Raw genomic sequence first — 57,671 nt, 5'->3', positions numbered from 1 at the left:
TCGCGGCATGCTCCCTTGAGATCCTGCGTTCGCATTTTATTGTCAGGTTAACTATGAAATTTTTGGTCACAGGTGGCGCGGGGTTTATTGGCTCTGCCGTCGTTAGGCATATCATCCACAATACCCAAGATAGCGTCATTAATCTTGATAAGCTGACATATGCCGGCAATATTGAATCGCTAATCAGTGTTGATAACAATCCCCGATACGCGTTTGAGCAGGTCGATATTGCTAACCGAGCTGAGCTAGATAGGGTGTTTGCCCTGCATCAACCTGATGTGGTAATGCATTTGGCAGCAGAGTCGCATGTTGATCGCTCCATTAGCGGCCCTAATGATTTCATTCAGACGAATATAGTTGGCACTTACACGTTATTAGAAGCCGCGCGCCACTATTGGCGTGAGCTCGACGTTAAACGCCAAGCTATGTTTCGTTTCCATCATATTTCGACCGATGAAGTGTATGGTGATTTACCACACCCAAACGATAATGCTGAATGTTTAATGGTGAATGATGAATTAAACCATCCAACACTCAACATTCAACATTCAACATTGCCTCTTTTTACTGAGACCACATCCTACGCCCCTAGTAGCCCATATTCTGCGTCTAAAGCCGCGAGTGACCACTTAGTGCGGGCTTGGCAACGCACTTATGGTTTACCGACAATTGTCAGTAACTGCTCTAATAACTATGGCCCTTATCATTTTCCTGAGAAGCTCATCCCTGTGGTGATATTGAATGCGCTCGCAGGTAAGCCGTTACCTATTTATGGTAAAGGTGATCAAATTCGTGACTGGTTATTTGTCGACGATCATGCGCGGGCACTGTATAAAGTCGCCACCGAAGGGGCTGTGGGCGAAACCTATAATATTGGCGGCCATAATGAGAAAGCTAACATTGAGGTGGTGCAAACCATTTGCCGTTTGCTCGACGAGTTGGCACCGAACAAACCCGCCGGAGTTAACCAGTATCTTGACCTCATCACTCATGTGAGCGATCGCCCCGGGCATGATGTTCGCTATGCGATTGATGCATCTAAGATTGAACGTGAGTTAGGCTGGAAGCCAGTAGAAAGCTTTGATAGCGGTATTCGTAAAACCGTTGAATGGTATCTCAATAACCATCAATGGTGCTCGCGAGTATTAGATGGCTCATACTCTCGACAGTCTGGTGGCGCTAATTAATGGTTTTTGCCTCACAGCAAGCTTTAGAGCCTGACATTTGAAGTATCTTTGTGGCAAATGCTTTGAGCCTAGAATTAAAACCTAACACCTAACACTAAAATCGAGTAACTTTGGATTGAGTAATCTATGAAAGGTATTGTCTTAGCTGGCGGCTCTGGAACGCGCCTTTACCCATTAACTCGGGGGGTCTCTAAACAGCTGTTGCCCGTCTATGATAAACCGATGATTTATTACCCATTATCAACATTAATGTTGGCGGGTATTCGTGATATTTTAGTCATCACCACCCCAGAAGATAATGCCAGTTTCCAACGATTATTAGGCGATGGTAGCGAGTTTGGGATCCATCTGGAATATGCTGTGCAGCCAAGTCCGGATGGAATTGCACAAGCCTTGATTATTGCTGAAGATTTTATTGGCCAAGATAATGTGTGTTTAATTTTGGGGGATAATATTTTCTTCGGTCAATCATTTAGTGTCACCCTTAGTAACGCCGTTAATAAACGCCACGGGGCGACCATATTTGGTTATCAAGTGAAAGATCCAGAGCGATTTTGAGTGGTGCAATTTGATCTTAATATGAACGCGCTATCCATTGAAGAAAAGCCGGCCGTTCCACAATCTAATTATGCGGTTACCGGGCTCTACTTTTTTGATAATCGCGCCATTGATTTCGCTAAGTCACTCACCCCATCAGCAAGGAATGAGCTTGAAATTACAGAGCTAAATCAGTTGTATTTGCATGATAACAGTCTAACAGTCGAACTGTTAGGTCGAGGGTTTGCTTGGCTCGATACTGGCACTCACCAAAGCCTGCATCAAGCCTCCAGTTTTGTGCAAACCATAGAAAGTGTTCAAGGCTTAAAAGTGGCTTGCCTTGAGGAAATCGCTTGGCGCAATGGCTGGTTGACGGATGAGCAAGTGCTAACACTCGCGCAGCCGATGCTGAAGAATGAATACGGTCAGTATTTGACGCGCTTAGTGCATGAGCATAAACAAAGGTTGTGAATGGATGCGTGTATTAATCACTGGATGTCAGGGGCAAGTCGGCTGTTACCTCACCGAGCAACTGAAAACCAGTCACAACTATACGGTATTGGCGCTGGCTCGCAATGACCTTGATATTACCGATAGAGGTGCGGTCAACGCTGTGGTGGCTGAGTTTAGGCCGACTATTATTGTTAATGCAGCGGCGTATACGGCGGTTGATCAAGCGCAAATCGAGAGTGAGTTGGCTTATGCGGTGAATTGCGATGGTCCCAAATTCCTAGCTGAAGCCGCGCAGCAGGTCGGCGCGGTAATCCTTCACATTTCAACGGACTATGTGTTTGATGGCAGTAAGAATGGTGAATATCTGGAAACTGATGTCACTATGCCACTCGGGGTCTATGGCGCCAGTAAACTGGCCGGAGAGCAGGCAGTAGCGCAAGCCTGCACTAAACATATCATTCTGCGAACGTCTTGGTCGTTTGGGATCCATGGCAATAATTTTGTTAAAACCATGCTGCGCTTGGGTGTCAGTCGAGACAGCGTAAGTATTGTTGATGATCAGTTTGGCGGCCCCACGTATGCGGGGGATATTGCTCAGGTGCTAATTTGTATGGCCATGCGGATAGCCAAAGGCGATGCAGTCGAATATGGGGTGTATCATTATTCAGGCATGCCCTATGTAAGCTGGTACGAGTTTGCCGCAATAGTGTTTGATGCCGGCTATGCTCAAGGGATAATCACAGCTAAGCCTCATATTGTGCGCCTTAGCAGCGCACAATACCCAAGGTTAGCGCAGCGGCCTAAGAACTCACGATTAGATAACACTAACATACGCACTCACTTCGGTATTGAACCTAGTGATTGGCTGGTGGCGTTGCAAAGCTTAGAGCGCTATGTGTGAACAATAATTGGCATTGCAAGTGTGTGTGCAAAGAGCCCTTAATGATGAAATACGATTAACGATGAAGATTATTAATACCCGCATTCCAGAGGTGAAAATCATTGAGCCTAAGGTGTTCAGTGATGATCGTGGTTTTTTTATGGAAACATGGAATCAAGCTCAGTTTGAGCAAGCAGTGACAGGTAAGCCTTGTCACTTTGTGCAAGATAATCACTCGCGCTCGTGCCAAGGGGTTCTTCGGGGGTTGCATTATCAAACTGAGCACAGCCAAGGTAAGTTAGTCAGAGTGATCACGGGTGAAGTGTTTGATGTGGCTGTCGATTTGCGCCTATCGTCCCCCACTTTTGGCCAGTGGGTGGGCGTGACTATTTCTGCAGACAATGGCCGCCAACTGTGGATCCCACCAGGCTTTGCCCATGGCTTCTATGTTCTTAGCCAGCAGGCAGAATGTGTGTATAAGTGCACTGACTATTACCATCCGCAATCTGAGCAGTGTATTGTCTGGAATGACTCAGAGGTAAAGATTGAGTGGCCGTTAGTAGCTGGCCCCTTGTTATCGACAAAAGACGCGCAAGGTGTGAGCTTTAGTGAAGCCATAAAATTTTCTTAAGATACATGGGCTCTGATCCACTAAGCTAATGAAATAATTTTATTCAAATTTTTGCTCGTTATCTGGCGATATTGATGTGACTTTATAGAATGCTGTTGGATTATTGACAAATTAATGAGAATTCCGGCGGTCATTTCGGAATGTGAATTTTTTCAACTGTCAAAATGAAAGCCTTGAAAATAATCAAATGGGAGCGAATAAGTCAATAAAAAGTCATTTTTAGATTGAACCTTTTCAGCAACAAGTTTGACGCCACTTTCATTTAACAAATAGAGTTCATCGATAAAATTATTGTAATCATTGTTTATGCCTAGTTTTATATCATCCATGTCTATTTTAACGTAAGTATAATCATGAATGAAATGATGTGTTTTCTTAATCGATGAATAGTCGTCGGCAGCAAAGGAGATATCGTCAACAATCATTTTGTAAAACGTTTGCTTTATGTTTGGCATCTTGTTGAATTGTCTTTCAGTGATCTCGAAAACAATATCCCAATTGTGCTGGTTAAGTTTTTTACTACTACTAGTCAGTATATCTACAATGTTGTCATCTAATAGTAGATATCTGTCCACATTCAAAAAAACTTTATTCGTCCCTACATTTAAATTACCTATGGTTTGTAAAATATTCATTAGTTGATGTCTTATTAATTTCTTCCCTTCCTCAGTGTCTAAATTATCAAAGTATTCTTCTATTGAGTTAACTCCAGTGCTGATAATAGGTCTAGAAAGAATTTCTACTGCATGTAGACTTCCTTTTCTGTCTATAATCTCTTGATAAATATAATAGTGTTTACACTTGATCTTTATGCAATTTAAATCAGAAAACATACATTTATTACACATACTACGTTTTATTAAATCAAACATCACAGCCTCCTTTGAAACGTAGATGCTATATTGATTATGCAGCAAACACTAAAAAAACAACAGATCACACGATAAGCGTCAATTAAATGACCAAATTTAACCATTGCTTAACTGTTCGGTGCGATAACTTACGTTACCATGATGTTTCTGTGAAGGTGTTGATGTATCTCAAAATCGAGGGTGTTGTTGCTTCTGCACGTCTTGGTAGTGTTCATAATTCTGTGTCATTTCAGTAAAATATTCAAAAACAGGAATGACACATGACCCAACCTTTTAACTTCGAACAAGCCCTTAAAGATCTGCAATCAGGTAAAAGCCTCACAGGTAAAGACAGCATTCTTGGCCCACTGATCAAGCAACTCACTGAAGCGGCTCTCCAGGCTGAGCTTGAGCAGCATTTAGCGCATGATCCTCTGCCTAATCGTAAAAATGGCAAAACCCCTAAGACCATTAAGCATCCGTCCGGTAACTTTGTGTTAGACGCGCCTAGAGACCGCAATGGCACCTTTGAGCCTCAGTTGATTAAGAAAAATCAAACTACGCTAACCGATGAAATCGAACGTAAAGTGTTGTCGATGTTCAGTATAGGTATGAGCTATCGCGATATTAATCAACATGTTGAAGATATGTATGGGATCAATGTGTCTAACGCAACGGTAAGCGCCATCACCGACAAACTCATCCCCGAACTTAACGCGTGGCAACAGCGCCCATTAGATAGCCATTATCCTATCGTTTGGCTTGATGCGATACATTATAAAGTCAAAGAGGATGGGCGTTACGTCAGTAAAGCCGTTTACACATTGTTAGCGCTTAATATGAAAGGAAAAAAGGAAATTTTAGGGCTTCACTTGTCCGAAAATGAAGGCGCTAATTACTGGTTATCGGTGCTGACCGATCTTAATAATCGTGGTGTAAAAGATATTCTTATCGCCTGTGTTGACGGCTTGACCGGTTTTCCTGAGGCCATAGCCAGTATCTTCCCTCATACGGAAACACAGCTATGCGTTATCCACCAGATCCGCAACTCAATGAAGTATGTCGCCTCAAAAAATCAGAAAGCGTTTATGGCTGATTTAAAGCCTGTGTATCGAGCCGTGAGTAAAGAAGCCGCAGAGATGGCATTGGACGAACTGGAGGCCAAATGGGGTGATGCTTATCCGCTGGTAATCAACTCTTGGCGTCGCAAATGGCATAATTTGTCTCATTATTTTAAGTACCCAGAACATATCAGGAAAGTGATTTACACCACCAATGCAGTTGAGGCTGTACATCGCCAATTTAGAAAGCTCACCAAAACCAAAGGTGCTTTTCCTAATGAAAATAGCTTGTTGAAGCTCCTTTACGCAGGCATATTAAACGCCTCAGATAAATGGACCATGCCAATCCACAATTGGAGCCTTTGTTTATCTCAGTTAGCGATTTATTTTGAAGGACGTTTAGATAGCGTGCTGGAAATTTAAAAATTAGCCTGACACAGAATTTTGAACGCCCTCAACGTCTTAAATAATTGCATTTCTCAATGTCGATACGTTTTCGGCAGAGGAAGCGTTGTCGAGCAAATCTTAGATACAGACGTTGTTGCCCCAAATACTTTATTGAATGAAACGGCTTATATCCTAATTAGTCTTCTTAGTTTTATGTGCAGACACACTAGAAGTTGATGCAATACTAGCGAGTAGTATTTGTCTTTCACGCCTTTTCAATGCGATGCTTGTCGTTTTATTGCTGCCTTCTAGAGAGATATAGTCAAAATTACTGTTACTGTTGGTGTTTTAGCTGGTGTTTTGTGCGTCTACCACTAAATCCGCGGTAATTTCTGGTATTTGAAAACATAAGTCAGTAGCATTAATCCTATTTGTTAGTGTTTTATCCAGGTGTCCCTTGTTTACTGCCATGCATACTGCTACTCAAACTTCGCCCGCGTTTCCGGTTACCGTTGCTCAGCTTAATGGTGCGTTTTCGCCGCAATCCATTGTGAGGGCGTATGAATATGTGCGCTTAGGCAAGGTGGTAGAATGCGTTGCTAATAATGATTTCAGTAATATCACCGGCATAGTCTCTGGCAGTCATCATTCTTCTTATGAGCAGGAAATTTCTCTATATCGCTCTGCCAATAAACCCATCATTAATGGTTACTGCTCTTGCCCTGTGGCTCATAACTGTAAACATGTCGCTGCAATTATTATTCAGTTAATTCAGCGCAGTGCACCGCAAAACGTGGTTAAAACTAGCCCGCTAGATCACTGGTTAAAGCAATTAAGCTGCGATGATGTGGATTCAATTGAGCGCGGCCAAGAGCTATCAAAAGTGCTCATTTTTGTATTGGGCACAGATAAGCTTGGCGCTTATGTGGAGCTACGTCATACAAAAATTGGCAAAAAGGGCGTGTTAGGCAAGGGCACTAAGATAACCCTCACAGATTTTAAAAGTGCACTGCCGTATTGGTTAACTAAAGCGGATAAACAATTAGTGCAATGGTTGCTGTCAGCGGCCACTCATACAGGACGGTTACCACTTGAAGGCGAACTTGGACAGTTTATCTTACCCAAATTGATTGCGACTCAAAGATTATTCTGGGAAAACTGCCGCGAGCCTCTTGCCTTATGCGCGTCAGCTAAGTTAGTGACCCAATGGCAAATGCTTGATAATCAAGATTATCAGCTGCAATTAGTGTTAGATGCGAGCGAATCTTGGGAGTTGATTGCCACAGAGCCGCCTATTTATATGGATCTTAATCGTAATCAGTTAGGCCTAATCACGACCCCAATAAATGGCGAATTGTTGCTAAAGCTGCTGCATATGCCAAGTGTGGGCACTAACAAGATGACAGAGGTTGGCTTAGCATTAAGCCGCTATGTCCCGCTCCCTAGTCTAAATTTGCCGGTCAAAATCAAGTTGGCCGAGATTTCATGCGCTGTGCGCCCCCGCTTAACTTTTACCTCGGTAACCAATCTCGATGGCAGCTTGCACCCCGTCGCCAAGCTTGATTTTATCTATGGCACTTATGCTGTCAGTTCCCCCGCAAAAGCAGAAGCCATAACTTTGATCTCTAAAGGCAAGAGCCACGCCAATATTCGCCGCCAACTCACGGCAGAACATGAGTATCTGCAGCAAGTACTGGCGCTTGGGTTTAGCGAGAACACACATTTTCACACTAAAGAAGTGAATTTCAGTTTAGGTGAGTTGCCAAAGTCTACTGAGCCTTGGCTTGCGGTTATTGATAACCAAGTGCCTGAATTAATTGAGGCTGGTTTTGAAGTGGTGACCAGTGATGAGTTCAGCTTAAACCTGTATTCACCAACGCTGCAATTACAGGTGGAAGAACCCACCAATGATTGGTTTTCACTGGCGTTAAGTGCTGATATAAATGGCGCTGAACTGGATCTTATTCCACTCATCAAGCAATGGGTCAATCAATACGGTGAGCCTAAGGATAATCAGACGTTAGTGCTAGAAACCCGTGAAGGCGAGCGCCTTCAAGTGGCGGCTAAGCAAGTGAAACCGCTGATTAATATTATGCTGGAGTTTTTGCATAGGTCAGATGAGCAAGTGAGTTTACCTATCAGTCGGGTGAACGTGCTTAATTCATTACCGCTTGAAAATGTTCAAGTTAATTACAGTGAGCGCCTTGGCGAGCTAATGACTAAGCTCAGCACCTTTTCAGAAATTGAAGCTGTGGAGCCGCCACAAGGCTTACAAGCAGAGCTGCGTGATTATCAGCGCGCTGGCTTAAATTGGCTGTGTTTTTTAAAGCAGTACGGCTTTGGCGGCATTTTGGCTGATGATATGGGACTAGGTAAAACCTTGCAAACGCTGGCGTTTATTTATCGCGAGCAGCAACTAAGCCCTGCTAATAAGACCTTAATTGTGTGCCCAACCAGTTTGCTGGGTAATTGGCAACGTGAAGCCGCGCGCTTTACGCCGGATTTACAAGTGCAAGTTCTGCATGGCAATAAACGCAAAGCTCAGTTTGAAAATCTGGAAGATGCCGATGTCATCATTACCAGTTATCCATTAATTCAGCGTGATAGCGATTTTTACCTTAAGCAAAAATTTGATTTATTAGTGTTAGATGAAGCGCAGCATATTAAGAATGCCAAAGCTAAAGTCACGCAGTTGTTAGCAGCAATGACGGCCACTATGAAGTTGTGTCTATCTGGCACGCCGATGGAAAATCACCTAGGTGAACTTAAATCCTTAATGGACTTTGTGCTGCCAGGGTTACTGGGTGACTCTAAGAGCTTTAATCAATACTTTAAACAAGCTATTGAAAAAGATGGCGACACTCAAAGGGTGCAGCAATTAGGCCAGCGTATTGCTCCCTTTTTATTGCGCCGCACTAAACAGCAAGTGGCCAGTGAACTACCTGAAAAAACCGAGATAGTTTGTTACTTAGCGCTTGAGAAAGATCAACGTAACTTATATGAAAGCATACGTGTGTTGATGGAAAAGCGCGTTAGATTGCTGTTTGCTGAAAAGGGCATGGCTAAGAGTCATATTGAAGTCCTCGATGCCTTGCTTAAATTGCGTCAAGCCTGCTGTGACCCAAGATTAGTCAAGCTTGAGCAAGCGCAGCAGGTGCACTCTAATGCTAAGTTGGCTTGGCTGCAGCAGCACTTGCCAGAAATGATAGAAGAAGGGCGTAAGATTCTTATCTTTAGTCAATTTACCAGCATGCTTGATCATATTGAAGACTGGTTACATGTGGCTGATATTCGCTATAGCAAGCTCACTGGCAAAACTAAATTCAGACAAGATGAGATAGATAAATTTCAAACCGGCGACAGCTCAGTATTTCTTATCAGCTTAAAGGCGGGTGGCACAGGGTTAAATTTAACCGCTGCCGATACTGTGATTCATTTTGACCCTTGGTGGAACCCCGCCGCTGAGCGCCAAGCCACAGATAGGGCCCATCGCATGGGCCAAGAAAAACCTGTGTTTGTGTATAAATTAATTGCTGAAGATACCGTTGAAGAGAAAATCCAGCTGATGCAAAGCCATAAACAAGGGCTCGCCGATAGCATATTGACTGAAGATAATTTAGGACTGTGGCAAGGCGATCGCAGTGATTTATTGGCCTTGTTCAATTAATGGTAAGTGATAGGGTGCGCATATCGGCAATATGTTGATGGTTAATTGCAAAAGGTTACATATTTTTTGCTGGATTAATCAATATTTAGTATGTCTGGAATTCTAAATTTTTAATGTTTAAGTTAGACAGATATTACTGGCACAAGTGCTCTAAAATAAAAATCTCTTCAGTTTTTAATTTATCTATAGTTGGTGAAGTGAGTTCTTGAATACGAATGTTTGAATATGCTGCGCAAGCGTTTTGTTTATTGTTTTGCACTTGGGTGGATAGTGCTGATAATTGTTGTCGGTATTTCGATATGGCACTAATATTTTTTTCAGTTCCGCATGTTTCATTGGCCATTTGTTTGAGTTGATGAATTATTATTGACGAATCAGATGCGATAATTAGGGCCTCTTTAGGATGGTTCCCATATGAAACTTTTTTAATGTCCTTATGGCGTTGCAAAGCTAGATTATTGATCGCTGTTTCAAAAGGTTCCCAGCATGTTGTTTGATCGTTGTTGGTCATGACACTTGCTTTTTGATTGTTGTTAATGTGTTTTTGTAGGCTGTAATAACTTGCAAAAAAACGTGTGATTTCATCACCGGACAATACTTTGTCGAGAGCCTTAATATTATGTTTTAAATCTTGTTCTTGAACGTTATTAATTTTACTAGAAGAGTTTGGGGATGAACTGCATGCATTTGTTAATATTGTCAACATTAAAAGTATATATAATTTCATTTGAGGCTCTAGTAAGTTATAAGAGGTGGGTATGCTGATGCTCGACAATATACACCTTGACGTAAACCAATAAAATATCAGCATCAATTATTTAAACCTTTATCACAAAGTTGGCTTTTGTAAATAGCTGTGGATTTACTATTTTTAAAAACCACCACATCAATCCAGTTGTAAATGATGCATTTTTAGCACTACTTTCAAATTGAGATGTAATTGAATATAGCACTAAGCTTGTTGTCTCGATAAAGTTCAGGTGTCAAGTTGTCAGCTTCTGATTATTTTCTGTGGATTTTTGTGGGAAGAGGCAGAGATTTTGTTGATGCTGACCAATTAAGCGACATCGGGGAAGCATTGATGGCCATATTTGCGCAGATCTGTTATCATAGTAGAGTATTTATTTCGCAGGCGCTAAATAATAAGTAGCTAATATATGGCTGTGATTTAAAATTTTAACATAGTATTTAGTGATACGACGAACGGTAATTGTTTTATAAAAACAACCGTTGAGTGAATGCATTTTTATTTTTTGTTGGCATTAACTGTGAATGTATTTGCAGTTTCGATTTCTCTTATTTTTATACTAAAATTTAAATTATGATGCAATTTCAGTCTCACTTTCAAAAAAACAGTATTTTATCACTGGTTGTCGGAATGTCGCTCATAACGTTACTCGGTGTATCGTTGTTTCTTAGCAAATACACTTTGACACTATTGTTGCTGAATAAAGCAGAACAGTTGGATTTGTTTTACGAACAATATATGCAAGCTGCATATATTCAAATAAAAACTCTTGCCGATGAACTAGCTATTGTAGATACAGAATACTGTAGCAGTGAATTCGTCGATTTTTTGAAACTGAAAATGTTTGAAAAAAATGAGTATTACGTACCAATTGTTTATATAAAAAGCCAACAGCAATATTGCTCTGCTCTAGGCGTAATACCTGAACCAGAAAATGTCAGCGAAGTAGCTAGTTATGTTAAAGGTGTTAGCTTATTCCAACTCGAAGATCTTCACAATAGAAGCACTCTTTACGTTGGGGTAGATGGTAAAGACATTTCAGTGTTTAGACGGCTGTCATTAAGTACACGATTTAGATCGTTACTTGACAGTAGTTGGGACCTGTCTGGTGCCATTGTGTCGGTGGGTTACAAAAATTGGTTTACTTTGGGACAGACTAGAGATATTGGTCAAACTGTTAATGTTGATAATGATAATACCCCGTTATCATATAGTTTGAGTTCGAGTCGGTTGGTTCAAAATTATCTCTGGCTATTTTATTTTATTTTGCTACTAGGCATATCATCGTTCCTTGCTTGGGTCGGTTTTCAAACCCGATATAAGTTTATCTCTGCATATTGGCAATATCGATTTTTAAAGGCATTGAAAAATGCAGAGTTCAAACTAGAGTACCAGCCAGTCATTGATAGTCGTACATCAGAGGTTGTGGGAGTTGAAGCTTTTCTACGTTGGCATCATCACGGGCGTAAAATTTCTACAATTCAATTCATTCATCATCTCGAAAAAAGCCCTGCTATGGTCCAAGTGACCTTGTGGGTATTAGAATGTGTACTTATAGAGTTGAAATCATTATTAGTATCGAGGCAATTACCTTGGTGTAGCATTAATATCAGCGTTAAAGACATTGAATCAGGCTTAGTGCTTAACTTACTTGAAAAATGGCACCATCAGGATTACCCATTGGAAAGCATAGCCTTTGAACTGACAGAGCGCTTGCCCATCACCGATTGGCCACAAACTCAAGCCTTTGTAGCAGCTTGTCAATTTTATGGGTGTAAGGTCAAACTTGATGATGTTGGCACTGGTTATGGCAGTCATCTGTATTTGCAGAAACTGCCTCTGAATACGATTAAAATTGATCAAGCATTTGTCCGTTTATTAGGTACTGCTGATAGTAAAGAGTCGCTTGTGGCTACCTATGTTGATATTGCTAGGGATATGAATGCTGGTGTAATAGCTGAAGGCGTTGAAACAGAAGAGCAGGTTCGTATTTTACAATCACTAGGTATTTATGTACACCAAGGTTGGTATTATGCGCGGTCAATGAGTGCTGATGAACTAAGGTCTTTTATCTTAACTCGCTAGTGATTATTGCATTAACTAGACTATCTAGCGTGCAAGCGAACTTAATGACTAAAAGGCAAATTGATAATGACACAGAGAGGTGAACTACTCTGTGTCATTATCATATTTAGCTAAGAGCTAATTTTTAAAGCTTATGTTTATTATTTAGTTCAAACGATTAATCATTAGTCTAAGGCGTCCGTTTTTTCAGCTCATAAAAGCTCGCTAAATCCCCCGTCACTTGCTTGGCGTCATTATCTAGCATCAATAAGCGGTTTTCGCCGACAAGATACTGATTGCCATTGGCAAGCTTGATGATATTGCCCGCCGCATTCCAACTAAATTTACCTTTCTCACTAAATGGCTCAGTATTACTGCCTAAGTAAGTTGCGTTGATAACATATTGGTCATCGGCGTTAAGAGTAATTATGGTCTTAATGCCTTCGCAGCTGGCACAAGGTAGGGTGCCTGAATATTGTCCTGGCCAGTCGAGAGCAGTTTTACTACTGTCGGCTTGAACCTGGGTTGGTGGCGTGCTGGTTTCAGTGACGCTGACGGGTGCTTCTTTAGGTTGGCATCCTAAAAGGATGATACCTAAACCCACAGCCATAGCTAAGTGCTGATATCTACTCGCGTTAATCATGAGAGGTCTCCTTAACATAACCGCACTTATCTTGGACTCATCGCTATAAAAATACTAGCGTTTTAGTGGGCTTAATCGCATTAATTATCGACAGTTACATAGTATATTGGGAGAGATTCTAGCTGAACCAAGGATGTTCTATGCAGTACCCCGTTGATATTCACAGTCATACCATAGCGTCAACTCATGCCTATTCCACCATCCAAGAATATATTGCCAGCGCTAAACATAAGGGCATGAAGTTATTTGCCATCACAGATCATGGACCTGCCATGGCTGATGCGCCCCATTATTGGCACTTCGTTAATTTACGCGTGTTGCCGCGCATTCATCAAGGTGTGGGGATTTTGCGGGGTATCGAGGCCAATATTAAAAACACTGAAGGTGAGATTGATTTTGGTGATGACCACCTCAAAAACTTAGATATTGTCTTGGCGGGACTGCATGAGCCAGTATTTGCGCCGCAGAATAAACTCATTCATACCAAGGCATTAATTGCGGCTATGGCAAGCGGTCAAGTGGATGTGATTACTCACCCAGGTAATCCTGCGTACCCCATAGATATAGTGGAAGTGGTAAAAGCTGCGGTAGAATTTAATGTGGCGCTTGAGATTAATAACTCGTCTTTTCTGGCTTCAAGGCGCGGCAGTAAAGCCAACTGCTTAGTATTAGCCGAGAGTGCCAGAGACTTAGGCGCTACCTTAGTGATGGGCTCGGACGCACACTTAGCCTTGGCTCTTGGCGGCTTAACCGCAAGTCGCGCTTTACTAGATGCAGTTAACTTTCCCGAAGAGCGCTTACTTAATCGCAGCGTTAATGCCATCTTGGACTTTTTAGAGGCTCGTGGGCATCAACATTTACAAGACTTTGCTTCATTACGCGAATAACACTAAGGCGTAATCTTAAACTCACGCCAGTTAGGCTATTTAGTCGCGGCTAATGATAATTTGTTATCAATAAATCAAACGGATAGTGGCATAATCTTAGCTACTTTTTCACCAGATGATGGCAAGTGACATGATAGATAAAGCCTTATTGTTGCAGTTAGTTGATTTAGCCAAAAGCGCAGGTGAGCGCATCATGGCGCATTATCACAGCCATGATGTGCCACTTGTCAGTAAAGCCGACAATTCGCCGTTAACGGCCGCCGATCTCGCCAGTCATGAGTGCTTGATGACTGGCCTCAATGACCTTTTGCCGCAATTGCCGATTATTTCTGAAGAATCTAGTCTTTCTAATTGGACTGAACGTCAATCATGGCCAGCCTATTTTTTAATTGACCCTCTTGATGGCACCAAGGAGTTCATTAAAAAAAATGGTGAATTTACGGTCAACATTGCCTTAATCACTGCAGGAGATGCCTATGCTGGCGTAGTGTACGCGCCGGCGTTAGATCAGTGCTACTTTGGCGCCAAAGGTCTCGGGGCTTGGAAGCAAACCGGGCAAGACCCAGCATTATCTTTACTTGCACCTGCTAGTGATAACTCCGCTTATGGTCAACATGCCGCTGAAGAGGCATTAGCTATTGCAGCGCGCCCGCCGATTATTGTTGGCAGTCGCTCGCATCCGAGCCCAGATTTTGAAACCTTTATTGCTCAATACCCTGAACATCAAATCCTTGCGGTCGGCAGTTCCTTAAAATTTTGCTTACTAGCCGAAGGTAGTGCTGATATCTATCCGCGCCTTGGACCTACGAGTGAATGGGATACGGCAGCGGCGCAAGCCGTGCTTGAAGCGGCTGGCGGACAAGTGTTAGTGAAAGATAGCTTGCAGAGCCTGCGCTATAACCAGAAAGAGTGTATTCGCAATCCAGAGTTTATTGCTTTTGGGCCGCAGTGGTTGGCAAGACATTCCGCCAAATAAAGCCACTAAATACAGCAGCTAAATAAGCTCAAGTGAATGACATACTCATGCCTAAGGTGAACACATATGCTGCGCATAGGAATTGATTTAGGTGGCACTAAGACTGAAATCATAGCACTCGATGCTCTAGGAAATATTGTCTATCGCAAGCGCTGCCCCAGTGGTCAGGATTACCCTAGCTGTTTAACAACCTTGGCTGCACTCGTCAGTGTTTTAGTTGCTGAGTTTGCGGGTGAATTAGGCAGTAAGTTTGTTAGTGGCAATGACAATGGCAATCGCAAGAATAGTTATGGTGGTCAGGGCGCAATGGCGTTTAGCTATCAGCTACTCACAATAAGCGCTGATACCGCCATCGGCATAGGTATTCCTGGCACTGTGTCTCACCTTACGGGTCTGATTAAAAACGCCAATTCCACTTGGCTTAATGGCCAAGGTCTGCAGCAAGATTTACAAGCGCTTATCAAGCGGCCGGTGCGTGTCGCCAATGATGCCAATTGCTTTGCCTTATCAGAAGCCATTGATGGGGCAGGGCAAGGGGAAAAGGTCGTCTTTGGCGTCATTCTCGGCACGGGCTGCGGCGCAGGGCTAGTCATCAATGGACAAGTGCACTTAGGTAACAATGGCCTTGGCGGTGAATGGGGCCATAATCCGCTGCCGTGGTTAACACCGGATGAGTTTCATCAGCGCGCTTGTTATTGCGGCCGTTATGATTGCATTGAAACCTTTATTTCTGGCACTGGCTTTAGTCAGGATTATTTTGTAACGACTGGATTGCGCCTTACTGGGCCTGAAATTATCGCCCGCATGCGCCGACAAGAGCCTGATGCATTAGCGGTTTTTCAGCGATATTGTGATAGGCTATGCCGCGCTCTAGCCCATGTGGTGAATGTATTGGATCCAGATATTATTGTGCTCGGTGGCGGCATGTCAGATATTGCTGAATTATACCCATATGCCAATGCGCATTTAGCTTCCCAGGTGTTTGGGCGAGAATGTAACACTAAGATAGTGCCGAACCAGCATGGCAACGCATCAGGCGTCAGAGGCGCTGCTTGGTTGTGGCCATAACTAGAAAATTGCTTAGGGAAATTAGGGATGTTTACGCTTAAAAAAATCATTAGTCAGTTAATCATGCCTATTCCATTGACCTTATTATTGCTGTGCCTGGTAGCTTGGTTATTGCGCCGCAATAAAGCGCCATGGCGCTTGCCCTTCGGACTCGCGATTGGCTTGCTAGTGTTTGTTAGTAGCCAGGGCGGCAGCCGTTTATTAGTTGACCCATTAGAGCAGCAGTATCCTTATCAACAGCAAGCAATTACAGACTCTTGCGTGGTGATGGTGCTGGGCAGTGGTCATGATGACAGTTTGCCCGTCACCGCGCTGCAGCAATTATCACCCACCGCCTTAATGCGCTTAAATGAAGCCTTACATCAAACCAGATTAGGTAAAGATTGTCTGTTAATTACCAGTGGTTTTGCGGGCGATGATAATCAAAAGCCGCATAGCGATGTGATGGCGGCAGCTGCCATTGAATTAGGTTTCCCGAAAGGGCGGATCATTACCTTGCCACTGGCCAAAGACACCATAGAAGAAGCGCAGCATTTACGCTGGGAAATTGGTGACGCGCCATTTAGGCTTGTGACTTCGGCAACACATATGCCGCGCGCCATGGCAATTTTTGAGAGGCAAGGCACTCATCCGGTAGCGGCGCCAGCGGATTACTATAGCCGCGGCGGGCGCTGGTGGGTGTTAAGCGCGGATAACTTACTCGATTCGCAGCGCGCAATTCATGAATATGTCGGTAAAAGTTGGTGGTGGTTAAAATCACACTGGCAACATGACAATGTAATAAAGGAGCTGACTGATGCTGACTAATGTTTGTCTTCGCCCTCAAGTTAAGCGTAATGCCATTACCATGAGTGTGGCGGGTGGCGTGCTATTTACGCTCGGACTTATACTTTTTTTACTGCTGCCGCAATGGTTTGGGCCTGCTCTGGTGCTGTTTACGTTAGGGGTATTAGGGCTAGTCATAGGAGTAACTAAATGGCGGGAGCCTGACATTAGCCTTGAGCTAACGAGTAAAGGCTTGACCTTTTATCATCGCCGCGGCTCAGTATTTATTGCCTGGTCGAACGTACAACGCCTTGATACCTTGCGGGTGGAGCAAGATTTTAACCAAGTAGAACTGCCTTATCTTGGCATTAAGCTTAAACACTTAAATCCTGTGCTTGATAATATTTCGCCGCGGCTCGCCACAGGCTTGTTAACCGAGCAGCGGCCGTTACTCATGACAGCTGCCACCCAAGATGAAGATTTGAATGATTATGAGCACCAAATGGCACTTGAGTTTACGCCGTTAGTCTTGGGTGCGGTGCACTATAGCGGAGTGTTAGCCATGTTTGGGCACAGAGCGCAGAAGCTAAATCAAATCTTGGGTTATCACTTGTATATTCCGGCCGATAGCTTTGATCGTTCACTGCCTGAGGCTAAGCAGCTACTGCGACAATTTCAACAAGCGCATATCAGCCAGGAAATACCTAAGTAAAAGATGTCTAAGTAGGATATTTAACAAAAGGAGTTCAGCGCAATCGATGTGCGCTGCAGCCTAGCTACCTCAACGATAGCGATGGCTGTGAGGGGCATTTACGTTTAAGCGGCAGATAATTCTTGCAGTTTTTTAAGCTTCTCATCATCAAACAACTGAGTGCCTTCTAATAAGTTAACGGTTTCTTTAATTCTCATGCCAATAAATTGGCCGCCTTCAAGAATTTCCATCTGATTACTCGCCACTTCGCCCTCTAAGGTGCCAGTGCTCATAATGATGACTTTTTCACAGCTTAATTGGCCTTTAAAGTGACCGGCAATACGCATTTCATAACACTGTGCCTGTCCTTGGATAGTGCCTTCATGTTCTATGGTAATTTGGCCTTGAGAAATCACTTGCCCTTTAAGTTGGCCACCGATTAAGGCATCGCCAGCAAATTCAGTGTCACCGCTAATACAAGTGCTTTTGGCAATATAAGTTAACTCAGAAGTGGATTTATTACGTTTAAACATAGATTTATAACCATTATCGACAGGAGCGCGGATGTTACCTTGTCTGTGCTAGCTTTAAAACCATAAATAATTGACTGTGGCGAGTGACGCAACCCTTTGCTGCTTTGCTATACAAACTGCTGAAAATAGTAGCGATATTTATCTGTGGTTGAGTTTTAGGCTTAAGACTAGTATTCACCGTAGCCAAGTTAATCTGTGCGAGTAGGAGCCTTCATCGCGATAGCTTGCACTGGGCAACTGGCCACACATGCGCCGCAACCATTGCATATGTCGGGATTAATTTGTGGTGTTGGAGCAGGTTTTGCGTGTAAATCAAAGCGAATGGCCGTGACATCGCAATTATCGCGACAGGTTTGACACACTACGCCTTCATAGGCCAAGCAATGATGGGCAACCACGGCTAAATGAGACCAAGGCTTAGTTTGCTCAGGGTTAAATACTGGCGCCTCGCACACTTGTTGGCACTTACCGCAAAAGGTGCACTCGCCCTTAGTAAAATCGACTTCAACAAAGCCGCCATCGCCCGCGATTAAAATGCCGGTTTCACAGGCTGGAATACAAAGCTGGCAGCGATTACAGAGATCGGTAAAGTCAGCATCAGTGCGACTAAAAGGAGGGCGAATACTGCTAGATGGTTGACGTCTAAATAAACGCCGTTTTTGTGCATCAATTGCCATAAATTGCCATAGTGCTCTTAAAAAAATTAGGGGGGCTGGCCCCCTAAAGATACTACTTACTGTAAAAGCTTAAACTAACGGCTTACTTGGGATAGCCGTTAGGATTGCTTGATTGCCAATGCCAGCTGCTGGTGGCCATATCTTGCAAGGTATGGTGCGCTTGCCAGTTTAATTGCTCACGCGCCTTAGCTGGGTCTGCGTAACAGGCTGCAATATCGCCAGGGCGGCGCGCAGTAACGGCATACTTTATGGTTTTGCCACTGGCGTTCTCAAACGCTTTAACCATATCAAGCACGCTATAACCGACACCTGTACCTAAGTTAAACGTCACTAGGCCGCAGTCGGTGGCTAATTTTTCCAGTGCCTTGATATGACCTAAAGCCAAATCGACCACGTGAATATAATCGCGCACCCCAGTGCCATCAGGCGTTGCATAATCATCACCAAATACACTTAAACACTCACGTTTACCTACGGCAACTTGGGCAATAAAAGGCATCAGGTTATTAGGAATATCGTTAGGATCTTCACCAATTAAGCCGCTATCATGGGCGCCCACTGGGTTGAAATAACGCAGGCGCGCTATGTTCCAGCTTGGGTCGGCATGGTGTAAGTCCGCTAAGATATTTTCAACCATTAACTTAGACTGACCGTAAGGGTTAGTGGCACCCGTTGGGAAGTCTTCGGTAATTGGCAAACTCGCAGGATCGCCATAAACAGTGGCTGATGAGCTAAATACTAGGTTTTTAACCTTATATTCTGCCATCACTTCACACAGCATTAAGGTGCCGGTGACATTGTTTTGATAGTACTTGAGCGGCTTAGCCACAGATTCACCCACCGCCTTAAGACCGGCAAAATGAATCACAGCAGTAAACTGATGTTGACCAAAAATCGATTGCAGCAAGAGTTTATCTAAAATATCCCCTTGATAGAATTTAACTTTTTTACCGCTAATGGCTTCAACGCGGCTTAAGGATTCAGTACTGGAATTGGATAAGTTATCAAGCACCACTACATCATAGTTGGCTGCTAATAACTCAATTAAGGTGTGGCTACCGATATAACCCGCGCCACCTGTTACTAAAATGGTCATTAATCCATATCCTTAACGAGCTGTTTTAAGTAAGTTTTAAATTCATCACCAATGGCTGCATGATGTAAGGCATATTCAACATTGGCTTTCATATAGCCGAGTTTATTGCCGCAGTCATGGCTTTTGCCGCGCATGTAATAAGCATTAACTGTTTGTTGCTCCATCAGCATGGCAATGGCGTCGGTTAGCTGAATTTCATCACCTGCGCCTACAGGTGTTTTCGCCAGTAATGGCCAAATGTCCGCAGGCAGCACATAACGGCCAACTACAGCTAAGTTGGATGGCGCTTCATCTAATGGCGGCTTTTCAACCAGTTCGACCAAGGGCGCAAAGTCGCCTGGAGAGAGTGTCAGGCCGTTAACGTTGGCAATACCATATTGGTTAACTAAGGCGTGATCGACGCCTTCTACCATGATTTGGCCACAATCATCTTCATCAAAGCGCGCAACCATTTCGGCCAAGTTTTGCGTGCTCAAATCGCAGCTCATTTGGTCAATAATGACATCGGGTAATAACACCGCAAAAGGTTCATTACCGACAACTGAACGAGCACATAAAATAGCGTGACCTAAGCCCTTGGCTTGGGATTGACGCACGCTAATCACAGTCACATCTTTAGGGCAAATGGACTTAATATCATTGAGCAGCTGGCGCTTAACCCGGCGCTCAAGCTGAGCTTCTAACTCAAAGCTGGTATCAAAATGGTTTTCAATGGAGTTTTTACTGGCATGAGTCACCAGTACAATTTCCTTAATACCCGCGGCAATGGCTTCACTGACTACGTGTTGGATCAACGGTTTATCTACAACGGGCAGCATTTCTTTCGGAATGGCTTTAGTTGCAGGCAACATCCTGGTTCCTAAACCTGCTACTGGGATTACTGCTTTTTTAATCTTTTGAGATTTCATTTGATGTCCGTAATCAATTATGAGTTTTGCTATTCTAAATCAGCAGTTTGAAAAAGGCATGCAGTCATGTCATTTAATCGCAGTTTGTGAGCTATGCAGGAGTTTTACAGTCGCTATGGTTTGATTGTTGTTTGAGGATTGTAGTCGACTAGAGCGGGATGCTAATGGTAGGCAAGAAAAACGTCTCGTAAATAAAAGTTGACGTTTAAGCTCAGGGTTTGAGTCATTATTTATCAAGGGGATGATTAACAAACACTAGCGGATAACAGATGATAAAAATGTGACGTACCTGTTAATTATCGAGGGTTATGATGGCAACGAATTATATTGCCAGAGAGGCTGATGCCGATGGCTTGATCCATTATCCAGAGCAAGAGCATAGCGTATGGCAGCGTTTATATGCGCGCCAAGCGGTAAACTTGCCCGGCCGAGCGTGTGATGCCTATATGCAAGGACTGGATGCGTTAGCCTTGCCAAAGGATAGAATTCCTCAACTTGCTGAAATTGATCGGGTGCTTGCAGGAACTAGCGGTTGGCAAACGGCGGCGGTTCCGGCCTTAATTTCTTTTGGCCGCTTTTTTGAGTTACTGGCCAATAAACGCTTTCCGGTCGCGACCTTTATTCGCACCGAGCAAGAGATGGACTACTTGCAAGAGCCCGATATTTTTCATGAAATCTTTGGTCATTGCCCATTATTGACCAATCAAGCCTTTGCTGATTTTTCTGAGCATTATGGCCAATTAGGGTTAGCGGCGAGTAAAGAAGAGCGGCCATACCTAGCCAGGCTTTATTGGTTTACCGTTGAATTTGGTTTACTTAATGCGGGTGCGAGTTCAGGCGCTGGCGCAAATAAACAGAGGCTCATTTATGGCGGCGGTATATTAAGCTCACCGGCTGAAACTTTATATGCCTTAAGCGGCGAACCTGTGTACGAGCCGTTTGATTTGTTCAATGTGCTGCGCACTCCCTATCGCATCGACATTATTCAGCCGATTTATTATGAAATTGAGCACATAGATTTTCTGGGTGAAATTCGCAAGATGGACATAATGGCAAGCGTTGCTAAAGCGCGGCAATTAGGCTTGTTCGCGCCGCGATTTTCCCCTAAAAGCCAAGCAGTGTAACTGCGGCTGCCAAACTCATGGATTAACTCACACTAAAAAATTACCTAGGGCGTTAATGGCAAATTCAATCAATACATTAACTAAGAATTTCTGGCATTGACGCTCACATGAACCAATGAATAATAAGGAAAAATTATGACTGAATTAGCGACTTTAGGCTGCGAAGCCTGCCAAGCTGATGCCCCTAAGGTGACAGACGCTGAGCTTGCTGAGTTAGTGCGTGCCATTCCCGATTGGCAGGTACAAGTGCGTGATGGCATTATGCAATTAGAGCGGGTGTATAAGTTTAAAAACTTTAAACAAGCGTTAGCCTTTACTAATCAAGTGGCTGAATTAGCTGAAGCTGAGTTTCACCACCCAGGCATTCTCACTGAATGGGGCAAGGTCACTGTCACTTGGTGGTCGCATTCCATTAAAGGCCTGCATAAAAACGACTTTATCATGGCGGCTAAAACCGATTTGCTGACTCAAGGGTAGAAGTGAGTCATTACTCGTAGCTATTTATCACGACTGCATCTGACTGTAACTGTATAAGGCTGTAATCGTATATGGCTGTAACAGTAAGAGTGTTGACGTCCAAGCCATGACATAACATGACATCTAGTAACCCATCATTAGTCGTCGATTCTTGGGCGGCTAATGATAGGGCACACCTCTTTTACCTTAGCGTAAAAACCTCTGTAAACAATACTTGCCACTTGCAGCGAAACCTTCTAACGTATAGCCACCACTGATAAATGCTAGTGAATGTTGGCCGGATGCCAGCAAAATTCGCTATCAAGAGGATGCGTATCATGCGATTAGTTGTTAGCTGCCATGACAGGGTCGGATTAGCCAAAGATATCTTGGTCGTGTTAGAGCGTTATGGCATTAATTTAATGGCGATAGATGCCAGCAATAAAGGCTTTCTTTATCTTCAGTTCGCGCAAGTCAGTTTTGATACCTTAAGTGCGCTTATGCCGCAACTGCGTAAAGTCGATAGTGTCAGCGACGTCCGTACCGTGTCTTTTATGCCCTCAGAACAAGAACATTACGCATTAAAGACCCTGCTTAAAACCTTACCTGATTGTGTGTTCTCCTTAGATGCCAAAGGCCGAATCCGGATTGTTAATGAGTCCGCCTTAGTGACGTTAGGCATGAGTGAAACCGAAATTTTAGAAGAGCCGTTAAATCATTGGGTTCAAGGTGAAAACTTCAGTCGCTGGCTCAGTGAACCGCAAGTGTTAGCTAAAACCGCGCGCGTGCAAATCGGTGAACGTGAATTCCTCGCTGAAATGCTGCCCATCTATTTACCTGACGATCAAGACGCGTATATTCTCACTGGCGCTGTGGTGTCACTCAAATCTCTCGCCCGTTTAGGTAAACAATTCAATGCGTTGCAGCATCAATCCCAAGGCTTTGAAACTGTGCTCGCCGTCAGCGATAAAATGAAGCTAGTGGTCAATCAAGCGCGGCGTATGGCGCAATTAGACGCGCCGCTACTGATCACAGGGGAAACCGGTACTGGCAAAGAGTTAATGGCCAGGGCTTGTCATGATGCCAGTCTTCGCCGCGATTATCCGTTTATTGCGATTAACTGTGCCGCCTTGCCTGATAGCGCCGCTGAAGAAGAATTGTTTGGTTTTGTGGCGAATGGCAAGTTAGTTAAACGCGGATTTTTTGAAGAAGCTCAAGGCGGCACAGTCTTTTTGGATGAAATCGCTGAAATGTCTAAGGCGGCGCAAGTCAAATTATTGCGACTCCTTCAAGATGGCTGCTTTAGACGCATAGGCGGCGATGAAGAGGTGAGGGTCGATGTTCGAATTATCTGCTCAACCCAAAAGAATTTAGCCGAGTTATGTCAGCAAGGCAGTTTTCGAGAAGATTTATATTACCGCATTCATGTGTTGAGTTTTCATATGCCGGCGTTAAGAGAGCGGCGCGTGGATGTTATCCCGTTAACCGAAATGTTTTTAGAGCACTATAGCCAGCAATTATCGAGCCCACTGCGCCGAATTTCAGCCAATTGCCGCGATCATCTACTTACCTATGCTTGGCCTGGCAATGTGCGCCAACTTAAAAATGCGGTGTTTCGAGCGGTATCTATGTGGGATGGCAGTACAGAACTCACTATCGAGCAGCTTAAATTACCTTCTTACGCTGAAGGCTTTGGCTACTTTGATAACGAGTTTGATGGCACCTTAGATGATGCTATGCGTCAATTTGAAGCCAATTTATTAAGGCGCCTCTATCCGGCCTTTCCGAGTACTAGGCAATTGGCTAAAAAATTGGGGGTATCTCATACTGCCATCGCCAATAAATTACGTGATTATCAAATTAATAAGCCCAAAAGCTCATCAAGTTAACTATCGGTGCCTACGTTGCTGCTAAACAAGGCTATTGCCAGGGAGTTAGCAGCCATGGCAAGGGTATTAAGACGTTATTCTTAAAAGCGTATTTGCTAAAAATCTTGTTCTTAATAGCTTGCTCTTAAAGATGGGTTGTTAAAGGTGTACTGTTGAAAGCTTAAGTGCCGAAGAACAAGAGGTGTAAGTTTATCTTTACGAAAATAAGGCGATGGCTTTGACAGTTGAATGGCAAGCTCATATATGAATCTGCTGCTAGTTAAGGTAGATATGTAGCCACGTTTAAGGTCATGCCATCAGGGTTCAACCTGTTATTGGACAGAGCGCAGAGGTTAGGAGTACCTATGAAGTTAGCGAGTTATCGAAACGGTCGTAAAGATGGTCAATTGATGTTGGTGAGCCGCGATCTTCGCCGCACTATTGCTGTGCCAGCGATTGCTCATACCTTACAACAACTGCTGGATCAGTGGGATTTATTAGCGCCGCAATTACACGAATTATATGAAGCGCTGAACACTGGTAAAATGGATAACGCAGTGGCCTTTGATGAGCAGTTATGTTTATCGCCATTACCTCGTGCCTATCAATGGCTTGATGGCAGTGCTTATGTGAATCATGTGGAATTAGTGCGTAAAGCCCGTGGCGCAGAAATGCCAACTAGCTTTTGGACCGACCCGTTAGTGTATCAAGGTGGCTCAGATAGTTTTATCGCGCCGCGCGACCCCATTACCTTAGCGGATGAAGCTTGGGGCATAGATTTTGAGTCAGAGATAGCGGTCATTACTGATGATGTGCCTATGGGCGTCTTAGCTATTAATGCCGCCAAGCACATTAAATTATTAATGTTAGTCAATGACGTTTCTTTGCGTAATCTTATCCCTGGAGAGCTCGCCAAGGGCTTTGGCTTCTTCCAATCAAAACCTTCAAGCAGTTTCTCTCCGGTTGCCATCACTCCTGATGAATTAGCCGATAAATGGCAAGACACTAAAGTGCATTTACCTCTCATCACTCATTTAAATAATGAGTTATTTGGTGAGCCTAATGCCGGGGTCGATATGACCTTTAGTTTTGCCGAGCTTATTGCCCACGCCGCCTTTACTCGGCCGTTAGGCGCTGGCGCCATTGTTGGCTCTGGCACTATTTCTAACTATGACAGAAGCGCAGGTTCAAGCTGTGTAGCTGAAAAACGTATGTTAGAAGTGATAGCGGATGGTAAAGCGCAGACGCCTTTTATGAGCTTTGGTGACACAGTGCGTATTGAAATGCTTGATGCTAACGGCGAGAGTATTTTTGGCGCCATAGATCAGCAAATCGTGCAATATCATCCGTAAAACACATGGATAATTCGGGGCATGGCCCCGAATGTGGGAGGCAAGATGTTAACTCTATATGGCTATTGGCGCTCTAGCGCCGCTTATCGGGTCAGAATTGCACTAGGGCTTAAGCAGCTGCAAGCGCAGCATATTTCTGTGCATTTAGTCAAAGAGGGCGGCCAGCAGAAAACGGCTGCATATAAAGCATTAAATCCGCAGCAACTTGTTCCTACCTTAATTGATGATGGCTTAGATGGTGAAGTCACGCATAGCGCTATGAGTAGTCAGATAAATACTTCTACCAATAGCCCCAGCAATGCCCCCTTAGTATTAACCCAATCGCTGGCCATTATTGAATATTTAGAAGAGCGCTATCCACAGCTTCCCTTATTGCCGCATGAAATTGCCAAGCGCGCGCAAGTGCGCGCCATAGCTCAGCTCATTGCCTGCGATATTCACCCGTTAAATAATCTACGAGTATTGCAATACCTTGAGCACTCGCTTAATCAAGACAGTGATGCGCGTAAGCTTTGGTATCACACGTGGGTAAAGCAAGGCTTTAGCGCGCTGGAGCTGATGCTTAGCCGCTCGCCGTCACTATGCTGCGTGGGTGATACCCCGACCTTGGCTGATATTTGTTTAGTGCCGCAAGTGTACAATGCGCTGCGTTTTGGCATAAATATGAGCGAATATCCGCACATTACTAGAGTGAACGATTATTGCTTAACTCTGCCAGCCTTTATTAAGGCGGCGCCTGAATTACAGGCCGACGCGGTTATTTAGCATGCTTAAGTAGGAATTCCACAAAGGCAGTATCGGCGCAGCTTAATGGTTTGGCTTTTTTCCAAGCAATATATAAATCCAGACTAATAGGCGGCGAGAAAGGGATAGCATGAATGTTATCGTCTTGATTGACCGCCATCTTTAATACGCTACTTACCGCAAAACCTTGGGATACTAACTGTTTAATCAAAGCTATTAAGTTAGTTTCAAAGGCTATCTGCGGGCTAATTTCAAGCTTTTTGGCTTGCTCTAATAACCACTCCCGATGGAAATAACCAGTCTTAAACATCACTAAGTCGTGGGCCAGAAATTGCGCTAGGCTCACTTGGTTAACATCGGCCAAGGGATGATCAAAACCCACGGCCGCGACCATTTGCTCTTGCAATAAAAAATGGCCATCAAAGTTATCTTGCATATCTGCGGCTGTGATAATGGCTATATCCACTTCTTCTTGATTGAGCATGCGCAAGGTATCGCGGGTGCCGCCTTCAAACAGGGATAACTTGATGTTGGGATGATTATGCCTAAAAGCCATCAGGCGACTCGGTAAATAAAATGAACCTAACATGCCTGGGACTGCAATTCGCACTTCACCTAATGACAAGGATGCCATGCTGCTGATATGGCGCTGAGCTTGCTTCATTTGTCCGAGAATAATCTTGGCATGTTCATGCAATGCTTGACCTTCTGCGGTCAAGCTGATGGATTTATCGGATTTGCCTGCGCTGCGATTAACCAGCTTTACTTTCAATTCAGTTTCGAGTTTTTTTAAGCTTTGGCTTAAGGCGGGCTGGGCTAACTGCAGGTGTTCTGCTGCCATGGTAAAACTGCCGTATTGAATTAGGCTACAAAAATGCTGAAGTTGTCTAAATTCCATAATATAAGTAATTTCAATATTTGGCAGGGTAAATATATATTATTGTTATTTTTGTGGGCTTGCTAGGCTTACTTATCATTGTTAGTCGGAAGCACCATGTTTAGCGCATTTCATCAAGCCGAGCAGGCGGGGCAGCAAGGGTTAAGGTTAATATTGGCCTTGAGTCTTGCTTCATTAGCTTTATATATCAATCTTTATGTCTTTCAAGGAATGCTGCCAGCCATTGGCGAGCAATTTTCAGTATTACCCAGTCATGCCAGTTTATTGTTATCGGTAGGTACCTTAAGCATGGCGATTTCCTTACTGTTAGTCGCCGTCTTTTCCGATAAGTTAGGTCGCCGTAAACCTATCATGCTGAGCATGGGCTTACTGGTACTTATCGATTTATGCTTTTTGCTGGCTAACTCCTTTGAAACACTATTACTGGTGCGCTTGCTGCAAGGCTTAACTTTGGCGGTATTGCCAGCAACTGCCATGGCGTTATTTAAAGAGCAATTAGACAGTAAGCAATTGCTGGTAGCTGCAGCTATCTATATTGCTATGAATAGCCTTGGCGGGATCAGTGGCCGTTTATTGGGGGGGGTGTTTTCGCAATACTTATCTTGGTCGCAAGGACTATGGATGCTAGTGGCGGTGACATTAGCTTTAGTGTTACCGGCAATTTATCTGTTAGCTAAGCTGCCTGAGAGTTTTACTAAGCCGGTAAAAGGCGGATTTACCTGTAAAGCTTTGGCGGGCTTTACGCTGCATTTATCTGAACCGTCACTGCGGCTAACTTACGTGATTGGCGCAATTGCGTTTATGGTGATGGTTAATCAATACAGCTTTATTCAATTGCACTTAATGGCGCCGCCTTACGAGCTTAATCGTTTTGAGACCACGTTAATTTTCTTATGCTATTTAACTGGGACCTGGGTGTCGTTTCAGTCGAGTAAGATCATTTATCGATTTGGCCATAAACGCTTACTGCCCATGGGTGGGGTGATTATGCTATTTGGCACTTGTGTCAGTGGTTTTAGTCCTATAGCAATGATAGTGCTGGGATTCATGCTTTCATCCCTAGGTTTCTTCTTAATTCACAGCGTGTGCAATAGCTATGTGGTCACGACAGCGTCATCGCATCAAGCCAAGGCAACGTCGCTCTACTTATGTAGTTACTATTTGGGCGCAGCTGCTGGTGGGCCACTATTAATGCCTTGCTGGCATGCGATGGGCTGGCTTGGGGTAGTACTTGGGTCTGTCGCTATCTTATTCGTGTTAGTACTCTTGAGTCTGCGCTTAACTCGCTTGAATTAATCATTTAAGTGGCGATATTTTTCTGAGCACGGCTTCACTGGGAAGCAATTCTAAGTGGCCATGCTCATCAAAGTACCAACCGGTAATAAAACCTTTGTGGCGCATGTCGATTAAGTTATGCATCACTTCTTTGGCTTCTTTAAGTGCTGAGGCATCGTCATAATCGTTTACCAGTTTAAGGTAGCTAATAATACTGCTTAATGAGGCTGATTGACTGACGTGAGGCATGTCGGCATCTCTATACTAGGGTTATGCCCTTAGTCAAGCACAGGAATCAAACCGGTGCAAAACCGCCATGACATTTTACATAAGTCGAGCGTCAGCTTAATGAGGCTGGGAAGTCGTAGCGATAAATCCCTGAAGTCAGATTTTTAAGGCTATTTTTGGGCTTGCAAGGTTGCAAGCCTTTTTCGTGCTAGCTTAGGCTGGTAGAATGGCGTCACAGTATCGTTTAGATACAGCTTTTACTCTTTAGCTGTAAATCTTAATCAATGAAGGTCAGTGTCCGATGACAACAAAAACGCGTTTCGCCCCAAGCCCAACGGGATTCTTACATGTAGGTGGTGCCCGTACGGCATTGTATTCTTGGCTCCACGCACACGCCAACCAAGGTGAATTTGTTCTGCGTATTGAAGACACAGATATTGAACGTTCAACCCAAGAAGCGTGTGATGCCATTTTAGAAGGCATGGAATGGTTAGGATTAACTTGGGATGAAGGTCCTTACTATCAGACCAAGCGTTTTGACCGTTATAACGAAATCATCGCGCAAATGTTAGAGCAGGGAACTGCTTATAAGTGTTATTGCTCGAAAGAGCGTCTTGAGCTGATGCGTGAAGAGCAAGCAGCTAAAGGCGAACGTCAGCGTTATGATGGTTGTTGTCGTGACAGCGCGCCACGTACTGATGATTCACCTTTTGTCGTGCGTTTCAAAAACCCATTAACTGGCTCAGTCATATTTGATGACCATGTTCGTGGCACCATTGAAATTGCTAACCAAGAGTTAGATGACTTAATCATTGCGCGTACCGATGGCGTTCCTACTTACAACTTCTGTGTTGTGGTTGACGATTGGGATATGGGTATTACTTGTGTGGTTCGTGGTGAAGACCATATCAACAACACGCCAAAGCAAATCAACATCCTTAAAGCGTTAGGTGCTCCAATCCCTGAATATGCTCACGTGGCTATGATTTTAGGTGATGATGGCGCCAAGTTATCTAAGCGTCATGGCGCAGTTAGCGTGATGCAGTACCGTGATGATGGTTTCCTGCCAGAAGCCTTATTGAACTACTTAGTGCGTTTGGGCTGGTCTCATGGCGATCAAGAAGTATTCTCTATGGCTGAAATGATTGAGTTCTTTAAACTGGACGATATCAACAAAGCCGCTTCTGCCTTTAACACTGAGAAACTGATTTGGTTAAACCAGCACTATATTAAAGCGCTGGATCCTGAGTATGTTGCTAAGCACTTATTGTGGCACATGCATGATCAGCAAATTGATATGAGTGAAGGTCCTGAATTAGCGCAAGTGGTGAGTGCTTTGTCAGAGCGTGCTAAAACGCTGAAAGAATTAGCTCAATCTAGCCGTTACTTCTATGAAGATTTCGCGGAATTTGATGAAACGGCTGCTAAAAAGCATTTACGCGGTGTAGCGCTTGAGCCATTAACCTTAGTTCAAACCAAATTAGCAGCCTTAACTGAGTGGACTCAAGATGCGATTCATCAAGTTATTGAAGATACTGCAACTGAATTAAACGTAGGTATGGGTAAAGTGGGTATGCCACTGCGTGTAGCAGTAACTGGAGCAGGGCAGTCACCTGGTTTAGATTTAACCATGTTACTGATTGGAAAGGCTCGTTGTGCGCAGAGATTATCCAAGGCGGTGGAATTTGTAGCAAACAGAGCTAATTCCTAAAAAACCCGTTGACACTTTTGGGTGTGCTGCATAGAATGCGCTCGCAGTTGAGGGCAAGGCTAGTAAATAGCGGCGCACTCAAAAGTAATGAAAGTTAAGGGGTTATAGCTCAGCTGGGAGAGCGCTTGCATGGCATGCAAGAGGTCCACGGTTCGATCCCGTGTAGCTCCACCATCTTTTCAGGCAACTGAGATGATGAGCTCGCTTTAAGAAAAGTATAAATACTTAAGTCCAGGGTCCCCTTCGTCTAGAGGCCTAGGACACCGCCCTTTCACGGCGGTAACAGGGGTTCGAATCCCCTAGGGGATACCACAATTTCTGAGTTTTTGTTGTAGACAAGAATTTGGGGCTATAGCTCAGCTGGGAGAGCGCTTGCATGGCATGCAAGAGGTCCACGGTTCGATCCCGTGTAGCTCCACCAAATTTTTCAGGCAACTGAAAATGTTAACTCGTTTAAGAGAGTCTAAACACTTAAGTCCAGGGTCCCCTTCGTCTAGAGGCCTAGGACACCGCCCTTTCACGGCGGTAACAGGGGTTCGAATCCCCTAGGGGATACCAAATTTTTGCAGTGTTTAAAAAACCTGTACTCGTATTAAGAAGAGTATAAATACTTAAGTCCGGGTCCCCTTCGTCTAGAGGCCTAGGACACCGCCCTTTCACGGCGGTAACAGGGGTTCGAATCCCCTAGGGGATACCAAATTTTTGCAGTGTTTAAAAAACCTGTACTCGCTTTAAGAAGAGTATAAATACTTAAGTCCAGGGTCCCCTTCGTCTAGAGGCCTAGGACACCGCCCTTTCACGGCGGTAACAGGGGTTCGAATCCCCTAGGGGATACCAAATTTTTGCAGTGTTTAAAAAACCTGTACTCGTATTAAGAAGAGTATAAATACTTAAGTCCGGGTCCCCTTCGTCTAGAGGCCTAGGACACCGCCCTTTCACGGCGGTAACAGGGGTTCGAATCCCCTAGGGGATACCAAATTTTTGCAGTGTTTAAAAAACCTGTACTCGTATTAAGAAGAGTATAAATACTTAAGTCCGGGTCCCCTTCGTCTAGAGGCCTAGGACACCGCCCTTTCACGGCGGTAACAGGGGTTCGAATCCCCTAGGGGATACCACAATTTCTGAGTTTTTGTTGTAGACAAGAATTCGGGGCTATAGCTCAGCTGGGAGAGCGCTTGCATGGCATGCAAGAGGTCCACGGTTCGATCCCGTGTAGCTCCACCAAATTTTTCAGGCAACTGAAAATGTTAACTCGTTTAAGAGAGTCTAAACACTTAAGTCCAGGGTCCCCTTCGTCTAGAGGCCTAGGACACCGCCCTTTCACGGCGGTAACAGGGGTTCGAATCCCCTAGGGGATACCAAATTTTTGCAGTGTTTAAAAAACCTGTACTCGATTTAAGAAGAGTATAAATACTTAAGTCCAGGGTCCCCTTCGTCTAGAGGCCTAGGACACCGCCCTTTCACGGCGGTAACAGGGGTTCGAATCCCCTAGGGGATACCAAATTTTTGCAGTGTTTAAAAAACCTGTACTCGATTTAAGAAGAGTATAAATACTTAAGTCCAGGGTCCCCTTCGTCTAGAGGCCTAGGACACCGCCCTTTCACGGCGGTAACAGGGGTTCGAATCCCCTAGGGGATACCAAATTTTTGCAGTGTTTAAAAAACCTGTACTCGTATTAAGAAGAGTATAAATACTTAAGTCCGGGTCCCCTTCGTCTAGAGGCCTAGGACACCGCCCTTTCACGGCGGTAACAGGGGTTCGAATCCCCTAGGGGATACCACAATTTCTGAGTTTTTGTTGTAGACAAGAATTCGGGGCTATAGCTCAGCTGGGAGAGCGCTTGCATGGCATGCAAGAGGTCCACGGTTCGATCCCGTGTAGCTCCACCAAATTTTTCAGGTAACTGAAAATGTTAACTCGTTTAAGAGAGTCTAAACACTTAAGTCCAGGGTCCCCTTCGTCTAGAGGCCTAGGACACCGCCCTTTCACGGCGGTAACAGGGGTTCGAATCCCCTAGGGGATACCACATTTAAACCATCTTACGGTGGTTTTTTTGTATCTGCCATTTGATGATGTTAATCATGGCTGTCACTTGCCGGCACTGATCGTAAAGTCATTTCTTGTAAGCACTGGCATTAATCAGTTCCTAAAAACCCACCGGTTTGATGCGCCCATAATTGAGCATAAATACCATTGGCTGCGAGTAATTGCTGATGATTGCCTTGCTCTACAATGGCGCCATTATCTATCACTATCAATCTATCCATAGCGGCTATGGTTGATAATCGATGCGCAATAGCAATAACCGTTTTGCCTTGCACCAATTGGGTCAAACTGTGTTGAATGGCGGCTTCCGCTTCTGAGTCCAGCGCTGAGGTGGCTTCATCCATCACTAAAATTGGCGCATTTTTAAGTAACGCCCGCGCGATAGCAATTCGCTGTCTTTGGCCGCCAGAGAGTTTGACGCCGCGCTCTCCGACCATAGCCTCTAATCCTTGGTTGCCTTGTGGATCCGATAACCCATCAATAAATTCATCCACTTGAGCCATAGTCATAGCGTTTTGTAGTTCTTCGGCGGTGGCATTAGGCTTGCTATATAAGATATTGTCGCGAACGCTGCGATGTAATAGGGACGTATCTTGAGTGATCATGCCAATATGAGAGCGCAGAGAATCTTGTTGTACCAGAGCAATATCTTGGCCATCAATGCTAATGCGTCCTTGATTGAGGTCGTAAAAACGTAGCAATAAATTCACTAGGGTCGATTTCCCAGCGCCGCTACGACCGACTATGCCAACTTTTTCCCCAGGTTTTATATTTAGGCTCAGATTATTAAATAGCGAATTGGCATGATAGCTGAAGTAAATCGACTCAAAAGTGATTGCCCCCTGACTAACCGTTAGTGCTTTAGCATTTGGACTGTCACAAATTGCTGTTTCTTGGCTTAAGGTGGCCATGCCATCGGCGACTGTGCCCATATTTTCAAACAGACTGCTGAGTTCCCACATGATCCACATCGACATACCGTTGAGCCGCAGTGCCAAACTAATCGCCACGGCAATAGCGCCAATGGTGATGGCGTTATCAATCCACAGGCTAATGGCCAAGGCGGCGACAGCAAATGCCAGCAAGTAGTTACTGATATGCACTAGCACATTCAGCCCAGTCACTAAACGCATTTGCTGATAGACAGTGGTTAAAAACTCCCGCATACCTTGCTTGGCATAGGCATCTTCTTGCTCGCTATGGGCAAATAACTTAATGATGGAAATATTGGTGTAACTATCAACGATGCGACCTGTCATTAACGAACGCGCTTCCGCTTGATGTTCAGACACTTGTTTTAATTTGGGAATATAAAACCATTGAATAAGGCTATAAACGCCAAGCCATACCAGCATAGGGATCACCATGCGCCAATCGCTGCTGGCTATCATGGCTAACATAGATAAAAAGTACACTAAGATGTACACCAGTACATCGAGAAGCTTCATCACGGTTTCGCGCACGGCAAGGGAAGTTTGCATCACTTTAGTGGCGACGCGGCCAGCAAAGTCTTGCTGATAAAAAGCTAACGATTGTCTGAGTAAATACTTATGAGCCAAAAACCGAATGGCCATAGGGTAATTGCCAAGTAAAGTTTGATGCACAACTAGCGAATGCAGTAGCGTCACTAGTGGCAATAGCACTAAGAGTATTAGGCTCATTATCAATAACTTACCACTTTCTTGGCTGAGTAAGGTATCTGGGTTCCTTGTCGATAGCCAATCCACTAATTGCCCCATAAAGCCAAACAGACTGACTTCGAGCATGGCCATGATTGCCGTTAGCACTGACATCAATATGAGTGGTTTTTCAAAGCCGTGGGTATAAAAGCGGCAAAATGCCAGTAGGCTATTGGGTGGCGTTTCTATAGCTTGTTCGGGCAGGGGATCGGTCCAATGTTCGAAGAGTTTGAACATAGCTTTCCTTAGCTTAATCACCGACATCAGTGCCGATGAATCGTGGTAATTGATAGCATCATAGCTATGGCTTTAAGATAACCGTAAATGGATACTAATCCATAGCATTAACTTAACAGTATCAGTTCCGTTTTTTGCTAGTTTGGTGCATGGAACGGGTTACGCTATAAGATAATTAAGGTTGAATACGGTGAGGTTATGAGCAATGCCAATGTGAGTCAGCTATTAACACTGAGTGACACTCTCTGTCAGCGTGCGCGTTTAAGCCGTGATAGACGCTTTGATGGTAAATTCTATGTGGCCGTGGTTACTACAGGTATTTATTGCCGGCCGATATGCCCAGCTAAAGCAGCTAATGAAGCCAATGTGCGTTACTTTTTACACGCAGCTAATGCCGCGGCAGCAGGCTTTAGGCCGTGCCTGCGATGTTGCCCGGACGCCGCGCCCGCATCCCTGCAATGGCTAGGATCTGCCAAACATTTACATCAAGCATCACAGTTATGTTTACAAGTTTCCCCAGTGACAGGTGAGTTTTATAGAATGGAAGAAATTGCTGAGCAACTAGGGGTCACTAGTCGCTATATACGGCAATTAAGTCAGCAATATTTAGGGATGGGATTAACACAATTTCGATTGCATCAGCAGTTATTAATGGCTAAGCAATTGTTGCACCGCAGTGACTTAACTTTCGAGCAAGTGGCTGTCTATAGTGGCTTTAATTCGATGCGCAGTTTTAATGACGCCTGCAAAACTAAACTCGGTAACACCCCAAGTGATATTCGCCGCGCGTTAAATAAGCATATCTCTAACCCGAATAACTGTAGCAATTTAGTGCAATTTCATGTGGGTTATCGCCCGCCTTATGACTGGCAGCATGCCATTAGTTTTTTAGCCAAACGCTGCATTAGTGGCATGGCAAGGAGTGATGGCGTTAATCGCTATACCACCACTATCGATAGCAACCATATCAAAGGGTTAGTAGAGATCACTCATCAGGGCGAACAGTGCCGCTTCGCACTAAAATTTTGGCCGCATCCAGACTGTGACCACTTACCCCTACTGGCTTTGCATCAATGGGCGCGTCATTTTTTAGATGCGGATGCTGATAGCCATGTTATTGATGAGCACCTGCGGCAACTATTAGGTCATAGCGCAAAACCTGGGCTGCGCTTAGTGCAGACAGTCACACCCTTTGAAGCGCTATGCCGCGCCGTATTAGGGCAACAAGTGACGCTTAGTTTTGGGGTGAAGCTTATTAATTTACTAGTGGCAAAATTCGCTGAACCTTGGCAGGTCAATGGTGAAAGTTATTGTTTCTTTCCTACGCCAACGACCATAGCTGCCAGTGATTTATCATTTTTGCCAATCCCTAAGGCTCGCCAGCAAAGTTTGCGGGCTTTAGCTCAGTTATGGGTTGATCGTCCCGCGGCGCAAGCCGCTGATTGGCTGCGGGTTAAAGGCATAGGCCCGTGGACTTGTGATTATGGTGCTATGCGTGGATTAGGGGATACCGACAGATTTTTAGTAGGGGACGCCGTTATTAAAAAGTATGTAGCTGCATTAATTAATCGTGGCGAGGTGAGTGTTAATGGTGACAGCTTACATATTGGCAGCTTCAATATTGTTCATGCATTAGTAGAGGCTGATAGCGCTCTGTTAGCGGCCAATAATGGCGCTGCAATGGCTATGCATCACATAGATTTGCATAAAGTTAACGCAAGTCTTACTCCTGCTGAGCTTAGCGCTTTATGGCAACAGCAAATTCGTCCATGGGGCAGTTATTTGACTCACCAAATTTGGGCATTAGCAGTGGGGGATGTGGCATGAAAAATAGGAAAAACCTAACAAATAACGCTGAAGCTAACTTAAACAGCAATGAGTTAGTGCTAAGAGTGCGTCAAATAACCACGCCATTGGGGCTATGGTGGGCAGAAGCGAGCAAGCATGGTATTCGCCGCTTAACCCCTGAAGTGATTGAGCATTCTAACGTCAACAGCGCGGCTAACAACGGCAATGTTAATCTTCAAGATGACTTAAGCGCGATAGCCGCGCATCTTGATTTACTAACCTTAGAGCTTAACCACTATTTTGCCGGCAAATTACAGCAATTTACGGTCGCACTTGATATTGCTGGCACTGCGTTTCAGCGCCAAGTGTGGCAAGGGTTGCAGCAAATTCCTTATGGCAGTTATTGCAGTTATGCCGATTTAGCCATGAATGTCGGTCGTCCCAAAGCATTTCGCGCGGTCGGTACCGCCAATGGCGCCAATCAAATTGCCATAGTGATCCCTTGTCATCGGGTAATTGGCAGTAATGGTACGCTCACAGGCTATGCCCATGGTCTTGATGTCAAAGAGTATTTATTAAGACTTGAAGGCGCTATGCCAAACACGTTTGGCTGAATTTAGTGCTAGCCATGCGCATGACTGGCCGCTATCGCCCATCCAAGGTATGATAGCGGGTCTTTTATTGTTGTGGATTTTCCCTTGAGCGGTTTTACATCATTAGGCATAGCGCCTGAGTTTGCTAAGCATTTAGCCCCAGAATTTATTGAACCTACTCCCATCCAAACCAGCGTTATTCCACAAATTTTGTCTGGCCAAGATGTGATTGCCCAAGCGGCGACGGGTAGCGGTAAAACCGCAGCGTTTGTGCTGCCATTATTGCAACAATTACAACAGCATAGCGCAGGCGTAAAAGGCAATCATATCCGCGCCTTGATTTTAGCGCCAACCCGCGAGCTCGCGCGCCAATTAAGTACTCAATGTATTCAGTTTGCTAATAAGCAGCAATCAGCCATGCGCGTGCGTTTGGCCCATGGTGGCGTATCGATAAACCCGCAGATGATAAGTTTACGCAATGGCGCCGATATTTTAGTGGCTACGCCTGGTCGCTTATTGGAATTAATCGAATGCAACGCGGTAAAACTCGGCCAAGTTAAGCATTTAGTGTTAGATGAGGCCGACCGTTTATTAAATTTAGGCTTTAGTGATGAGCTTAATCAGTTGTTAGCAAGCTTACCTAAACAGCGTCAAACGCAGCTGTTTTCGGCGACGTTTGATGATGACATTAAGCACCTGGCAGATGCTTGGTTAAACCAGCCTAAGCATATCCAGATTGAATCTGTGTTATCTCAGCCCAAGATTGAGCAGCGGGTGTATGAAGTTAACCGTGAGCAAAAGTCAGCGTTACTGACGCATTTACTCAAGAGCTTAGAATTATCGTCAGTACTAGTGTTTGTGAATGCCAAATTAAGTTGTGACCGCCTTGCGCAAAAGCTGCAAAAAGCTGGCATCGACAGCTTAGTGTTCCATGGCGATAAATCACAAGGCAAACGCCATCAAGCGTTAGATGATTTTATGGCGGGTAAAATCCCAGTGCTGATTGCCACCGATATTGCGGCGCGCGGCTTGGATATTCAGCATTTACCGGCCGTGATTAACTTTGAATTGCCCCGAAGCCCAGCCGATTATATCCACCGTATTGGTCGTACTGGCCGAGCAGGGGAGGCGGGGCTTGCCATTAGCTTGATTTGTCATGATGAATATCAGCATTTTGGTGTGATAGAAAAGAAGCATAAGTTGGCCGTTGAGCGTTTACAGTTAAAAGGGTTTACCCCTAAGAGTCTTGAACTGTATAACCAGCAAGCAGCAGAGCTTTCTACTGAAAAAGTGGCTCCAAGCTCGCAAAAGCGCAAAAAGAAACCAAAAATGCGCTCTGGATCCTAACCGATTTTTCAAAGCGCTGGCATAGTAGCGTTTTTCCTTCACTGAACAGAGTGGTTTATGCAGCATATGTTTTGGTTAGTGGAAGGTCAGATTGCCGGACGCAGTGGCCCAACCCTTAACCCATGGAATATCGGTGAACTGAAAGACGCCGGAATTGGTGCAATTATTTCAGTTATTGATAGTGATGCCGCTGACGCTGAGCGTATTCGCGCCGCAGGGATTCGCTATGAGTGCATTGCGTTACCGAATGCTATTACCCCGAGTGCGCAAGATTTAGAAGATGCTGTGGCACACCTGCCAGCAGTTATCGCCTTTATCAAGCAAGCTTGCGACGATGGTCTAGTGGTATTAATCCACTGCGGCTCAGGTCAAGACAGTACTTGCTTAGTGATGGCGCAATACTTGATTGAGCATGGCGCAGCGCCTGTTCACGCCATTAGCCAAGTTCGCAATGTCAATGCCAATGCATTTAGCCGTGATGGTTGGGATCAATTTGCCTTTGATGTGGTTTATCAATTGCAGTAAATCTCAATGATGTAAAACGCAGTGATGTAAATCGAAACTAGGTTTACTGTGAGTTTTCCTTAAAGGGCACCTTAATCGGGTGCCCTTTATATTTTTAATCAGCAATCTTCATGGCTATTTGTGTAACACTTCGGCGTTAGTCGGTCTTGAGACTCTTGCTTGTTGAATGTAGTTAAGAATTTTTAGCAGCCAATAATTTTATGTTGTGTATGGTTTTAGCGCGACTTATGTCACCAAAATAGGATGCTAGCGGCTAATTTTCAGCAATATGGTGAGTTAATTGGGATCTAGGCTAGACAAGGGCTAAGACATTAGTTACAAAACTAGACTCGCCATAAACTTAGTGCCGCAGTTTTACTGCTAATGTCAGTTTATCATCGTGACAACAATAACATAATGATAACAAAGTTGGAATTAAGTCATGAATAAGAATGATTCATTTTTTTACCGCATTGCCAATGGCAATTTGGTATTGCAAATTTTAGTGGGGATAATCGCTGGCGTTGCGCTAGCCACATGGTCACCAGAAGGCGCGACACACGCCTCTATTTTTGGTGATTTGTTTGTTGGCGCGTTAAAAGCCATAGCTCCGTTGTTGGTGTTTATTTTGGTGGCGGCATCCATTGCTAACCACAAACAAAATAGTAAAACCGCCATGCGCCCGATTGTGATCTTGTACCTGTTTGGTACCTTTGCCGCCGCCTTAACTGCCGTGGCTGTGAGCTTTTTATTCCCAACAGATTTAGTTCTGATTAACGCGGCAACCGGCACTACGCCGCCACAAGGCATAGGTGAGGTGCTGCACACCTTGCTGTTCAAGTTGGTCGATAACCCAGTCAATGCACTGTTAACTGGTAACTATATTGGTATTCTTACTTGGGGTGTGGGTCTAGGTTTTGCCTTAGCGCAAGCGTCACAGTCGACTAAGCAAGTGTTTGCCGATATGAGCCACAGTATTTCGCAGATGGTGCGTTTTATTATCCGTTTAGCACCCCTTGGTATTTTTGGTTTAGTGTCTGCCACCTTCGCGCAAACAGGTTTTTCTGCGTTAGCAGGTTATGTTCATTTGTTGGCTGTGTTACTCGGCGTGATGGTGATTATTGCATTAGTAGTTAACCCATTAATCGTATTTGCCAAAATTCGCCGTAACCCTTATCCATTGGTGTTTCAGTGCTTGCGTGAAAGTGGTATCACCGCCTTCTTTACCCGCTCAAGTGCTGCCAACATTCCAGTGAACATGGCACTTTGTTCCAAGCTTAAGCTGCATGAAGATACTTACTCAGTCTCTATTCCATTAGGTGCCACCATTAACATGGGCGGCGCGGCGATTACTATTACCGTGCTGACCTTAGCGGCTGTGCATACCTTAGGAATTCAAGTTGATATCTTTACTGCGTTGTTATTAAGTGTGGTCGCGGCAGTATCAGCGTGCGGTGCATCAGGTGTGGCGGGTGGCTCGCTGCTACTTATCCCGTTAGCTTGTAGCTTATTTGGTATTAGTAATGATGTAGCCATGCAAGTGGTTGCTGTGGGCTTTATCATAGGTGTTATTCAAGATGCGGCAGAAACGGCCTTGAATAGCTCAACTGACGTGGTATTTACCGCTGCAGCCTGTGAAGCGCTAGAGCGCCAGCAAGGCTAAGTGATGTGATACAGGTTGGGTTGTCATAACGGCTATTTTTATTAAGGCCTAGTCACTAAGTGACTAGGCCTTTTGTTATTTCTTTTAGGCTAATGAGCCTCCATGACTTATTGGAATCACAGTAAACTAATTATGAGATGTTCTTCACAAGCCGTTACACCAATCTCGCCTAATTACAATAAAAGTTCCTCAATTCTAAAAGAAGTTATTCGCCCTTTACTTATACCGAATTAAGCCCTGATCAGTTTGTCGGACGGATGAACGCTTAAGTTGCTTGAGTCGTTTAAATGCCTTTGTAAGACGATAGGCTTCGATAATGGCGATGAGTTTTACAAGAAAAGGTTCAAAAGTTTCTTGGGTATAACATCTATTTTGTTATGTTTCGTGATTCTTGGTAACGAAGGTTCAATGAAAATACCAGTGCTTTATTATGACGCATTTTCTCTAAATAAATTGTAATAGGTTCATTGGCAGGCAATGTGATAAAAAGCCTAACTATGTTAGTAACATAGGGCTGGGAAATCGAGTGTCATTTATTGTTGAGGTGTAGGTCACAATTTATTGCTTTCCCAAAAAAATCAAGCTCTTCTATTATGGTTACAGTATGTTACTATAGCCACAAATCTTACGTTAATGTTTGATTTTATAGAAAAAGGCAAACCAGTCGAAAGGCTGGGACGCAAAGCTTCCGGTCTAAGGGGAAACCTAAGATAGCGGGGACGCCAAAATCATAGCAATTTAATTTGCTTGCTTACGCACTTTGTTTGCCTTATTTGCATTGTCTAATAAGGAATATTCTTTGAAAACTAAACTATCCACCGCAGCGATTTTTGTTGCTTCTATGCTATCAGCAAATACATTTGCGGCTCTGCCTGGTACGCCAACTTTAGGTTGGGGTGAAACAAAATTTGCAATCATCGATATCGACCAATCAACCAGCGCCTACAACAAACTTGTTACGGTTAAAGATGCTGCTAAAGTTACCGTTAATTGGAACTTATGGAATGGTGAACTCGGTGACACTGCTAAGGTGTACTTAGACGGTGAGGAAGTTTGGAAAGGAACTTCTGTCGCAGCAGGTGAAGCTACATTTGATGTAAAAAAAGGTGGTCGCTATCAAATGCGTGTGGCCTTGTGTAATGATGAAGGTTGCTCATATAGCCCAACTAAAGAAATTATCGTTGCTGATACTGACGGTAGCCATTTAGCGCCTCTTGAAACTAAGATGCTTGAAAATAACCGCCCATACGTTAATAAAACTGACAAGGTTGTTGGGTCGTATTTTGTTGAGTGGGGGGTGTACGGTCGCCAATTCCCAGTTGATAAGATGCCTTCTAAAAACCTAACTCACCTGTTATATGGCTTTACCCCTATATGTGGTGGTGATGGCATTAATGACAGCCTTAAAAGTATTGAAGGTAGCTTTCAAGCCTTGCAAAAAGCATGTGAAGGTCGCGCTAATTTTGAGCTAGCCATTCATGATCCTTGGGCTGCTATTCAAAAGCCACAAGAGGGAGTTATGAACTATGACGACCCTTATAAAGGTAACTTTGGTCAGTTAATGGCGCTTAAGCAAGCGCAACCAGACTTAGTTATCCTGCCCTCTATCGGTGGATGGACATTATCAGATCCATTCTTCCAATTTGATGACAAAACAAAGCGTGATGTTTTCGTTAATTCTGCTAAAGAGTTTTTGAAAACTTGGAAATTCTTCGATGGTTTAGATATCGACTGGGAATTTCCCGGTGGTGGTGGTGAAAATATACATTTAGGTAAGCCTGAAGATGGTTCAACCTATGTTATTCTGATGAAAGAATTACGTGCAATGCTTGATCAGTTATCTAAGGAAACTGGTCGTAAGTATCAACTGACTTCTGCTATTAACGTGGGTTACGATAAGCTTGCAGTGGTTGATTATGGCGAAGCTCAACAGTACATGGATTACATCTTTATGATGGGCTATGACTTTAACGGTGCTTGGCAAAATACTAATTTAGGACATCAAACCGCTTTATATGATGGTCACTGGGAAACCACGAAATACACTGCTGATAAAGGCACTCAAATATTACTTAACCAAGGCGTTGACTCTGAAAAGTTAGTGTTAGGTGTTGCCAAATATGGTCGTGGCTGGACTGGAGTACATGATTATAAAGATGGCAACCCTTTTACTGGTACTGCAACAGGTAAGATCAAGGGGACTTGGGAAGATGGTGTATTAGATTATCGTGATATCGTTAATAACCATATGGATTCAGAGTGGGAAAAAGGTTATGACGAAGTAGCAGAAGCACCTTACCTATTTAAAAAATCAACTGGTGACTTGATTACTTATGATAATCCTCAGTCAGTTATTGCTAAAGGTCAATATGTTCTTAAGCACGACTTAGGCGGAATTTTCTCATGGGAAATTGACGGCGACAACGGCGACTTACTTAATGCTATGCATGAAGGCTTAGGCCACGGTGAAGGTATCGAGCCACCGGCAAACAAAGCGCCTATTGCTAATGCCGGTCAAGATCTAACGGTTAAGGGCGAGGTCACTGTTGAAATTGATGGTTCAAAATCTCGTGATCCAGAAGGTGACGAGTTAACCTATCAATGGAAGCAAATTAACGGCATAACTCTTGATGTTAATAACTCTGATGCGGCAGTATTAATAGTTGAAGTTCCAGAGGTTGAATTTGATACAGTTTACACCTTTAGCCTTACTGTTAAGGACATTGAAGGTTTAACTGCTGTTGATACCATGACTATCACGAACAAGGCGCCAGCCGTTAACCAAGCACCACAGGTTACTATGGTTGAAACCGTTAGCGTTGAAAGTGGTAAGACGGTTACTTTACAAGCTAAAGCTATCGATCCTGATGGTGACAAGTTAACTTATAATTGGACAGTCCCTACTAGTTTTAAAGTGATAGGTCAAGGCACTGACTCCCTAACTATGACTGCGCCAGTTATTGAAAATGAAGAATTATTTTCAGTATCAGTTAAAGTTTCTGATGAAGCTCTAAGCGCAGAAGCTGCGACAGCGGTGACTGTGACGGTGGCTGATCCTGATGCTGGTGCTTACCCGCAATGGAACGCATCAACTGTTTATCATGGTGGCGAAACAGTAAGCCATAACGATTTGCTGTGGAAAGCTAAGTATTGGACTCAAGGTAACGCGCCTTCTCGCACTACTGAACAGTGGTTATTAGTAAGTAATGTTCAGTTTGATTGGGACGCAGGCGTAGCTTATAACGGCAACGATATTACCACTCATAAAGGCCGAAAGTATCAGGCTAAGTGGTGGACTAAAGGCGAAGAGCCTAGCAAAGCTAGCGTATGGATTGATTTAGGTACTTCTTCTAAATAGTCTAGATTTTTTTTTCCGAAAAAGGCTTGATGAAATTCATCAAGCCTTTTTTACAAACAATTAATTGGTTTAGTCGATTAGGTGCTTTGAGAATTTTTCTTAAAATATCTTACTAAATAATCACTGCGTTGTTGCCTAAATAAATACAACTGATGACCTAAGTAGTCTTCACTACCGGTGTTTTTCAAGGTAGTTGTCACTCTTTGCTTAAGTATTCGTACTAATTATGTTAATTACTAATACTTTACAACTCTCTCTTTTCGTTTAACCTGTCGAAAAATGGTGCTATTGAATCCAGCATCGAAACAGTATGTTTATTCGCCAGAGGGTCAATTAATACCAAGAACCCTATTGGGGAAAGGTGATCTGATCCAATACTTTTGGACACCACGCTAAGTGAGTAAAATGACTTAACGAGGTGAATATGACAATCAAAAAGCCCCGCAAGACCCACACGGCTGAATTTAAAGCTGAAGCCCTGAAACTAGCCGAACGTGTCGGTGTTGCTGAAGCTGCTAGGCAGCTCAAAATCTACGGGTCACAACGTTATAACTGGCGCTCTGCCATTGAGAAGAAATCGACAACTAGCCAGCGCGAAGCCGAGCTTGCTGCTGAAGTTGCCAAGTTAAAACGCCTGTTAGCCGACCAAGCTGAGGATTTAGCCATCCTAAAAAAGGCGGCCACCTACTTCGCGAAGAATCAAAAGTAGATCGATTCGAATTTATGCTCGAACACCAGCACCAGTTTCGCCTAAAGCCAATGGCGACAGTGCTTGGCGTGACGCGAAGTTGGTATTATGTCTGGCGAAAATCAAGCAAAAAGCCGAGTACACGCTTGCGCAAACAGCGCAGCCGTGATAAGCAAATCAAAGCTATTTTTGTCCAGAGCAAGGAACGCTCTGGCGCTCGGCGTATTCAAGTCGACCTCGCCGAAGATTACGATCGCGCTAATTTGAAAACCATGATGAACAGCATGACAAGACAGAATTTAGTGGCTAAAGCAGCCCGTAAATTCAAAACAACAACTGACAGCGATCACCAGCTTTCGGTAGCGCCAAATCTGCTGGAGCAGAACTTCGATGCCAGCGGCCCGAACCAAAAATAGGTCGGTGATATCACGTATCTGATGACAAGCGAAGGCTGGCTGTATCTGGCGGTGATTATCGATTTGTACTCGCGCGCTGTGATTGGCTGGTCGATGAGTAATCGCATGACGGCTAAGCTGGCTTGTGACGCGCTGACAATGGCGCTGTTTCGTCGTGGTTTTCCAAAAAAAGTGATTGTTCATAGTGACCAAGGCAGCCAATATTGTTCACATGCGTATCGAGATCTGATTGAAAAAAATCAGCTTATCCAAAGCATGAGCCGCAAAGCCTGCTGCTGGGACAACGCCTGTGCAGAGAGCTTCTTCCATTCATTGAAGGTTGAGGCCATTCAGTACGAGCCGATCATGGACCGGGAAACCATGAAGCACACAGTGTTTGAGTACATAGAAGTTGATTACAATAAAACCAGAAGGCATAGTTCACTTGGCTATTTAAGCCCTGAGAATTTTGAATTGAAAATAGTGCTTAGTTAAGTGTCCAGAGTTAGCGGATCAGATCAAGGCTTGCCTAAGATTGATTTTTGCAACAACGCCGATGTCTAGGGAGTCCCAAAATAATTCCTTTTATAATCAATTAGTTGGCACGCATGGTGCTGTTTGATCTAATCAATTTCGCCAAAAACAAACTAGAACAACACCATGCGTGACATTACAATACTACATGACTCTCTTAGCAATCAATGCTCTTCCATCCACAAAAAACGTCTTAATTCTCTTATGGTTGCCACTAAATCATTACTAGATGGTGATCAACTCTCTTTGACCCAGCTAGGCCGTAACATCTCTGGTAATGTGGCACCTAAGCACAGTATCAAACGTATTGACCGCTTGCTCGGTAATCACCACCTCAATAATGACCGAATGGCGATATATCGCTGGCATGCAATGCACCTTTGCGGTGCTAACCCAATGCCTATCGTGCTTGTCGATTGGGCCGATGTAAGAGAACAACTCCGCTTGATGACATTGCGCGCCTCCATCAGTGTTCAAGGGCGCAGCGTGACCCTTTATGAGCGTACTTTTGAATTCAAAGATTACAACGCACCTCGCAGCCACAATGTTTTTCTGACTGAGTTGGCAAAGGTGCTTCCGAATGGCTGCTGTCCGCTAATCGTCACCGATGCTGGCTATCGCAATACTTGGTTCGATCAAGTAGCAAGTCACGGCTGGTTTTGGTTAGGGCGTGTTCGTGGTGACGTCTGTTATCAGCATGTTGGAACACATCAATGGCACTCCAATAAGTCGCTTTACCCAACAGCAACGAACAAAGCCAAATACATCGGCCGTGTTAACCTCGCCAGGAAAAGCCCATTGTCCTGTCATTTACACCTCTACAAAGCGAAAGAAAAAGGTCGTAAAGACCGCCGTTCCTCAAAAGCAGGAAGAAACCATACCGCCCAAGCAAGCTACGGAAGAAGCAGCAAAGAGCCGTGGCTATTGGCAACCAACTTACCACCTAATCACTTTAACTCGGTCCAAGTGACAAAGCTCTACGCTAAGCGAATGCAGATTGAAGAGACCTTTCGAGACTTGAAGAGTCCACAATACGGCATGGGGCTGAGGCACTGCAAAAGTCGTTGTCCGAAGCGGCTAGATGTGTTGCTGCTCATCGCTATGCTGGCAGAAATTGCCTTATGGCTAATTGGTATCGTTGCCTTACATCTAGGCTGGCAAAAACACTTTCAGGCCAACACCATTCGGCACCGGCCTGTGCTGTCGATTGTCAGATTGGGGAAAGAGGTTCGGCGGAGGGAAAACTATCAAATAACAGCGCAGCATTTACGCTGGGCAATGCATGAATATATCAAGTTGGTTCACACTGCAGGGAGACCTAAATTATGAGGGGATCCCCCAGCGCCGATGTTACCCTCGATTTACGCCGTTATTATGTAAATTTAGAATTAAATATCTTGATGTTGTCGAAATACGCTTGTTGTCGCACTTAATTATACTCAATTTCTCATTTATTAACACCCTCTATATAATGCGCGAAATATCAATACAACCGCGACGAGGTAAAGAGTTATGGGAAATATTGTCTCTACATTAAGGATAAAAATGAATAAGCAAATGTTGAGTAATATTGTTGCCTGTGTGTTGGTTGGAATATCTACGACCTCGTTTGCTGAAGAGATAGGCTGCAATAAACTTGGTGGCTGTGATGAGCGTATTGTTGTCAAAGGTGAATTAATGCGCCATCCGTTAACCGTGACAACTGATCCAAAAAAACCGCGGTTACCACTGCCTTCTTATGATGGTGCCGGCTTTTTAAAGACTATTCCAGGATTTAATATTAATCGTAAAGGAGGAGGCGGTGGTGATCCTTCATTGCGAGGGCTTGGCGGTTCGCGAATTAATATTGTTGATGACGGTCAACAAACCTATGGTGCTTGCGGCGGACGGATGGATCCCCCTACTGCTTATATTTATCCCGAATCCTATGACAGTATTGAAGTGATTAAAGGGCCGCAATCTGTTCGTCATGGCCCGGTAGGTTCCGCAGGAACCGTATTATTCAATAAAGATAGGCGTACGTATGTCGAAGCTGTTCCTACAGGGCGAGCCAGTGTGACAGCGGGTAGTTTTGAGCGGCTTGATTATATAGTTGACCTGCGCGCAGGTGATGAAAGCTATTATATGGATTTAGATGCCAATCAATCGTCTAGCTCTCATTATAAAGATGGTAACGGTAACCCTGTGCAATCAAGTTATGACCGACGTAATATGGATTTGGCCTTAGGTTGGACGCCGTCTGATGACACTGTGATTGAAGTAAGCTACGGCAAGTCAGACGGTGATGCTGAGTATGCAGATCGTGCTTATAAAGCCCGCGAAATTGAAAATGAAAATTACACCTTGTTGGTGGAGCATGAGTTTAACGGTGATTACCTGCAGTCGATAGAGTTTCAAGCTTATAGTAATGACAATGACCATGTGATGGATGATTTTGATAAAAATTTACCCAATAACTCAGGGGCTCACGTTAACCGTTCGACTTATGGTGGCCATTTGTGGGGCGAGTTTGCTATCGGCGATGTCACTCTGACAACTGGGATGGATATGCAGGATTCAACTCATCAAATCTTTAAAGTTGCGCCTAACTTGGATAGTAGTCTTGACGACTTAATGGCGGGCAAGTTAAATGATGATTTGAGTTATCAGCAGTTTGGATCATTTGCTGAACTTGAATACCTCGTGGATGAGGGAAGGTTAGTGTCGGGGCTGCGTTATGACCGCTGGCAGACAGACTTATTTTTGCCGCAACAGCAGAAGCGAAAAGATGACCTTTACAGCGGTTTTATCAGGATAGAGTATGCTTTTGATTATCATCAATATTATATGGGCGTAGGCCATGCTGAACGTATGCCTGATTATTGGGAATTAACCAAAGCTAAAATGAGTCAACCAACAGCAAAGACTTTTGATATTTCGCCAGAAAATACCACTCAGTTAGATTTTGGATGGATCTATGATAACGATGTAGTAACTCTATCGAGTGCCTTTTATTACGGTGAAATCAAAGACTATATTTTGATTCAGGCATTTAAGACTCCTAGTGGCGATAAGAGCCAAACCGCACGCAATATTGATGCAATAATTTGGGGCGGAGAATTAGGCTTAGCCTGGCAACTAACAGAGAATTTAGATTCCCAAATTAGTCTTGTTTATGCTCATGGTGAAAATGACACCGATAACATGGCGCTGGCTCAAGTCTCACCTTTAGAGGGGCGTCTGACGATGGATTACAATGTAGGAAATTGGCACTTCGGCTTGTTGTGGCGATTGGTGGATAATCAGAAACGTGTTGCTCTTGGTCAGGGAAATATTTCAGGGATAGATTTGGATGAAAGTGCTGGGTTTGGTACTCTGGCATTGAATGCCGCTTGGCACAGTGGTGAGCATGTTCGTTTTAGCTTTGGAGTTGAAAACTTGTTTGATCGTGAATATGCGGAGCATATCAGTAAATCTGGTGCGATTAATGATGTAGGTTTGCCGATGGCAAGAGTTAATGAGCCTGGCCGTAATGGGTGGCTAAAAATGGAATATTTATTTTGACATCCTCCACCTCCTTTAGGACGGGGAGAAGTCAGCCGCGGTTATTTTTCTGGATAATGACAATACTTCACCGCTAGAGGGGAGAAACTGCACAAATCGATGGCAAACTAGTCAAAGCATGATATCCATCAAGTTTTTTATGGTTAAAATCGATACACTTCGCGAATTACCCGTTCAGTATTAGGAATCGCGAGTTTATGTCATCTATGCTAAAAACATCACCTTGGCAGTGGTTAACCTCTATGGGTGCCAAATGGCAATTAGATGATAGCCCTGCCATCCAAAAACGAGCCGCGATGAAAATACAGGGGCAATGGATGGAACAAAGACAACTGGTTGGTCAATGGTTTGACCCGCGTCCTGATGCTGGCGATAAAATCAGCCTGTATCGTAATGATGAAGAGTGGTTTCTTGAAACTTGGTCAGATGATGGCTGTCATAGCCTAGACAAGATGAAAGCCACTAAAATCAATTTCGACATGCGCTTAGAAGATGTGGAAGCGAATTTTTTCGGTGAGTATTTCTTACTGACTGATTATGGCGACTTAAAGCTGTGTGATGCGCAGGGCTGCTTGGTGTTAGTGCCAATGAGTAAAAATCGCGCCTAAAGTCATCAAGCACTTATTATAAAAGCACTCATTATAAAAAAGGCCAATCAACACTGCTGATTGGCCTTTTTCAATGGGCGCAAGCCTGAGATTTAAAACGGTTGCGGGCTGGAAAACATCAGCCACTCTTGAGTGCGAGGATGAGTAAATCCTAACTTCCACGCGTGTAAGCGTAATCTTGGACTAGCGTTTTGGCAGTCTCTGTCACTATAAAACACATCCCCTAAAATAGGATGTCCAAGCGCTTGCATATGTAGGCGTAATTGATGAGTTCTGCCGGTATGCGGCATTAATTGCAATAAGCTTGAATGCGCTCGATACTCCAATACTTGCCAGTCGGTGATGGCAGCCTTGCCATCGGTGGTTATCAGTTGCCACGGGGGATTATCTTTATCGGCGCGCATGGCTAAATCAATACAACCCTTCGCATCTTTGAGTTTGCCCATTACTTCAGCGACATATATCTTTTGCGTTTTGCGGTCTTGAAATTGCGTTTTAATATGCGACTCAGTGGCTTTATTGCGGGCAAACACCATTAAACCTGAGGTGTCGCAATCGAGGCGATGCAATAAAATCGCTTCAGGATATAGGCGTTGCAGGCGAGTAATAGCGCAGTCATAAGTATGAGCCGCGCGTCCTGGGTTGGATAAGAGTCCAGAGGGTTTATTGATAACAATAATATCGTCATCGATATAGCGTAAATCTAACCAAGGAAGTGCAGGCGGGCAGTATTCAAAAATTTGCATGGGTATAAAGGCTGATCGTAATTATGCTAACGGCATAATAGCATTGTCCCAAGGCTAAAGCATCTTAGCCTTGGAGTGTATGACTATTACAACTTGGCTAATAAGCCACTAAAGCACTCAAGAAGATACTAAGTTAATGCTAGCAAGCTAAATCCAACCCTTTACTTAAGGGCTTATAACCACTGGCTAAGCCACATTCGCACTTTTAGTCCCAAGCCACTGGTAACGCCTGATGTCACCCACTGCACTTCACCTTGTTTCACGATATAAATCGCCGGTAATGCATGGGCGCCCCAGCGCTTAGATAGCTCACCATCATCATTAATCACAGCGAATTGATAGTCATGGCTTAACATGAATTGATTGATGTCATCGTTAGAGCCTGAGCTTACAGCCACACTGACGACGGCATTATCTTTACTTAAGTCATTGACCGCTGGCGATGTCATACGACACGCAGGGCACCAAGTTCCCCAAAAATAGATTAAGGTCGGTTCAGGGTCGCTCTGCAAGATAAATGGAGCATGTAAGCTAGTTTGTCCCGATAACTCAGGCGCTGCGCCTGAAATCATATGTCGTTGCATATAAGTGCTGATTAAAAACATAGCGAGAGCTAACAGACCTAACTCAATGACACGGCGCCGCCACGGGTTAACATTTTTCTTAATCAAGGCGGCTATCCAAGTATTCGGTAGGTGTCTTACGACTTAAAATTTTACTGTAGGCCATTAATTGCGGATACAAGGTTCTGAAGGCAATTTCTAACGGGACATCCTTTTTTTCCACTAAGGCTTCGGCGCCCACAAACAGTTGTGGCTGTGAAAATCGGCGGGCAACGCCAGCAATAGCCGCATTTAACCCTTCTCTATGCTGATAAGCACCCAGCCAATCTTGGCTTTGCATTGGCACTAAAATGTCCTGCATGGCCGGTGGCAGTTCTGGGGTGTTTGCTAATTCTCGATAGGCATAGTCACAAAACTGTTTAAGCGGCAGTGCATGATACTCATCCCAGTAGTAAGCCAAAAAGTAATCAAAACTTAAATCGATTAAAATCGGCGCAATACGGCGATGACTTTTGGGAAACTGCGCCAGTAGTTCATGAATGATTTCATGCTCATCGGTAATGGTATCTAGTTGGCGATGCAACCAAATGCCTTGTTGCAGATGTTGAGGGTGGTCGGCTATGTTGCCTTTAGCAAAGTCGCCCGCTAAATTGGCTGCCAATGACGTTTTACTGAAATCAGCCAGATGGAGATGAGCAAGGAAATTCATAATGGATTCTTAATCTACGGCTTTATTTCACGTTATCATGATATTCGCTGGTGAGAAATACTCAATACACCAACTTGTGTCATATAAGGTCATTAATTTTATGATAAGTCTGCGGTTATTGGTTTAGCGTCAACGATTGACTCCAAGCCACAGCACAGTGGCGCCGCTTCTGCTCTTGCTAAGTAAGCTGGTTAGTAACTGCTGTGTGGTGATTATTTGCGCACTAACCTCAAGTTTATCTGCCCATCATTGCCACAAATTCACCTTATCGGGCGCGACTCACACCACTAATCTTGATCTTACGGCCGTCAATCCCTAGACTAGCCGCGAAATACCGCCTTCACCTAGGCATTATCTTGGTAGCAAATAGAGGCTTGAATGCGCGTCGCAGATTTTACTTTCGATTTACCCGATGAACTCATCGCTCGTTATCCTATGGCTGAGCGCACCGCCTCTCGCTTGTTAACCTTAGACGGTAACACTGGCGCGCTGGCTGATAAGCAGTTTACTGATCTGCTCAATTATATTGAGCCAGGCGACTTAATGGTATTTAACAATACGCGAGTGATCCCTGCGCGTTTGTTCGGCCAAAAAGCGAGTGGTGGTAAATTAGAAATTTTAGTTGAGCGCATGTTGGACGATAAGCGGGTATTAGCCCATGTCCGCAGCTCAAAATCGCCAAAGCCAGGTAGCGAGATCATTCTCGATGGCGGCGAAAAAATGATGATGGTAGCTCGCCATGACACCTTATTTGAGTTGGCACTTGAGTCTGATAGCACCATTTTAGAAGTGCTTGAAGCGGTAGGGCATATGCCTTTGCCGCCTTATATCGACCGTCCTGATGACGATGCCGATAAAGAGCGTTATCAAACCGTGTACAACCAAAATCCAGGTGCAGTAGCAGCACCTACCGCGGGTTTGCACTTTGATGAAGCTATGCTGGCCACTCTCAAAGCCAAAGGTGTGGATATGGCCTTTGTGACCTTGCATGTGGGCGCAGGTACTTTCCAGCCAGTGCGCGTGGAAACCATTCTTGAGCATAAAATGCATTCAGAATGGGCAAACGTACCTGCCGATGTGGTTGATAAAGTGACAGCGACCAAAGCCGCGGGTAAACGCGTTATTGCCGTTGGTACTACCTCAGTACGTTCACTGGAAAGTGCGGCTAAAGCGAGCCCTGGTGAGTTAGCGCCTTTTAGTGGTGATACTGATATCTTTATTTACCCGGGTTATCAGTTCCAAGTGGTTGATGCCATGGTTACCAATTTCCACTTACCAGAATCGACCTTGATCATGCTGGTCAGTGCATTTGCAGGATTTGATGAGGTGATTAATGCCTATCAACATGCAGTTGCTGAAAAATACCGCTTTTTCAGCTATGGTGATGCCATGTTTGTGACTAAAAAAAACCTTTAATGGTTTAGAATGCGATAAAATACCTGCGCTCAATGAGCGTGGGTATTTTTGTATAATGCCCTTGAATTTATAAAATTTGTTCTTATATCACTAGCTTATAGGAATTTATTTCCAACTCCAGTGTCAGACTGTTTCTCTGACGAGGTAATTTATGAAGTTTGAATTAGATACTACTGATGGTCGTGCGCGTCGCGGTCGTTTGATTTTTGATCGTGGCACAGTAGAAACTCCAGCTTTTATGCCGGTAGGTACCTACGGCACAGTTAAAGGTATGACTCCTGAAGAAGTGCGTGCTACTGGCGCTGACATTTTATTAGGTAACACCTTTCACTTGTGGCTGCGCCCTGGTGAAGAAGTCATGCGTAAACATGGCGACTTGCATGATTTTATGAACTGGCAGCGTCCAATTCTGACCGATTCCGGCGGATTCCAAGTATTCAGCCTGGGTGATATTCGTAAGATCACCGAAGCCGGCGTGCATTTCCGTTCACCTATCAATGGCGAAAAGATTTTCTTAGACCCAGAAAAGTCCATGCAAATTCAGAACTCATTAGGTTCTGATGTGGTCATGATTTTTGATGAGTGTACTCCATACCCAGCCACAGAAGATGAAGCGCGTAAATCCATGCAGATGTCATTGCGTTGGGCCAAGCGTTCAAAAGATGAGTTTGAGCGTTTAGAAAACCCAAATTCTCTGTTTGGTATCATCCAAGGTGGCGTGTATGAAGATTTACGCGACGAGAGCTTAAATGGCTTGGTTGACATTGGCTTTGATGGTTATGCCATTGGTGGTTTAGCTGTAGGCGAGCCAAAAGCTGATATGCACCGCATCCTTGAGCACGTGTGCCCACAAATACCTGCTGACAAGCCACGCTATTTAATGGGCGTTGGTAAGCCAGAAGATTTAGTGGAAGGTGTACGCCGCGGTGTGGACATGTTTGACTGCGTTATGCCAACCCGTAATGCCCGTAACGGTCACTTATTTACCAGTGAAGGCGTGATTAAAATCCGCAATGCGCGTCATCGTGACGACACTGCACCGCTGGATCCTCTGTGTGATTGTTACACCTGTAAGAACTATTCACGGGCGTATCTATATCACTTAGATCGCTGTAACGAAATTTTAGGTGCTCGCCTAAATACCATTCATAACCTTCGTTATTATCAGAAATTGATGGAAGGTTTGCGTGGGGCAATTGAGACAGGTACATTAGAGGCCTTTGTGACTGAGTTCTATACCAGTCAAGGTCGTGAAGTACCTAAGTTAGTTGATTAACATTAACGATAATTAGAGAAGAGAAAGATTATGTTTATTGCAGATGCACATGCAGCAGCCCCTGGCGCTGCCCAAACTGGCGGTACCATGGAATTGGTTTTCATGCTGGTAATTTTCGGCTTGATTTTCTATTTCATGATTTATCGTCCACAAGCTAAGCGTGTTAAAGAGCATAAGAACCTGATGTCTTCTTTAGGCAAAGGTGATGAAATTCTGACTAGCGGCGGTATTGTTGGCAAGATTGCTAAAATTACCGATGACAGTGACATGGTACTGCTGAGCTTGAACGACAGCACTCAAATTACTATCAAGAAAGATTATATTGCTGCTGTACTGCCTAAAGGCTCTATTCAGTCGTTATAAGCCAAGAGGGCGATTGTGTGTTGAACAAATACCCAATGTGGAAAAACGTGATGATCTTCTTGATCATCGCGGTTGGATTTTTTTATGCGCTGCCGAATTTATTTGGCGAAGATCACGCAGTTCAGGTGGTAGGAACGCGCGGTGTTGCCGTAACACCAGCGTTACAAACTGAAGTAGACAACTTACTAACGAAAGAAGGCATTGCGGTTAAGCGTTCTGAGTTAGCCGACGGTCAACTCTTAGTACGAGTGGCCAATGCGGATCAACAGTTGGCTGCAAAAGAGGCCATTGCCAAACAATTGGGGGACAAATACACAGTCGCCTTAAACCTTGCTCCAGCAACGCCAGAGTGGCTTGAGGCTGTGGGTGGTTCACCCATGAAATTAGGTCTCGACTTACGTGGTGGTGTGCACTTCTTAATGGAAGTGGACATGAATGAAGCCATTCGTAAGATGGATGAAGCTAAGGTTGCCGATTTCCGTTCGCAATTGCGCGAAGAGCGCATTCGTTACGCGGGCATTTTCCGTACCGGTAAAGGTATTGAAATTAAGTTCCGTGATGAAGACAACTTAGTTAAAGCTGAACAATTCTTAAAGTCTCGTAGTAATGAAATGGTGTTTACCGACACTTCAGCGAATGGCGAGTTCAGCCTGTTAGCGACTATGAGTGAAGCTTATTTAAAGCAGATTAAAGAAGAAGCTTTACTGCAAAACATCACTACCATACGTAACCGTGTTAACGAGTTAGGGGTAGCTGAGCCTGTGGTTCAACGTCAAGGCGCTGAGCGCATTATTGTTGAATTGCCAGGTGTACAAGATACCGCCCGCGCCAAAGAAATTTTAGGGGCAACGGCATCGATTGAATTCCACATGGTTGATGATAAAGCTGATCCTAGTGCTGTGGCCGCTGGCCGCGTACCACCAGGCAGTGAAATTTATCAGCGCCGTGAAGGTGGTCCAGTCGTACTGAAAAAAGAAGTGATGCTGACCGGTGACCATATCACTGGCGCCCAGCCAACGTTTGATGAATATAGCCGTCCACAAGTGGCGATTAATTTAGATGCGAAGGGCGGCACCATTTTCTCTAACGTCACCAAAGATAATATCGGTAAGCCAATGGCTACCTTGTTTATCGAATACAAAGATACGGGTGAGCGTAATCCTGACGGCAGCGTCAAGATGAAGAAAATTGAAGAAGTGATTTCGGTAGCAACCATTCAAGCCCGTTTAGGACGCAATTTCGTCATCACAGGTCTTGATCACGCCGAATCACAAAACCTCGCGTTGTTACTGCGTGCAGGTGCCTTGATTGCTCCGGTTTCTATTGTTGAAGAACGTACCATAGGCCCAAGCTTAGGCGCGCAGAACATAGAGTCAGGCATACAAGCCATGGTGTGGGGTATGGCTATCGTGTTGATTTTCATGATGGTTTACTACCGTGCTTTCGGCTTTATCGCCAACTTAGCCTTATGCGCTAACTTGATTATGATTGTTGGGATTATGTCTATGATCCCAGGCGCAGTATTAACCTTACCTGGTATTGCCGGTATGGTACTGACGGTAGGTATGGCGGTTGATGGTAACGTTCTGATTTACGAGCGTATTCGTGAAGAACTTCGTGCTGGCCGCAGTGTACAACAAGCGATTCATGAGGGTTATGCTAACGCATTCTCAACCATCACTGACGCTAACTTAACCACCTTTATCACGGCCTTAATCTTATTTGCTGTGGGTACTGGTGCCATTAAAGGTTTTGCCGTCACCCTGATGATAGGTATTGCCACCTCCATGTTTACTGCAATCGTCGGTACTCGTTCTATTGTGAACGCAGTCTGGGGTGGTAAACGTGTGAAGAAATTATCGATTTAAGGGAGACGACTAACATGATGCAAATTAGCGCATTTAAAAATACTATCGACTTCCTCAAACATGCCAAAATGATCAGCATAATGTCGGCAATTTTGGTAGTAGCTTCATTTGTGTCTTTAGGTACTAAAGGCATCAACTGGGGTTTGGATTTTACCGGTGGTACTGTGGTGGAGTTAGAGTTCTCTAAATCTGCCAATCTTAACGATTTACGCGCGCAGCTCACCGATGACAAAGTCAGTGGTGCTATTGTTCAGAACTTTGGTTCAACACAAGATATCTTAGTGCGCTTGCAAGTGCGTCCAGGGATTGAAAGTGATGCTCAAGTGACAGAAGTCATGCGCGCAGCCCAAGTACTTGATAGCCAAGTCATTCAAAAGCGTGTGGAGTTTGTCGGTCCACAAGTAGGTAAAGAATTGGCAGAGCAGGGCGGTTTAGCGGTTATCGCGGCCCTCTTGTGTATTCTGGTATATGTATCGTTCCGCTTTGAATGGCGCTTAGCCGCTGGCGCGGTAGCGTCACTGGCACACGACGTGATGTTAACCTTAGGGGTGTTCTCACTGCTGCAACTGGAGTTTGACCTGACTGTATTGGCAGGCTTACTGACGGTTGTGGGTTATTCACTTAACGATACTATCGTAGTGTATGACCGTATCCGTGAGAACTTCATCAAAATCCGTAAGTTACTGCCATATGATGTGATTAATATTTCAATCACTCAAACCATGAGTCGTACCATTATTACTACGGGTACTACCTTGATCACTGTGGTGGCCTTGTTCTTAAAAGGCGGCACTATGATCCATGGCTTTGCGACTGCATTGTTAATGGGTATTTTGTTCGGTACTTATTCATCTATCTATGTGGCGAGTTACTTAGCCATGCGTCTTGGCGTTAGTCGTGAGCATATGCTCCCAATTGAAGTCGAGAAAGAAGGTGCTGATCAACCACCTATGATGCCTTAAGTGCTGATTTGATTAAAAGCCGACTGACTAAGTCGGTTTTTTTTGCCTAAGTTTCGTACTTGACAGCGCCAGCTTTCACGCTCAACATGCTGGCAGAAGTTGAGGTTTAGTTAATGGATTAATGGCAACAATCATGCGCTTCGAAGTCAATATAAGTAGTAGGGAAGGCGAATGCAAACAAGTAAACGTTTAGTTGCGGGTGGTAATTTACTCCAGGCTCACACTTGGAAGGGATTACTCGAGTCAGCCGGAGTTGTGGTAGAATTGCGCGGCGAAGCCTTAATGGGCGGCGTTGGTGAACTACCCGTTGACTTACAAACTGTCGAATTATGGGTTGCACATGAGCAATTTGAATTGGCGCAATCACAGTTAGCCAATCTTGATGCTGACCGCCCACAATGGCAGTGTGTAAAATGTCA

The 57,671-nt window shown here is 44.3% G+C and carries 46 protein-coding genes, 15 tRNA genes, 2 pseudogenes and 1 riboswitch (1 of these 64 cut by a window edge); of the genes and pseudogenes, 50 read left to right on the top strand and 13 right to left on the bottom strand.

Going from position 1 to position 57,671, the window contains the following annotated elements:
* The first annotated feature begins 53 nt into the window (after positions 1-53).
* The 4 genes and pseudogenes from AC1HDP_RS07050 to rfbC all read left to right on the top strand — a co-directional run bounded on the left by AC1HDP_RS07050 (position 54) and on the right by rfbC (position 3,688).
* Positions 54-1,187: a dTDP-glucose 4,6-dehydratase gene (locus tag AC1HDP_RS07050; protein ID WP_479638197.1), complete on the top strand. Its 1,134-nt coding sequence runs from the start codon at positions 54-56 to the stop codon at positions 1,185-1,187.
* Between the two features lie 126 nt (positions 1,188-1,313).
* Positions 1,314-2,195 (top strand): annotated as a pseudogene (rfbA, locus tag AC1HDP_RS07045) (glucose-1-phosphate thymidylyltransferase RfbA).
* Positions 2,173-3,078: a dTDP-4-dehydrorhamnose reductase gene (gene rfbD / locus AC1HDP_RS07040; RefSeq protein ID WP_479638196.1), complete on the top strand. Its 906-nt coding sequence runs from the start codon at positions 2,173-2,175 to the stop codon at positions 3,076-3,078. Before rfbA ends, rfbD begins: the two are co-directional and overlap by 23 nt.
* Positions 3,079-3,139: 61 nt before the next feature.
* A complete protein-coding gene (gene rfbC, locus AC1HDP_RS07035) occupies positions 3,140-3,688 on the top strand; it encodes a dTDP-4-dehydrorhamnose 3,5-epimerase (protein ID WP_479638195.1) in 549 nt (182 codons plus the stop codon).
* Positions 3,689-3,840: 152 nt separating this feature from the next.
* On the opposite strand, the gene AC1HDP_RS07030 is transcribed toward rfbC, so the two are convergent.
* A complete protein-coding gene (locus AC1HDP_RS07030) occupies positions 3,841-4,560 on the bottom strand; it encodes an EAL domain-containing protein (protein ID WP_479638194.1) in 720 nt (239 codons plus the stop codon).
* Between the two features lie 260 nt (positions 4,561-4,820).
* On the opposite strand from AC1HDP_RS07030, the gene AC1HDP_RS07025 reads away from it, so the two are divergent.
* Together AC1HDP_RS07025 and AC1HDP_RS07020 are read left to right on the top strand one after the other, a co-directional pair.
* Positions 4,821-6,023, top strand: a complete 1,203-nt coding sequence (locus AC1HDP_RS07025) for an IS256-like element ISSod4 family transposase (protein WP_479638193.1) — start codon at positions 4,821-4,823, stop codon at positions 6,021-6,023.
* 421 nt (positions 6,024-6,444) lie between these two features.
* Positions 6,445-9,654, top strand: a complete 3,210-nt coding sequence (locus tag AC1HDP_RS07020; RefSeq protein ID WP_479638192.1) for a DEAD/DEAH box helicase — start codon at positions 6,445-6,447, stop codon at positions 9,652-9,654.
* A gap of 133 nt (positions 9,655-9,787) precedes the next feature.
* Here the strand turns inward: AC1HDP_RS07020 and AC1HDP_RS07015 are convergent, their stop codons facing one another.
* Complete coding sequence (locus AC1HDP_RS07015) at positions 9,788-10,381, bottom strand: hypothetical protein (protein WP_479638191.1); 594 nt, start codon at positions 10,379-10,381, stop codon at positions 9,788-9,790.
* A 594-nt stretch (positions 10,382-10,975) separates the two neighbouring features.
* Here AC1HDP_RS07015 and AC1HDP_RS07010 point away from each other — a divergent pair.
* Complete coding sequence (locus tag AC1HDP_RS07010) at positions 10,976-12,487, top strand: EAL domain-containing protein (protein ID WP_479638190.1); 1,512 nt, start codon at positions 10,976-10,978, stop codon at positions 12,485-12,487.
* A 169-nt stretch (positions 12,488-12,656) separates the two neighbouring features.
* On the opposite strand, the gene AC1HDP_RS07005 is transcribed toward AC1HDP_RS07010, so the two are convergent.
* The gene (locus tag AC1HDP_RS07005) at positions 12,657-13,109 is read right to left on the bottom strand and encodes a copper resistance protein NlpE (RefSeq protein WP_479638189.1); all 453 of its coding nucleotides are present in this window, start codon (positions 13,107-13,109) and stop codon (positions 12,657-12,659) included.
* Positions 13,110-13,249: 140 nt separating this feature from the next.
* Here AC1HDP_RS07005 and AC1HDP_RS07000 point away from each other — a divergent pair, with 140 nt between their 5' ends.
* The 5 genes from AC1HDP_RS07000 to AC1HDP_RS06980 all read left to right on the top strand — a co-directional run bounded on the left by AC1HDP_RS07000 (position 13,250) and on the right by AC1HDP_RS06980 (position 17,517).
* Entirely contained in the window at positions 13,250-13,996 is a 747-nt protein-coding gene (locus tag AC1HDP_RS07000; RefSeq protein ID WP_479638188.1) for a PHP domain-containing protein, read from the top strand.
* Between the two features lie 130 nt (positions 13,997-14,126).
* Complete coding sequence (gene cysQ / locus AC1HDP_RS06995; protein ID WP_479638187.1) at positions 14,127-14,972, top strand: 3'(2'),5'-bisphosphate nucleotidase CysQ; 846 nt, start codon at positions 14,127-14,129, stop codon at positions 14,970-14,972.
* Positions 14,973-15,038: 66 nt separating this feature from the next.
* Positions 15,039-16,040 carry an ROK family protein gene (locus AC1HDP_RS06990; protein ID WP_479638186.1) on the top strand — a complete coding sequence of 334 codons (1,002 nt, stop codon included), beginning with the start codon at positions 15,039-15,041 and terminating at the stop codon, positions 16,038-16,040.
* A gap of 27 nt (positions 16,041-16,067) precedes the next feature.
* On the top strand, positions 16,068-16,847 hold the full coding sequence (locus tag AC1HDP_RS06985; protein WP_479638185.1) for a YdcF family protein: 780 nt from the start codon (positions 16,068-16,070) through the stop codon (positions 16,845-16,847).
* The gene (locus AC1HDP_RS06980; RefSeq protein WP_479638184.1) at positions 16,837-17,517 is read left to right on the top strand and encodes a DUF2982 domain-containing protein; all 681 of its coding nucleotides are present in this window, start codon (positions 16,837-16,839) and stop codon (positions 17,515-17,517) included. Before AC1HDP_RS06985 ends, AC1HDP_RS06980 begins: the two co-directional genes overlap by 11 nt.
* 104 nt (positions 17,518-17,621) lie before the next feature.
* Here the strand turns inward: AC1HDP_RS06980 and AC1HDP_RS06975 are convergent, their stop codons facing one another.
* From AC1HDP_RS06975 to galU, 4 genes are all read right to left on the bottom strand, one after another.
* Entirely contained in the window at positions 17,622-18,029 is a 408-nt protein-coding gene (locus AC1HDP_RS06975; RefSeq protein WP_479638183.1) for a bactofilin family protein, read from the bottom strand.
* Between the two features lie 188 nt (positions 18,030-18,217).
* Complete coding sequence (gene napF / locus AC1HDP_RS06970; protein ID WP_479638182.1) at positions 18,218-18,706, bottom strand: ferredoxin-type protein NapF; 489 nt, start codon at positions 18,704-18,706, stop codon at positions 18,218-18,220.
* A gap of 82 nt (positions 18,707-18,788) precedes the next feature.
* The gene (galE, locus tag AC1HDP_RS06965) at positions 18,789-19,802 is read right to left on the bottom strand and encodes a UDP-glucose 4-epimerase GalE (RefSeq protein ID WP_479638181.1); all 1,014 of its coding nucleotides are present in this window, start codon (positions 19,800-19,802) and stop codon (positions 18,789-18,791) included.
* Positions 19,802-20,710: a UTP--glucose-1-phosphate uridylyltransferase GalU gene (galU, locus tag AC1HDP_RS06960; protein WP_479638180.1), complete on the bottom strand. Its 909-nt coding sequence runs from the start codon at positions 20,708-20,710 to the stop codon at positions 19,802-19,804. The genes galE and galU overlap by 1 nt, the downstream gene beginning before the upstream one ends.
* Before the next feature lie 311 nt (positions 20,711-21,021).
* Here galU and phhA point away from each other — a divergent pair, with 311 nt between their 5' ends.
* The 5 genes from phhA (at position 21,022) to maiA (ending at position 26,275) form a co-directional block, all read left to right on the top strand.
* Positions 21,022-21,834: a phenylalanine 4-monooxygenase gene (gene phhA, locus AC1HDP_RS06955; RefSeq protein ID WP_479639844.1), complete on the top strand. Its 813-nt coding sequence runs from the start codon at positions 21,022-21,024 to the stop codon at positions 21,832-21,834.
* A 135-nt stretch (positions 21,835-21,969) separates the two neighbouring features.
* Entirely contained in the window at positions 21,970-22,311 is a 342-nt protein-coding gene (locus tag AC1HDP_RS06950; protein ID WP_140933087.1) for a 4a-hydroxytetrahydrobiopterin dehydratase, read from the top strand.
* Positions 22,312-22,628: 317 nt separating this feature from the next.
* A complete protein-coding gene (gene tyrR, locus AC1HDP_RS06945; RefSeq protein WP_479638179.1) occupies positions 22,629-24,179 on the top strand; it encodes a transcriptional regulator TyrR in 1,551 nt (516 codons plus the stop codon).
* Between the two features lie 344 nt (positions 24,180-24,523).
* A complete protein-coding gene (locus AC1HDP_RS06940; RefSeq protein WP_479638178.1) occupies positions 24,524-25,510 on the top strand; it encodes a fumarylacetoacetate hydrolase family protein in 987 nt (328 codons plus the stop codon).
* A gap of 45 nt (positions 25,511-25,555) precedes the next feature.
* Positions 25,556-26,275, top strand: a complete 720-nt coding sequence (gene maiA, locus AC1HDP_RS06935; protein WP_479638177.1) for a maleylacetoacetate isomerase — start codon at positions 25,556-25,558, stop codon at positions 26,273-26,275.
* Here the strand turns inward: maiA and AC1HDP_RS06930 are convergent.
* Positions 26,268-27,152 carry a LysR family transcriptional regulator gene (locus AC1HDP_RS06930; protein WP_479638176.1) on the bottom strand — a complete coding sequence of 295 codons (885 nt, stop codon included), beginning with the start codon at positions 27,150-27,152 and terminating at the stop codon, positions 26,268-26,270. The genes maiA and AC1HDP_RS06930 overlap by 8 nt on opposite strands.
* A 96-nt stretch (positions 27,153-27,248) precedes the next feature.
* Between AC1HDP_RS06930 and AC1HDP_RS06925 the strand changes: the two genes are divergently transcribed.
* Entirely contained in the window at positions 27,249-28,448 is a 1,200-nt protein-coding gene (locus tag AC1HDP_RS06925) for an MFS transporter (protein WP_479638175.1), read from the top strand.
* Here the strand turns inward: AC1HDP_RS06925 and AC1HDP_RS06920 are convergent, their stop codons facing one another.
* Entirely contained in the window at positions 28,449-28,676 is a 228-nt protein-coding gene (locus AC1HDP_RS06920) for a hypothetical protein (protein ID WP_479638174.1), read from the bottom strand.
* A 280-nt stretch (positions 28,677-28,956) separates the two neighbouring features.
* On the opposite strand from AC1HDP_RS06920, the gene gltX reads away from it, so the two are divergent.
* The 16 genes from gltX (at position 28,957) to AC1HDP_RS06840 (ending at position 32,392) form a co-directional block, all read left to right on the top strand.
* Positions 28,957-30,366, top strand: a complete 1,410-nt coding sequence (gltX, locus tag AC1HDP_RS06915; RefSeq protein WP_479638173.1) for a glutamate--tRNA ligase — start codon at positions 28,957-28,959, stop codon at positions 30,364-30,366.
* A gap of 98 nt (positions 30,367-30,464) precedes the next feature.
* Positions 30,465-30,540, top strand: a tRNA-Ala gene (locus AC1HDP_RS06910).
* Positions 30,541-30,602: 62 nt separating this feature from the next.
* Positions 30,603-30,678: transfer RNA gene (locus AC1HDP_RS06905), tRNA-Glu, on the top strand.
* 33 nt (positions 30,679-30,711) lie between these two features.
* A tRNA-Ala gene (locus AC1HDP_RS06900) sits at positions 30,712-30,787 on the top strand.
* Positions 30,788-30,848: 61 nt separating this feature from the next.
* Positions 30,849-30,924: transfer RNA gene (locus AC1HDP_RS06895), tRNA-Glu, on the top strand.
* 63 nt (positions 30,925-30,987) lie between these two features.
* Positions 30,988-31,063, top strand: a tRNA-Glu gene (locus AC1HDP_RS06890).
* Positions 31,064-31,127: 64 nt separating this feature from the next.
* Positions 31,128-31,203 (top strand) — tRNA-Glu (locus tag AC1HDP_RS06885).
* 63 nt (positions 31,204-31,266) lie between these two features.
* A tRNA-Glu gene (locus AC1HDP_RS06880) sits at positions 31,267-31,342 on the top strand.
* A gap of 63 nt (positions 31,343-31,405) precedes the next feature.
* Positions 31,406-31,481 (top strand) — tRNA-Glu (locus AC1HDP_RS06875).
* A 33-nt stretch (positions 31,482-31,514) separates the two neighbouring features.
* Positions 31,515-31,590 (top strand) — tRNA-Ala (locus tag AC1HDP_RS06870).
* Between the two features lie 61 nt (positions 31,591-31,651).
* Positions 31,652-31,727 (top strand) — tRNA-Glu (locus AC1HDP_RS06865).
* A 64-nt stretch (positions 31,728-31,791) separates the two neighbouring features.
* Positions 31,792-31,867 (top strand) — tRNA-Glu (locus AC1HDP_RS06860).
* Between the two features lie 64 nt (positions 31,868-31,931).
* Positions 31,932-32,007 (top strand) — tRNA-Glu (locus AC1HDP_RS06855).
* A gap of 63 nt (positions 32,008-32,070) precedes the next feature.
* Positions 32,071-32,146, top strand: a tRNA-Glu gene (locus tag AC1HDP_RS06850).
* A 33-nt stretch (positions 32,147-32,179) separates the two neighbouring features.
* Positions 32,180-32,255 (top strand) — tRNA-Ala (locus AC1HDP_RS06845).
* Positions 32,256-32,316: 61 nt separating this feature from the next.
* Positions 32,317-32,392: transfer RNA gene (locus tag AC1HDP_RS06840), tRNA-Glu, on the top strand.
* 109 nt (positions 32,393-32,501) lie between these two features.
* On the opposite strand, the gene AC1HDP_RS06835 is transcribed toward AC1HDP_RS06840, so the two are convergent.
* Positions 32,502-34,328 carry an ABC transporter ATP-binding protein gene (locus tag AC1HDP_RS06835; protein ID WP_479638172.1) on the bottom strand — a complete coding sequence of 609 codons (1,827 nt, stop codon included), beginning with the start codon at positions 34,326-34,328 and terminating at the stop codon, positions 32,502-32,504.
* A 198-nt stretch (positions 34,329-34,526) separates the two neighbouring features.
* Between AC1HDP_RS06835 and AC1HDP_RS06830 the strand changes: the two genes are divergently transcribed.
* The 10 genes and pseudogenes from AC1HDP_RS06830 (at position 34,527) to AC1HDP_RS06785 (ending at position 49,349) form a co-directional block, all read left to right on the top strand.
* Positions 34,527-36,155 carry an Ada metal-binding domain-containing protein gene (locus tag AC1HDP_RS06830; RefSeq protein WP_479638171.1) on the top strand — a complete coding sequence of 543 codons (1,629 nt, stop codon included), beginning with the start codon at positions 34,527-34,529 and terminating at the stop codon, positions 36,153-36,155.
* Positions 36,152-36,730, top strand: coding sequence for a methylated-DNA--[protein]-cysteine S-methyltransferase (locus tag AC1HDP_RS06825; protein ID WP_479638170.1), 579 nt, complete (start codon positions 36,152-36,154; stop codon positions 36,728-36,730). The genes AC1HDP_RS06830 and AC1HDP_RS06825 overlap by 4 nt, the downstream gene beginning before the upstream one ends.
* Before the next feature lie 84 nt (positions 36,731-36,814).
* Positions 36,815-38,056 carry a DEAD/DEAH box helicase gene (locus AC1HDP_RS06820; RefSeq protein WP_479638169.1) on the top strand — a complete coding sequence of 414 codons (1,242 nt, stop codon included), beginning with the start codon at positions 36,815-36,817 and terminating at the stop codon, positions 38,054-38,056.
* A gap of 57 nt (positions 38,057-38,113) precedes the next feature.
* Positions 38,114-38,581, top strand: coding sequence for a phosphatase domain-containing protein (locus tag AC1HDP_RS06815; protein ID WP_479638168.1), 468 nt, complete (start codon positions 38,114-38,116; stop codon positions 38,579-38,581).
* A gap of 421 nt (positions 38,582-39,002) precedes the next feature.
* Positions 39,003-40,223, top strand: a complete 1,221-nt coding sequence (gene sstT / locus AC1HDP_RS06810; protein WP_479638167.1) for a serine/threonine transporter SstT — start codon at positions 39,003-39,005, stop codon at positions 40,221-40,223.
* Between the two features lie 644 nt (positions 40,224-40,867).
* Positions 40,868-40,950, top strand: a riboswitch (cyclic di-GMP riboswitch).
* A gap of 114 nt (positions 40,951-41,064) precedes the next feature.
* A complete protein-coding gene (locus tag AC1HDP_RS06805) occupies positions 41,065-43,581 on the top strand; it encodes a glycosyl hydrolase family 18 protein (RefSeq protein WP_479639843.1) in 2,517 nt (838 codons plus the stop codon).
* Positions 43,582-44,005: 424 nt separating this feature from the next.
* A pseudogene (locus AC1HDP_RS06800) lies at positions 44,006-45,159 on the top strand (IS3 family transposase).
* Between the two features lie 165 nt (positions 45,160-45,324).
* The gene (locus AC1HDP_RS06795) at positions 45,325-46,527 is read left to right on the top strand and encodes an IS4 family transposase (RefSeq protein ID WP_479638166.1); all 1,203 of its coding nucleotides are present in this window, start codon (positions 45,325-45,327) and stop codon (positions 46,525-46,527) included.
* Positions 46,528-46,743: 216 nt separating this feature from the next.
* The gene (locus AC1HDP_RS06790) at positions 46,744-48,741 is read left to right on the top strand and encodes a TonB-dependent copper receptor (protein WP_479638165.1); all 1,998 of its coding nucleotides are present in this window, start codon (positions 46,744-46,746) and stop codon (positions 48,739-48,741) included.
* 197 nt (positions 48,742-48,938) lie between these two features.
* Positions 48,939-49,349 (top strand): hypothetical protein, encoded by a 411-nt coding sequence (locus AC1HDP_RS06785; RefSeq protein ID WP_479638164.1) that lies wholly within the window; start codon positions 48,939-48,941, stop codon positions 49,347-49,349.
* A 92-nt stretch (positions 49,350-49,441) separates the two neighbouring features.
* Here AC1HDP_RS06785 and AC1HDP_RS06780 read toward each other — a convergent pair whose 3' ends face one another.
* From AC1HDP_RS06780 to AC1HDP_RS06770, 3 genes are all read right to left on the bottom strand, one after another.
* The gene (locus tag AC1HDP_RS06780) at positions 49,442-50,095 is read right to left on the bottom strand and encodes an RluA family pseudouridine synthase (protein ID WP_479638163.1); all 654 of its coding nucleotides are present in this window, start codon (positions 50,093-50,095) and stop codon (positions 49,442-49,444) included.
* Between the two features lie 173 nt (positions 50,096-50,268).
* Entirely contained in the window at positions 50,269-50,766 is a 498-nt protein-coding gene (locus tag AC1HDP_RS06775; RefSeq protein ID WP_479638162.1) for a protein disulfide oxidoreductase, read from the bottom strand.
* On the bottom strand, positions 50,759-51,367 hold the full coding sequence (locus AC1HDP_RS06770) for an acyl carrier protein phosphodiesterase (RefSeq protein WP_479638161.1): 609 nt from the start codon (positions 51,365-51,367) through the stop codon (positions 50,759-50,761). Before AC1HDP_RS06770 ends, AC1HDP_RS06775 begins: the two co-directional genes overlap by 8 nt.
* A gap of 378 nt (positions 51,368-51,745) precedes the next feature.
* Here AC1HDP_RS06770 and queA point away from each other — a divergent pair, with 378 nt between their 5' ends.
* From queA to AC1HDP_RS06740, 6 genes are all read left to right on the top strand, one after another.
* The gene (gene queA / locus AC1HDP_RS06765; RefSeq protein ID WP_479638160.1) at positions 51,746-52,783 is read left to right on the top strand and encodes a tRNA preQ1(34) S-adenosylmethionine ribosyltransferase-isomerase QueA; all 1,038 of its coding nucleotides are present in this window, start codon (positions 51,746-51,748) and stop codon (positions 52,781-52,783) included.
* Positions 52,784-52,934: 151 nt separating this feature from the next.
* Positions 52,935-54,059, top strand: a complete 1,125-nt coding sequence (gene tgt, locus AC1HDP_RS06760) for a tRNA guanosine(34) transglycosylase Tgt (RefSeq protein ID WP_479638159.1) — start codon at positions 52,935-52,937, stop codon at positions 54,057-54,059.
* A 30-nt stretch (positions 54,060-54,089) separates the two neighbouring features.
* On the top strand, positions 54,090-54,422 hold the full coding sequence (yajC, locus tag AC1HDP_RS06755; RefSeq protein ID WP_140933063.1) for a preprotein translocase subunit YajC: 333 nt from the start codon (positions 54,090-54,092) through the stop codon (positions 54,420-54,422).
* 17 nt (positions 54,423-54,439) lie between these two features.
* Entirely contained in the window at positions 54,440-56,290 is a 1,851-nt protein-coding gene (secD, locus tag AC1HDP_RS06750; RefSeq protein WP_479638158.1) for a protein translocase subunit SecD, read from the top strand.
* 14 nt (positions 56,291-56,304) lie between these two features.
* Positions 56,305-57,252 carry a protein translocase subunit SecF gene (gene secF / locus AC1HDP_RS06745; RefSeq protein ID WP_479638157.1) on the top strand — a complete coding sequence of 316 codons (948 nt, stop codon included), beginning with the start codon at positions 56,305-56,307 and terminating at the stop codon, positions 57,250-57,252.
* 171 nt (positions 57,253-57,423) lie between these two features.
* Positions 57,424-57,671 carry the 5' portion of a putative signal transducing protein gene (locus tag AC1HDP_RS06740; protein ID WP_479638156.1) on the top strand. The gene runs 67 nt beyond the window's last position, so the window shows 248 of its 315 coding nt (coding positions 1-248); the start codon lies at positions 57,424-57,426; its stop codon lies beyond the right edge, outside the window.

It is taken from the genome of Shewanella sp. ISS20 (assembly GCF_056522965.1).
The sequence above is the reverse complement of the archived record's forward strand: the minus strand, read 5'-3'. Positions and strand labels throughout refer to the sequence as shown.

Bases quoted from the DNA above. Each gene is read 5' to 3' on its own strand.
- tyrR (WP_479638179.1), top strand. From the start codon at position 22,629: ATGCGATTAGTTGTTAGCTGCCATGACAGGGTCGGATTAGCCAAAGAT.
- AC1HDP_RS07005 (WP_479638189.1), bottom strand. From the start codon at position 13,109: ATGATTAACGCGAGTAGATATCAGCACTTAGCTATGGCTGTGGGTTTA.
- AC1HDP_RS06950 (WP_140933087.1), top strand. From the start codon at position 21,970: ATGACTGAATTAGCGACTTTAGGCTGCGAAGCCTGCCAAGCTGATGCC.
- AC1HDP_RS06825 (WP_479638170.1), top strand. From the start codon at position 36,152: ATGAAAAATAGGAAAAACCTAACAAATAACGCTGAAGCTAACTTAAAC.
- rfbD (WP_479638196.1), top strand. From the start codon at position 2,173: ATGAGCATAAACAAAGGTTGTGAATGGATGCGTGTATTAATCACTGGA.
- AC1HDP_RS06780 (WP_479638163.1), bottom strand. From the start codon at position 50,095: ATGCAAATTTTTGAATACTGCCCGCCTGCACTTCCTTGGTTAGATTTA.
- secF (WP_479638157.1), top strand. From the start codon at position 56,305: ATGATGCAAATTAGCGCATTTAAAAATACTATCGACTTCCTCAAACAT.
- AC1HDP_RS06975 (WP_479638183.1), bottom strand. From the start codon at position 18,029: ATGTTTAAACGTAATAAATCCACTTCTGAGTTAACTTATATTGCCAAA.
- yajC (WP_140933063.1), top strand. From the start codon at position 54,090: ATGTTTATTGCAGATGCACATGCAGCAGCCCCTGGCGCTGCCCAAACT.
- AC1HDP_RS07010 (WP_479638190.1), top strand. From the start codon at position 10,976: ATGATGCAATTTCAGTCTCACTTTCAAAAAAACAGTATTTTATCACTG.
- galE (WP_479638181.1), bottom strand. From the start codon at position 19,802: ATGACCATTTTAGTAACAGGTGGCGCGGGTTATATCGGTAGCCACACC.
- AC1HDP_RS06805 (WP_479639843.1), top strand. From the start codon at position 41,065: ATGCTATCAGCAAATACATTTGCGGCTCTGCCTGGTACGCCAACTTTA.
- AC1HDP_RS06925 (WP_479638175.1), top strand. From the start codon at position 27,249: ATGTTTAGCGCATTTCATCAAGCCGAGCAGGCGGGGCAGCAAGGGTTA.
- queA (WP_479638160.1), top strand. From the start codon at position 51,746: ATGCGCGTCGCAGATTTTACTTTCGATTTACCCGATGAACTCATCGCT.
- tgt (WP_479638159.1), top strand. From the start codon at position 52,935: ATGAAGTTTGAATTAGATACTACTGATGGTCGTGCGCGTCGCGGTCGT.
- AC1HDP_RS06790 (WP_479638165.1), top strand. From the start codon at position 46,744: ATGAATAAGCAAATGTTGAGTAATATTGTTGCCTGTGTGTTGGTTGGA.
- AC1HDP_RS06830 (WP_479638171.1), top strand. From the start codon at position 34,527: ATGAGCAATGCCAATGTGAGTCAGCTATTAACACTGAGTGACACTCTC.
- AC1HDP_RS06835 (WP_479638172.1), bottom strand. From the start codon at position 34,328: ATGTTCAAACTCTTCGAACATTGGACCGATCCCCTGCCCGAACAAGCT.
- napF (WP_479638182.1), bottom strand. From the start codon at position 18,706: ATGGCAATTGATGCACAAAAACGGCGTTTATTTAGACGTCAACCATCT.
- phhA (WP_479639844.1), top strand. From the start codon at position 21,022: ATGGCAACGAATTATATTGCCAGAGAGGCTGATGCCGATGGCTTGATC.
- AC1HDP_RS06985 (WP_479638185.1), top strand. From the start codon at position 16,068: ATGTTTACGCTTAAAAAAATCATTAGTCAGTTAATCATGCCTATTCCA.
- AC1HDP_RS06785 (WP_479638164.1), top strand. From the start codon at position 48,939: ATGTCATCTATGCTAAAAACATCACCTTGGCAGTGGTTAACCTCTATG.
- AC1HDP_RS07000 (WP_479638188.1), top strand. From the start codon at position 13,250: ATGCAGTACCCCGTTGATATTCACAGTCATACCATAGCGTCAACTCAT.
- AC1HDP_RS07050 (WP_479638197.1), top strand. From the start codon at position 54: ATGAAATTTTTGGTCACAGGTGGCGCGGGGTTTATTGGCTCTGCCGTC.
- AC1HDP_RS07025 (WP_479638193.1), top strand. From the start codon at position 4,821: ATGACCCAACCTTTTAACTTCGAACAAGCCCTTAAAGATCTGCAATCA.
- AC1HDP_RS07030 (WP_479638194.1), bottom strand. From the start codon at position 4,560: ATGTTTGATTTAATAAAACGTAGTATGTGTAATAAATGTATGTTTTCT.
- AC1HDP_RS06980 (WP_479638184.1), top strand. From the start codon at position 16,837: ATGCTGACTAATGTTTGTCTTCGCCCTCAAGTTAAGCGTAATGCCATT.
- AC1HDP_RS06920 (WP_479638174.1), bottom strand. From the start codon at position 28,676: ATGCCTCACGTCAGTCAATCAGCCTCATTAAGCAGTATTATTAGCTAC.
- cysQ (WP_479638187.1), top strand. From the start codon at position 14,127: ATGATAGATAAAGCCTTATTGTTGCAGTTAGTTGATTTAGCCAAAAGC.
- AC1HDP_RS07015 (WP_479638191.1), bottom strand. From the start codon at position 10,381: ATGAAATTATATATACTTTTAATGTTGACAATATTAACAAATGCATGC.
- sstT (WP_479638167.1), top strand. From the start codon at position 39,003: ATGAATAAGAATGATTCATTTTTTTACCGCATTGCCAATGGCAATTTG.
- gltX (WP_479638173.1), top strand. From the start codon at position 28,957: ATGACAACAAAAACGCGTTTCGCCCCAAGCCCAACGGGATTCTTACAT.
- AC1HDP_RS06770 (WP_479638161.1), bottom strand. From the start codon at position 51,367: ATGAATTTCCTTGCTCATCTCCATCTGGCTGATTTCAGTAAAACGTCA.
- maiA (WP_479638177.1), top strand. From the start codon at position 25,556: ATGTTAACTCTATATGGCTATTGGCGCTCTAGCGCCGCTTATCGGGTC.
- galU (WP_479638180.1), bottom strand. From the start codon at position 20,710: ATGAAATCTCAAAAGATTAAAAAAGCAGTAATCCCAGTAGCAGGTTTA.
- AC1HDP_RS06815 (WP_479638168.1), top strand. From the start codon at position 38,114: ATGCAGCATATGTTTTGGTTAGTGGAAGGTCAGATTGCCGGACGCAGT.
- AC1HDP_RS06990 (WP_479638186.1), top strand. From the start codon at position 15,039: ATGCTGCGCATAGGAATTGATTTAGGTGGCACTAAGACTGAAATCATA.
- AC1HDP_RS06940 (WP_479638178.1), top strand. From the start codon at position 24,524: ATGAAGTTAGCGAGTTATCGAAACGGTCGTAAAGATGGTCAATTGATG.
- AC1HDP_RS06795 (WP_479638166.1), top strand. From the start codon at position 45,325: ATGCGTGACATTACAATACTACATGACTCTCTTAGCAATCAATGCTCT.
- rfbC (WP_479638195.1), top strand. From the start codon at position 3,140: ATGAAGATTATTAATACCCGCATTCCAGAGGTGAAAATCATTGAGCCT.
- AC1HDP_RS06930 (WP_479638176.1), bottom strand. From the start codon at position 27,152: ATGGAATTTAGACAACTTCAGCATTTTTGTAGCCTAATTCAATACGGC.